Annotated in this window: 55 protein-coding genes, 1 tRNA gene and 1 riboswitch (1 of these 57 cut by a window edge); of the genes, 23 read left to right on the forward strand and 33 right to left on the reverse strand. The window is 68.2% G+C overall.

Translation table 11 applies throughout. The features are described 5' to 3' along the window. From CV103_RS11580 to CV103_RS11605, 7 genes are all read left to right on the forward strand, one after another. Positions 1–1,167: autotransporter family protein (locus CV103_RS11580; RefSeq protein WP_146163417.1), on the forward strand; the 1,167-nt coding region annotated here is incomplete at its 5' end. Positions 1,168–1,524: 357 nt separating this feature from the next. Further along, positions 1,525–2,193 (forward strand): ATP-grasp domain-containing protein, encoded by a 669-nt coding sequence (locus CV103_RS11585; RefSeq protein WP_245896783.1) that lies wholly within the window; start codon positions 1,525–1,527, stop codon positions 2,191–2,193. Next, a complete protein-coding gene (locus CV103_RS22865) occupies positions 2,190–2,426 on the forward strand; it encodes a hypothetical protein (protein WP_245896784.1) in 237 nt (78 codons plus the stop codon). Before CV103_RS11585 ends, CV103_RS22865 begins: the two co-directional genes overlap by 4 nt. Further along, on the forward strand, positions 2,426–3,442 hold the full coding sequence (locus CV103_RS11590; RefSeq protein ID WP_107395007.1) for an LLM class flavin-dependent oxidoreductase: 1,017 nt from the start codon (positions 2,426–2,428) through the stop codon (positions 3,440–3,442). The genes CV103_RS22865 and CV103_RS11590 overlap by 1 nt, the downstream gene beginning before the upstream one ends. Then, positions 3,439–4,170 carry a methionine ABC transporter ATP-binding protein gene (locus tag CV103_RS11595; RefSeq protein ID WP_070933133.1) on the forward strand — a complete coding sequence of 244 codons (732 nt, stop codon included), beginning with the start codon at positions 3,439–3,441 and terminating at the stop codon, positions 4,168–4,170. The genes CV103_RS11590 and CV103_RS11595 overlap by 4 nt, the downstream gene beginning before the upstream one ends. Beyond that, positions 4,167–4,832 carry a methionine ABC transporter permease gene (locus CV103_RS11600; protein ID WP_107395008.1) on the forward strand — a complete coding sequence of 222 codons (666 nt, stop codon included), beginning with the start codon at positions 4,167–4,169 and terminating at the stop codon, positions 4,830–4,832. The genes CV103_RS11595 and CV103_RS11600 overlap by 4 nt, the downstream gene beginning before the upstream one ends. Positions 4,833–4,845: 13 nt before the next feature. Continuing rightward, positions 4,846–5,637, forward strand: coding sequence for a MetQ/NlpA family ABC transporter substrate-binding protein (locus CV103_RS11605; RefSeq protein ID WP_107395009.1), 792 nt, complete (start codon positions 4,846–4,848; stop codon positions 5,635–5,637). 439 nt (positions 5,638–6,076) lie between these two features. Here the strand turns inward: CV103_RS11605 and CV103_RS11610 are convergent. Together CV103_RS11610 and CV103_RS11615 are read right to left on the reverse strand one after the other, a co-directional pair. Then, positions 6,077–6,152, reverse strand: a tRNA-Ala gene (locus CV103_RS11610). A gap of 98 nt (positions 6,153–6,250) precedes the next feature. Continuing rightward, the gene (locus CV103_RS11615; protein ID WP_015459819.1) at positions 6,251–6,568 is read right to left on the reverse strand and encodes a TIGR02300 family protein; all 318 of its coding nucleotides are present in this window, start codon (positions 6,566–6,568) and stop codon (positions 6,251–6,253) included. A 113-nt stretch (positions 6,569–6,681) separates the two neighbouring features. Between CV103_RS11615 and aroA the strand changes: the two genes are divergently transcribed. From aroA to rpsA, 4 genes are all read left to right on the forward strand, one after another. Beyond that, positions 6,682–8,058: a 3-phosphoshikimate 1-carboxyvinyltransferase gene (gene aroA, locus CV103_RS11620; protein ID WP_107395010.1), complete on the forward strand. Its 1,377-nt coding sequence runs from the start codon at positions 6,682–6,684 to the stop codon at positions 8,056–8,058. A 14-nt stretch (positions 8,059–8,072) separates the two neighbouring features. After that, a complete protein-coding gene (locus tag CV103_RS11625; protein WP_245896786.1) occupies positions 8,073–9,044 on the forward strand; it encodes a proline iminopeptidase-family hydrolase in 972 nt (323 codons plus the stop codon). Beyond that, complete coding sequence (cmk, locus tag CV103_RS11630) at positions 9,041–9,685, forward strand: (d)CMP kinase (RefSeq protein ID WP_070933126.1); 645 nt, start codon at positions 9,041–9,043, stop codon at positions 9,683–9,685. Before CV103_RS11625 ends, cmk begins: the two co-directional genes overlap by 4 nt. Positions 9,686–9,861: 176 nt before the next feature. Beyond that, positions 9,862–11,562, forward strand: a complete 1,701-nt coding sequence (rpsA, locus tag CV103_RS11635) for a 30S ribosomal protein S1 (RefSeq protein ID WP_107395012.1) — start codon at positions 9,862–9,864, stop codon at positions 11,560–11,562. A 107-nt stretch (positions 11,563–11,669) separates the two neighbouring features. Here the strand turns inward: rpsA and CV103_RS11640 are convergent, their stop codons facing one another. Next, positions 11,670–12,041 carry a c-type cytochrome gene (locus tag CV103_RS11640; protein ID WP_236626799.1) on the reverse strand — a complete coding sequence of 124 codons (372 nt, stop codon included), beginning with the start codon at positions 12,039–12,041 and terminating at the stop codon, positions 11,670–11,672. Positions 12,042–12,287: 246 nt separating this feature from the next. Here CV103_RS11640 and CV103_RS11645 point away from each other — a divergent pair, with 246 nt between their 5' ends. Continuing rightward, on the forward strand, positions 12,288–12,566 hold the full coding sequence (locus tag CV103_RS11645; protein ID WP_015459813.1) for an integration host factor subunit beta: 279 nt from the start codon (positions 12,288–12,290) through the stop codon (positions 12,564–12,566). Between the two features lie 457 nt (positions 12,567–13,023). Here the strand turns inward: CV103_RS11645 and CV103_RS11650 are convergent, their stop codons facing one another. Further along, on the reverse strand, positions 13,024–14,352 hold the full coding sequence (locus CV103_RS11650) for an acetyl-CoA hydrolase/transferase family protein (protein WP_107395013.1): 1,329 nt from the start codon (positions 14,350–14,352) through the stop codon (positions 13,024–13,026). Between the two features lie 153 nt (positions 14,353–14,505). Between CV103_RS11650 and CV103_RS11655 the strand changes: the two genes are divergently transcribed. Next, a complete protein-coding gene (locus CV103_RS11655) occupies positions 14,506–16,131 on the forward strand; it encodes an acyl-CoA dehydrogenase family protein (RefSeq protein WP_107395014.1) in 1,626 nt (541 codons plus the stop codon). A gap of 105 nt (positions 16,132–16,236) precedes the next feature. After that, positions 16,237–17,088, forward strand: a complete 852-nt coding sequence (locus CV103_RS11660; protein ID WP_107395015.1) for an ABC transporter substrate-binding protein — start codon at positions 16,237–16,239, stop codon at positions 17,086–17,088. Between the two features lie 166 nt (positions 17,089–17,254). On the opposite strand, the gene cobO is transcribed toward CV103_RS11660, so the two are convergent. The 13 genes from cobO to CV103_RS11725 form a co-directional block, all read right to left on the reverse strand. Continuing rightward, positions 17,255–17,857, reverse strand: a complete 603-nt coding sequence (gene cobO, locus CV103_RS11665; RefSeq protein ID WP_015459809.1) for a cob(I)yrinic acid a,c-diamide adenosyltransferase — start codon at positions 17,855–17,857, stop codon at positions 17,255–17,257. A gap of 6 nt (positions 17,858–17,863) precedes the next feature. Next, complete coding sequence (gene cobN / locus CV103_RS11670; protein ID WP_107395016.1) at positions 17,864–21,595, reverse strand: cobaltochelatase subunit CobN; 3,732 nt, start codon at positions 21,593–21,595, stop codon at positions 17,864–17,866. Beyond that, positions 21,595–22,629 (reverse strand): cobalamin biosynthesis protein CobW, encoded by a 1,035-nt coding sequence (gene cobW, locus CV103_RS11675; protein WP_107395017.1) that lies wholly within the window; start codon positions 22,627–22,629, stop codon positions 21,595–21,597. The genes cobN and cobW overlap by 1 nt, the downstream gene beginning before the upstream one ends. Next, on the reverse strand, positions 22,626–23,684 hold the full coding sequence (locus tag CV103_RS11680) for a HoxN/HupN/NixA family nickel/cobalt transporter (protein WP_107395018.1): 1,059 nt from the start codon (positions 23,682–23,684) through the stop codon (positions 22,626–22,628). Before CV103_RS11680 ends, cobW begins: the two co-directional genes overlap by 4 nt. Continuing rightward, on the reverse strand, positions 23,681–25,183 hold the full coding sequence (locus CV103_RS11685) for a PepSY domain-containing protein (protein WP_107395019.1): 1,503 nt from the start codon (positions 25,181–25,183) through the stop codon (positions 23,681–23,683). The genes CV103_RS11680 and CV103_RS11685 overlap by 4 nt, the downstream gene beginning before the upstream one ends. A 14-nt stretch (positions 25,184–25,197) precedes the next feature. Next, entirely contained in the window at positions 25,198–27,177 is a 1,980-nt protein-coding gene (locus CV103_RS11690; protein WP_107395020.1) for a TonB-dependent receptor plug domain-containing protein, read from the reverse strand. Between the two features lie 174 nt (positions 27,178–27,351). Beyond that, positions 27,352–27,597, reverse strand: a riboswitch (cobalamin riboswitch). A 101-nt stretch (positions 27,598–27,698) separates the two neighbouring features. After that, positions 27,699–28,121, reverse strand: a complete 423-nt coding sequence (locus CV103_RS11695) for a hypothetical protein (protein ID WP_107395021.1) — start codon at positions 28,119–28,121, stop codon at positions 27,699–27,701. Continuing rightward, positions 28,118–29,029 carry a sterol desaturase family protein gene (locus tag CV103_RS11700; protein WP_015459802.1) on the reverse strand — a complete coding sequence of 304 codons (912 nt, stop codon included), beginning with the start codon at positions 29,027–29,029 and terminating at the stop codon, positions 28,118–28,120. The genes CV103_RS11695 and CV103_RS11700 overlap by 4 nt, the downstream gene beginning before the upstream one ends. Positions 29,030–29,053: 24 nt before the next feature. Next, positions 29,054–29,743 carry a TetR/AcrR family transcriptional regulator gene (locus CV103_RS11705; protein WP_015459801.1) on the reverse strand — a complete coding sequence of 230 codons (690 nt, stop codon included), beginning with the start codon at positions 29,741–29,743 and terminating at the stop codon, positions 29,054–29,056. 130 nt (positions 29,744–29,873) lie between these two features. Beyond that, positions 29,874–31,061, reverse strand: a complete 1,188-nt coding sequence (locus CV103_RS11710; RefSeq protein WP_107395022.1) for a tyrosine-protein phosphatase — start codon at positions 31,059–31,061, stop codon at positions 29,874–29,876. A gap of 21 nt (positions 31,062–31,082) precedes the next feature. Further along, on the reverse strand, positions 31,083–31,859 hold the full coding sequence (locus tag CV103_RS11715) for an SDR family NAD(P)-dependent oxidoreductase (RefSeq protein ID WP_070933098.1): 777 nt from the start codon (positions 31,857–31,859) through the stop codon (positions 31,083–31,085). Between the two features lie 145 nt (positions 31,860–32,004). After that, positions 32,005–33,057, reverse strand: a complete 1,053-nt coding sequence (locus CV103_RS11720) for a metallophosphoesterase family protein (protein ID WP_146163418.1) — start codon at positions 33,055–33,057, stop codon at positions 32,005–32,007. Positions 33,058–33,068: 11 nt separating this feature from the next. Beyond that, positions 33,069–35,231, reverse strand: a complete 2,163-nt coding sequence (locus tag CV103_RS11725) for a TonB-dependent receptor (protein ID WP_245896788.1) — start codon at positions 35,229–35,231, stop codon at positions 33,069–33,071. Between the two features lie 196 nt (positions 35,232–35,427). Here CV103_RS11725 and CV103_RS11730 point away from each other — a divergent pair, with 196 nt between their 5' ends. Together CV103_RS11730 and CV103_RS11735 are read left to right on the forward strand one after the other, a co-directional pair. Further along, positions 35,428–36,063 carry a TetR/AcrR family transcriptional regulator gene (locus CV103_RS11730; RefSeq protein ID WP_070933093.1) on the forward strand — a complete coding sequence of 212 codons (636 nt, stop codon included), beginning with the start codon at positions 35,428–35,430 and terminating at the stop codon, positions 36,061–36,063. Beyond that, positions 36,063–36,512 (forward strand): 3'-5' exoribonuclease, encoded by a 450-nt coding sequence (locus CV103_RS11735; protein ID WP_015459795.1) that lies wholly within the window; start codon positions 36,063–36,065, stop codon positions 36,510–36,512. Before CV103_RS11730 ends, CV103_RS11735 begins: the two co-directional genes overlap by 1 nt. Before the next feature lie 89 nt (positions 36,513–36,601). Here the strand turns inward: CV103_RS11735 and CV103_RS11740 are convergent, their stop codons facing one another. Further along, positions 36,602–36,877, reverse strand: a complete 276-nt coding sequence (locus CV103_RS11740) for an HU family DNA-binding protein (RefSeq protein WP_015459794.1) — start codon at positions 36,875–36,877, stop codon at positions 36,602–36,604. A 190-nt stretch (positions 36,878–37,067) separates the two neighbouring features. On the opposite strand from CV103_RS11740, the gene CV103_RS11745 reads away from it, so the two are divergent. Genes CV103_RS11745 through CV103_RS11760 form a run of 4 tightly spaced genes read left to right on the forward strand, consistent with a single transcriptional unit; the run spans position 37,068 to position 40,843 of the window. After that, positions 37,068–38,639: a peptide ABC transporter substrate-binding protein gene (locus CV103_RS11745; RefSeq protein WP_245896790.1), complete on the forward strand. Its 1,572-nt coding sequence runs from the start codon at positions 37,068–37,070 to the stop codon at positions 38,637–38,639. Next, positions 38,636–40,099 (forward strand): ABC transporter substrate-binding protein, encoded by a 1,464-nt coding sequence (locus CV103_RS11750; RefSeq protein ID WP_107395026.1) that lies wholly within the window; start codon positions 38,636–38,638, stop codon positions 40,097–40,099. The genes CV103_RS11745 and CV103_RS11750 overlap by 4 nt, the downstream gene beginning before the upstream one ends. A 60-nt stretch (positions 40,100–40,159) precedes the next feature. Then, positions 40,160–40,588: a DUF4112 domain-containing protein gene (locus CV103_RS11755; RefSeq protein ID WP_107395027.1), complete on the forward strand. Its 429-nt coding sequence runs from the start codon at positions 40,160–40,162 to the stop codon at positions 40,586–40,588. A gap of 6 nt (positions 40,589–40,594) precedes the next feature. Then, the gene (locus CV103_RS11760) at positions 40,595–40,843 is read left to right on the forward strand and encodes a hypothetical protein (protein ID WP_107395028.1); all 249 of its coding nucleotides are present in this window, start codon (positions 40,595–40,597) and stop codon (positions 40,841–40,843) included. Positions 40,844–40,847: 4 nt separating this feature from the next. Here CV103_RS11760 and CV103_RS11765 read toward each other — a convergent pair whose 3' ends face one another. From CV103_RS11765 to CV103_RS11830, 14 genes are all read right to left on the reverse strand, one after another. After that, positions 40,848–41,576, reverse strand: a complete 729-nt coding sequence (locus CV103_RS11765) for a ribonuclease T2 family protein (protein ID WP_245896791.1) — start codon at positions 41,574–41,576, stop codon at positions 40,848–40,850. Positions 41,577–41,602: 26 nt separating this feature from the next. Beyond that, positions 41,603–42,448 (reverse strand): carboxylating nicotinate-nucleotide diphosphorylase, encoded by an 846-nt coding sequence (nadC, locus tag CV103_RS11770; protein ID WP_015459789.1) that lies wholly within the window; start codon positions 42,446–42,448, stop codon positions 41,603–41,605. A gap of 127 nt (positions 42,449–42,575) precedes the next feature. Then, positions 42,576–43,574: a quinolinate synthase NadA gene (gene nadA / locus CV103_RS11775; protein WP_107395029.1), complete on the reverse strand. Its 999-nt coding sequence runs from the start codon at positions 43,572–43,574 to the stop codon at positions 42,576–42,578. Next, entirely contained in the window at positions 43,571–44,293 is a 723-nt protein-coding gene (locus CV103_RS11780; RefSeq protein WP_107395030.1) for a DUF4230 domain-containing protein, read from the reverse strand. Before CV103_RS11780 ends, nadA begins: the two co-directional genes overlap by 4 nt. Continuing rightward, the gene (locus tag CV103_RS11785) at positions 44,290–45,159 is read right to left on the reverse strand and encodes an MBL fold metallo-hydrolase (RefSeq protein ID WP_015459786.1); all 870 of its coding nucleotides are present in this window, start codon (positions 45,157–45,159) and stop codon (positions 44,290–44,292) included. Before CV103_RS11785 ends, CV103_RS11780 begins: the two co-directional genes overlap by 4 nt. A 143-nt stretch (positions 45,160–45,302) precedes the next feature. Continuing rightward, positions 45,303–46,178: a helix-turn-helix domain-containing protein gene (locus tag CV103_RS11790; protein ID WP_107395031.1), complete on the reverse strand. Its 876-nt coding sequence runs from the start codon at positions 46,176–46,178 to the stop codon at positions 45,303–45,305. A 108-nt stretch (positions 46,179–46,286) separates the two neighbouring features. Then, positions 46,287–46,619 (reverse strand): Grx4 family monothiol glutaredoxin, encoded by a 333-nt coding sequence (gene grxD / locus CV103_RS11795; RefSeq protein ID WP_015459784.1) that lies wholly within the window; start codon positions 46,617–46,619, stop codon positions 46,287–46,289. A 1-nt stretch (position 46,620) separates the two neighbouring features. Next, entirely contained in the window at positions 46,621–46,863 is a 243-nt protein-coding gene (locus CV103_RS11800; protein ID WP_015459783.1) for a BolA family protein, read from the reverse strand. 5 nt (positions 46,864–46,868) lie between these two features. Further along, positions 46,869–47,192 (reverse strand): DUF1476 domain-containing protein, encoded by a 324-nt coding sequence (locus tag CV103_RS11805; RefSeq protein ID WP_015459782.1) that lies wholly within the window; start codon positions 47,190–47,192, stop codon positions 46,869–46,871. 86 nt (positions 47,193–47,278) lie between these two features. Further along, a complete protein-coding gene (gatB, locus tag CV103_RS11810; protein ID WP_107395032.1) occupies positions 47,279–48,772 on the reverse strand; it encodes an Asp-tRNA(Asn)/Glu-tRNA(Gln) amidotransferase subunit GatB in 1,494 nt (497 codons plus the stop codon). Between the two features lie 163 nt (positions 48,773–48,935). Further along, a complete protein-coding gene (gene gatA, locus CV103_RS11815; protein ID WP_070933076.1) occupies positions 48,936–50,417 on the reverse strand; it encodes an Asp-tRNA(Asn)/Glu-tRNA(Gln) amidotransferase subunit GatA in 1,482 nt (493 codons plus the stop codon). After that, positions 50,417–50,704: an Asp-tRNA(Asn)/Glu-tRNA(Gln) amidotransferase subunit GatC gene (gene gatC, locus CV103_RS11820; RefSeq protein ID WP_015459779.1), complete on the reverse strand. Its 288-nt coding sequence runs from the start codon at positions 50,702–50,704 to the stop codon at positions 50,417–50,419. The genes gatA and gatC overlap by 1 nt, the downstream gene beginning before the upstream one ends. Positions 50,705–50,836: 132 nt before the next feature. After that, positions 50,837–52,585, reverse strand: a complete 1,749-nt coding sequence (locus tag CV103_RS11825) for a DUF4153 domain-containing protein (protein WP_245896793.1) — start codon at positions 52,583–52,585, stop codon at positions 50,837–50,839. Positions 52,586–52,727: 142 nt separating this feature from the next. Next, positions 52,728–53,039, reverse strand: coding sequence for a hypothetical protein (locus CV103_RS11830; RefSeq protein WP_070933072.1), 312 nt, complete (start codon positions 53,037–53,039; stop codon positions 52,728–52,730). A 254-nt stretch (positions 53,040–53,293) separates the two neighbouring features. On the opposite strand from CV103_RS11830, the gene CV103_RS11835 reads away from it, so the two are divergent. From CV103_RS11835 to ruvX, 3 genes are all read left to right on the forward strand, one after another. Beyond that, a complete protein-coding gene (locus tag CV103_RS11835) occupies positions 53,294–54,145 on the forward strand; it encodes a class I SAM-dependent methyltransferase (RefSeq protein ID WP_107395033.1) in 852 nt (283 codons plus the stop codon). Positions 54,146–54,237: 92 nt separating this feature from the next. After that, positions 54,238–55,380, forward strand: a complete 1,143-nt coding sequence (locus CV103_RS11840; protein ID WP_211314387.1) for a DUF3089 domain-containing protein — start codon at positions 54,238–54,240, stop codon at positions 55,378–55,380. Positions 55,381–55,390: 10 nt separating this feature from the next. Next, positions 55,391–55,852 (forward strand): Holliday junction resolvase RuvX, encoded by a 462-nt coding sequence (ruvX, locus tag CV103_RS11845; RefSeq protein WP_015459774.1) that lies wholly within the window; start codon positions 55,391–55,393, stop codon positions 55,850–55,852. A 163-nt stretch (positions 55,853–56,015) separates the two neighbouring features. Here ruvX and CV103_RS11850 read toward each other — a convergent pair whose 3' ends face one another. Then, positions 56,016–56,167, reverse strand: partial view of a DUF805 domain-containing protein gene (locus CV103_RS11850; protein WP_015459773.1) — the 3' portion only. 292 nt of this gene lie beyond the right edge of the window; 152 of the gene's 444 nt are visible here — the last part of the coding sequence; the start codon falls outside the window, past its right edge; its stop codon occupies positions 56,016–56,018.

Here is a 56,167-nt window from a genome sequence, read left to right on the forward strand (position 1 = left end):
ACCCCGACGCCGACACCCACTCCGACGCCGACACCCACTCCGACGCCACCTCCACCGCCGTGCACCGATCCGGATCAACCCTGCCCGCCCCCGACGCCGACGCCGACGCCCACTCCAACGCCCACGCCGACGCCAACCCCCACACCGACACCCACCCCGACCCCAACGCCGACACCGCACTATCGGCAGGAAACCTCGGTCTACGCCGCGGCACCGGCGATGATGGCGATTTACGGACGACAGATTCTCGACACGCTGCATGAACGCGTCGGCGAGGAAGAGCAGATCCGCGGCAATCCCGCGCTCGCCGATTCCGATAAATGGGCCAACGGCCTCTGGGGCCGGGTGATCCTGCGCCATGGCAAGTCCGATGGCGATCCGCTCGGCGTCTATGGCGACGGACCGTCCTACAAGTCCGATCTTGCCGCCTTCCAGATCGGCTTCGACGTCTATCGCGAACAGCAGAAACGCGACGACGGCACCGAGGCCGATCGCGATCATGCCGGCATCCTCGCCACCTATGGAACCATGGATGCCGATGTCGATCACAACCTGCTCGAACAGCGGTTCCGCGCCGGCAAGGTGAAGATGACCAACTATTCCATCGGCGCCTACTGGACGCACTTCGAGCCCGACGGCGCCTATCTCGATGCCGTCGTCCAAGCGACCTGGTACAATATGAAGCTGCGGTCATTGCGCCTGCCCGCCATCAAGACCGACGGCTTCGGCTTCGCCGCGTCGCTCGAGGGCGGCTATCCCATCCGCTTTGATGAGGATTGGCGGCTCGAGCCCCAGGCCCAGCTCATCTATCAGGCGCTCAGCATCGACAGCTTCGATGATCCCGGCGCCCACGTCCGCTTCCACGATCTCGATTCCCTTACCGGGCGGATCGGCCTCCGGCTCGCCAATTCGGGCGATCTGCAAGGCTGGCTGCGGGGCAATATCTGGCACGAGTTCCTCGGCAATTCGAAAACCGAATTCTCGTCTGCCGATGGCTTTGTTCCCTTCCGGTCCGATCCGCCCGTCACCTGGTGGCAGATCGGCCTCGGCACCAGCCTGCTCGTCGATCCGAAGCTCACCATCTTCGGCCAGGGCAGCTACGAATCCGCCTTCGATGGCGACAGCCATGCCTGGCAGGGCAAGATCGGCGTCAGAATCAATTGGTGATGGCCCGCGGATGCGGGTCGGGAGGCCACTTTCGCCCTCGGGCCGGCGCCTGGGCCAGCCCGGCTCGCCATGTGCAGCGCTGATGGCCAAGCCCGTGGGTCACTCGAGCGCTGATTTCCCATGAAGCCACCACCGGTTTCGCCCTTTTGCTCTACCTGATGCGCCAGATGGCGCGGATTCACTTCAGGCACTCTATCGGAGGATGGGACCCTCACCCGCGACGGAGGGCGATAGAATTTCTTGATTGCCTACCAATATGATTGAAAATAGGTGCGGCTCCTCCACCCAATGAGGCCAGTTTCGCATGGCATTCCCACCGCTGTCCGGCCAGGCAGCCAAGCCCGCATCGACGACTGCATGACCGACCTCACCATCGTTTACGAACATGACCAATGGTTCGAGCCGCTTTTCGCGGCCCTGCAGCGGCGCGGCCTCCCTTATTCGGCGATGCGCGCGGGCGGGAGCTTCGACCCCACCTGCCCGGCGCCGTCGCGGGTCGTGCTGAACAGAATCGCGATGTCCGCCATTCTCCGCAGCGCGGAGCAGCCGATCTTCTGGGGATTGGCATTGTTCGACGCCTGGGAAAGGGCCGGCGCTCGCGTGCTCAATGGCACCGCCGCCCTGGCGGTCGATACATCCAAGGCGCGCCAGCTCTCACTGATCGCATCGCTCGGGCTGGCCATCCCCCGCACGCGCGTCGTTCATCGCGTCGCTGACGTGGCGCAAGCGGCGGAAGCGATTGGGTTTCCCCTCGTGGTGAAGGCCAATATCGGCGGAGCCGGGGCGGGAATCGCGCGCTTCGACGATCGGGACGCTCTCCGCGCGGCCATTGCGGACCGGACGCTTCCCGGCAGCATCGACGGGACGCTTCTGGTGCAGGACTATGTGCCTGCGCGCGATGGCAGGATCATGCGGATCGAGACGCTGGACCGATCTATCTCTATGCCCTCGACATTGCCGGCGCCGGTGCTTTCGATCTTTGCCCGGCGGATGCCTGCCAGCGCCCCGATGGCGCGATCCGGATGAATGCGGTCGAGCCCGCCGAACCGCTGCGCGCCGCCGCCGAAGCCATTGCCCGCGCGGCGCATCTGGATGTCGGCGGGGTCGAGGTGATGATCGACGATCGCGACGGGACGCCGCGTTTCTACGATATCAACGCGCTGTCCAATTTCGTTGCGAAGCCGCTGGATGTGCTGGGCTGGGACCCGCACGAGAAGCTCGTCGACAGGCTCGAGGCCTGGATCGCGGAATCCCGCTGATGCGCTATGGCTACTGGATACCCGTCTTCGGCGGCTGGCTTCGCAATATTCCCGATGAAGGGATGGAGGCCAGCTGGGATTATTGCCGCCGCTTGACGCAGGCATCCGAACGCTGGGGCTATGATCTTGCGTTGATCGCCGAACTCAATCTCAACGATATCAAGGGTATCGAACAACCCGCGCTCGATGCATGGTCGACGGCGGCAGCTCTTGCCGCGGTAACCGAGCGTATCGAGCTGATGGTCGCGGTCCGCCCCAATTTTCACCATCCGGCGCTTTTCGCGAAAGCCGCGGCCAATATCGATCATATCTCGGGCGGGCGGCTGGCGCTCAATGTCGTGTCGTCATGGTGGGCGGACGAGGCGCGCCAATATGGCCTGCAGTTCGACGAGCATGACGATCGCTATGCCCGCACCGAAGAATGGCTCACGGTCGTGGAAGGGCTTTGGACCGAGGATCGCTTCAGCTTCGAGGGCAGCCACTATCGCATGGAGAACGCCATCTGCATGCCCAAGCCGTTGGGCAGGCCGACAATATATGCAGGGGGCGAAAGCGATCGCGCCAAGACGATGATTGCGCGACAATGCCACGCCTATGTCATGCATGGCGATCCGGTATCCACGATCGTCCCCAAGATCGCGGACATGCGCGCGCGTCGCGCGAAGATCGGCGGCACGCCGATGAAGTTCGGTATGGCGGCCTACGCCATCGTTCGGGACAGCGAGGCGGAAGCCCTGCGCGAGCTGGAACGCATCACGAGCATGGGCAGCTTGCCCGCCGGCTACGCCAATTTCGACCAGTGGCTGTCGGGCACGCAATTGGAGAGGGATCTGAAGCTCAGGGAATATGCGGTCTCCAATCGCGGCCTACGCCCCAATCTGGTCGGAACCCCGGAGCAGATCAGGGAACGGATCGCCGAATATGAACATGCGGGTGTCGATCTGCTGCTTCTCCAGATGAGCCCCCAGGCCGAGGAGATGGAACGCTTCGCCGCGCAGGTAATGGGTACGATATGATCCGCCTCGAAAATGTCGCGAAACGATTTGGCGACGGCACCGCCGCCTTGAGCGCGATCGACCTCGAAATTCCCCGTGGCGCGATCTTCGGCATCATTGGCCGGTCCGGCGCGGGCAAATCCACGCTGCTGCGCCTCATCAACGGGCTGGAGCATCCGAGCGAGGGCAATGTCCTTGTCGACGGGGCCTTGGTCTCGCGCCTGAGCGAAAGCGGATTGAGGAAGCTGCGTCGGCGTATCGGCATGATCTTCCAGTCGTTCGGGTTGCTGGCCAATCGGACGATCGCGGCGAATGTTGCCCTTCCCCTCGAACTGGATGGGGTGGCGCGATCGGACCGCGAGGCCCGTGTCGCCGAGCTTCTGGAGCGTGTCGGCATTGCTGACAAGGCATCCAGCTATCCCGCCGAACTTTCGGGAGGGCAGCGCCAGCGCGTCGGCATCGCGCGCGCGCTCGCGACCCGGCCGGAGATCCTGCTGTGCGATGAGGCGACGAGCGCGCTCGACCCGGAAACCACGCGATCGGTGCTGGCGCTGCTGGCGGATCTCAGCCGTGAAATGGGCCTGACCATCGTCCTCATTACCCATGAGATGGAAGTGATCCGGGCCATCTGTAGCCACGTCGCCGTGCTGGACCACGGGCATCTGGTCGAAGTGGGGCCGGTCGAGACGGTCTTCACCGCATCCACGCGGCAGGCGACGCTGGCTTTGCTCGGGGATGAGCGGAAATGATCGACTTCTTCCATAATATCGTCTGGGCCGATATCGCCCAGGCGACATTCGATACGCTTCTCATGCTGGGCGGCTCCTTCGCCCTGACCGTGATGCTGGGCATCCCCCTCGGCGTCCTGCTGTTCCTGACCGACCGTGGCCAGATCAGCCAGAATATCGCGGTGAACCGGCTGCTCGGCTTTTCCGTCAACATCCTGCGTTCGATCCCCTTCGTGATCCTGCTGATCATGATGATCCCCCTTACATTGGCCCTCGTCGGGACATCGCTCGGCGTCGCGGGAGCCATCCCGCCGCTGGTCGCAGGCGCGGCGCCCTTCTACGCCCGGCTCGTCGAGTCTGCCTTGCGGGAGATTCCGCGCTCCACGATCGAGGCCGTCCAGGCGATGGGGGCAACCCGCATCCAGATCATCACCAAGGTCCTGGTGCCCGAGGCGCTGCCCGGCATCGTATCCGGCGCGACGATTACCGCCATCGCGCTCGTTTCCTTCACCGCCATGGCAGGCGTGGTGGGAGCCGGCGGACTGGGAGATCTGGCGATCCGCTACGGCTATCAGCGGTTCCAGGGGGACGTCATGCTGGTGACCGTTGCGCTGTTGATCGTCCTTGTCCAGCTTATCCAATTTGCCGGCGATCGGCTCGCCGGGGCCGTGGACCATCGCTGAGGGAGTTTGTTCGATGCGTCGATCGCTTGTCGCGCTCATGTCCGTGCTGCTGCTCGCCGCCTGCGGGGGGGCCAAGCCGTCCGACCCCGGAACGCTCAGTATCGCGGCGACGGCGGTCCCGCATGCCGAGATTCTGGAGCATGTGCGCCCCACGCTGGAGAAGCAGGGTCTCAAGCTCCAGATCCGGGTCTTCAACGACTATGTCCAGCCCAACCTCCAGGTCGATCAGGGGCAGATCGACGTCAACTATTTCCAGACCAAGCCCTACCTCGACGAATTCAACGCGGCGCGGCATACCAAGCTCGAACCCATTGCCGGCATCCATATCGAGCCGCTGGGCGCCTATTCCCGGAAATGGCGGGACCTCGCACAATTGCCGTCGGGCGCGACCGTCGCCATCCCCAATGAAGCGAGCAATGGCGGACGCGCGCTGCTCCTCCTGCAGAAGGCCGGGCTGATCCGCCTGAAACAGGCGGACAATCCGCTTTCAACCGTCCGCGACGTGATCGAGAATCCACGCAACCTCCGCTTCCGCGAACTGGAATCCGCAACATTGCCCCGAATGCTCGGCGAGGTGGATCTGGCGCTGATCAACACCAATTACGCTCTCGATGCCAAGCTCAATCCCGTCCGGGACGCGCTGGCGATCGAGGATGGCAAATCGCCTTACGTGAACTTCGTCGTCGGCCGCCCAGGCAGCAGCAAGGACCCGCGCGTCGTCAAGCTGATCGCGGCCCTCAGAAGCGACGACGTGAAAGCCTATCTCGCCTCCAAATATCAGGGAGCCGTGCTTCCCGCCTTCTGACCCGCCAGGCTTGAACCAGGCCGCGATCCGACCATTCCGGACATGGACGGATCGCACCGATGCGCGGGCGGCTGGAGCATCCGCAATGATCAACCGCCAGAGGCGATCTGCTTTGAGCAGAGCGTTGGCTGTAACGATGAGCTTTCGCATGACCGCAGCGACGGCGACCATGGCAGGTTTTTCGGCGGTGACCATCTGCCGATACTATACCTAAAGGTCGGGGTTGAAGCGCGCGGCGATCGGCGCCGGCGTGAAGAACTGCCGCCACCTGCGACCGGAGTATCTCCGGGAATTTATCGCCGGTGTGGAAAGATATTGGCGGCGGACATACAGGCATATGACCGCCTGCCTACGATACCGCATGATGCCAATGTGATTATATCAGCGGCCAAGCCCGCCGCCTGGGCATGAAAAAAGCCCGGCAAGCCGGGCTTTGAAATGGTGGAGCCGAGGGGGATCGAACCCCTGACCTTCGCAATGCCATTGCGACGCTCTCCCAGCTGAGCTACGGCCCCATCTCAATTCATCCGCCGGTTGGGCCCGGCGGGGAGGCGCTCCTCTAAGCGGGCTCGCCTCCCCCTGCAAGATGCTTTTTTTACGAAAATCGCATTTTTTAATTTTCGTCGTCGTCGCCACCCGTTGCGACGCCGATATCGTCGTCGCCGCCCAGATCGACGTCGTCGTCGGGGCTCGGCTCGGCATCCTCGTCGATATCCAGATCCTCTTCGGACAGGTCGGCATCGACCTTCTCGGGATCATCCGCCTTCTTGGGCGCATCGAACGGCAGCGGCTGCTTGGACTTCAGGATGGGATCGGGTTCCCACGCCGTCCCGCATTCGATGCAGGTGACGGGATCTTCCTTGCCAAGATCGTAGAAGCGGGTGCCGCATTTCGGGCAGGTCCGCTTGGTGCCCCATTCAGGTTTCACCACGGCTATGAGACTCCACGGAAAGGAATTGGATAAACACCCCCGCGCCACCGGCACGCGAGCGAAACGCCGGGCGCCTTGCCATAGCGGGGAGCCGCTGTCAAAAGCCGCGTCCGATGAACGCCTCCTCCCCTTCCGTTCCGCCCGCATCCGCATCCTTCCACGCGCCGGGGCCGCTTGCCGGCGCCGTCCGCGTGCCGGGGGACAAATCGATCTCGCACCGTTCGCTGATGCTTTCCGCGCTGGCCGTGGGCGAAAGCGTGGTGGAAGGGCTGCTGGAGGGCGAGGACGTGATCGCCACCGCCGCCGCGATGCGGGCGATGGGCGCCGATATCGCACGGGGCGAGGACGGCCGCTGGCGCATCCACGGCGTCGGCGTGGGCGGGCTGCTCCAGCCGCGCGAGGCCCTGGACATGGGCAATTCCGGCACGTCCACCCGGCTGCTGCTGGGCCTCGTCGCCAGCCACCCGATCAGCGCCACCTTCATCGGCGATGCCTCGCTGTCGAAGCGGCCGATGGGCCGCGTCACCGATCCGCTGGGGCTGATGGGCGCGGAATTCACCGCCAGCCCCGGCGCCGGGGGGAGCCAGTGCCTGCCGCTGATGGTGCGCGGCATCTGCCCGGCGGTGCCGATCGAATATCGCCTGCCGGTGGCATCGGCGCAGGTGAAGTCGGCCATATTGCTCGCCGGCCTCAACACGCCCGGCGAAACCCGCGTGATCGAGCCGGTGCCGACCCGCGACCATAGCGAGCGCATGCTGCGCGGCTTCGGCGCCGATCTTTCGGTGGAGGAGGACGGCCAGGGCGCCCGCATCATCTCCATCCGGGGCGAGGCGGAGCTGAAGCCGCAGGCGATCACCGTGCCGGGCGATCCTTCCTCCGCCGCCTTCCCCGTGGTCGCAGCGCTGCTGGTGCCGGGATCGGTGGTGACGGTGGAGAATGTGGGCCTCAACCCCACCCGCGCCGGCCTCTATCAGGTGCTTCGCGCCATGGGCGGCGACATCGCCTTCACCAATGAGCGCACCGTCGGCGGCGAGCCGGTGGCCGATCTCGTCGTCCGCCACTCCGCGCTTTCGGGGATCGACGTCCCGCCCGATGTCGTGCCGAGCATGGTGGACGAGTTCCCGGTGCTGTTCGTGGCCGCCGCCCTCGCCCGGGGCCGCACGGTGATGCGCGGGCTGGAGGAGCTGCGCGTCAAGGAATCGGATCGCATCCGGGTGATGGCCGAAGGGCTCGCCGCGATCGGCGCGCGGGTGGAGGAGCTGGAGGACGGGCTGATCGTCGACGGCACCGGCGGCGATCCGCTTGCCGGCGGCGCCACCGTCGCCGCCCATCTCGATCACCGCATCGCCATGAGCTTCGCCGTGGCCGGGCTGGTCGCGCGCAAGCCCGTCGTCATCGACGATATGGCCCCCGTCGCCACCAGTTTCCCCGGCTTTGCCGCCATGCTAGCCCGTCTGGGTGCCGAGATTCGGCCCGCCCAGCGCGATTGAACCGGGATATGGAAATGGATCGCCGGACAACGCTGGCCATGGCCGGCGCCACCTTGCTCTCCCCGGCAGCCGCGCTTGCCGAAACCGCGCCGCGCCTCGCGCCCGATCGGGAATTGATGGTCCCCGTTCCCGGCGGCCGCGCTTACGTGCGGATCAACGGCGATCTGGCGGGGCCCCGCCCCCCGGTCGTGATGGTCCATGGCGGCCCCGGCGGCTCGCACGGCGCCTTCCTGCCGGCCCTGCCGCTGGCGCGGGATCGCGCGGTGATCCTTTACGACCAGCTCGATTGCGGGCTTTCCGAAAAGCCGGGCGATCCCGCCAACTGGCGCGTTCCCCGCTTCGTGGAGGAGCTGGAGGCGATCCGCGCCGCGCTGGGCGTCGATCGCTGGCATGTGCTGGGGCATAGCTGGGGGGGCACGGTCGCGCTGGAATATGCGGCACGGCAACCGGAGGCGCTGGTTAGCCTGGTCCTTCAGGGGCCGCTCATCTCCACCCGCGCCTGGATGGCGGATGCGGCGACGCTCCGCGCGAAGCTGCCGGCGGACGTGCAGGCCGCGCTCACCGCCTGCGAAGGCGCCAGCCCGCCCCCTGTCGCCGCCTGCACCGCCGCGGTCGATGCCTTCTATGCCCGTTTCTGGCGGCTGCGCCCGGCCCCGCAATGGGCGATCGACTATGAGCAGGCGCACGGGCTGAAGCTCGCGGCCAATCTCTACAATCACATGTGGGGACCCAACGAATTCCGCGCGACCGGCACGCTCAAGGATTATGATGGCGAGCCGCTGCTGAAGCGCGTCGCCGCGCCCACCCTCTTCCTGATCGGCGATTCGGATGAGGTGACGCCCGAAACCGCGCGCCGCTTCACCGCGGAAACCCCCGGCGCCCGGCTGGAGATCATCGCCGGTGCCGCGCACCGCACCCAGTCCGACCAGCCGGAAGTCTATAATGCCGCGCTCTCCGCCTGGCTCGCGGGGCACGACCCGAAATGATCATCGCCGTCGACGGACCCGCCGCATCGGGCAAGGGCACCATCGCCCGCGCGCTCGCCGCGCATTTCGGCCTCCCCTGCCTCGATACCGGGCTGCTTTACCGCGCGGTCGGCGTGCAGGTGCTGCGCGACGGCGGCGATCCGGAGAATGAGGCGGATGCGCTCGCCGCCTGCGCTTTCGACGACGCCCTCCTCGCCGATCCCGAGCTGAAGACGGAGATTGCCGGCGCCGCCGCCTCGCGCGTTTCGGCCATTCCGGCGGTGCGCGCGGCGCTCGTCGCCCGGCAGCGCGCCTTCGCCGCCCAGCCCGGCGGCGCGGTGCTGGACGGGCGGGATATCGGCACGGTCATCGCGCCCGATGCCGATGCCAAGCTGTTCGTGAAGGCCACGCCCCATGTCCGCGCGCGCCGCCGGCATGACGAGCTGGTCCGGCTGGGGCATGACGATATCAGCTTCGACAGGGTGCTCGCCGATATCCGCGCGCGCGATCTTCGGGACAGCACCCGCGCCGCCGCGCCGCTCCGCCCGGCGGACGATGCCGCCTTGCTGGACACGAGCTATATGGATATAGACGCAGCCGTCGATCGGGCGATTTCGCTCGTGGAAGACCGGCTCGGGATCGGCCGCGCGGCCACCCGGTAGAGCGCGCATGGGGCACTGGCGGAACGACGCCGGGGCCTTTCTGCGCGCTTTCGGCTTTTCGCGGAAGAAGCGTCGGAAAGATGCTGCACGGGCATGGGGCTCGTGCGGCGGTTCGGCCAAAAGACCTCCGGAATCAACCGGATGGCCGGAAACCGTCAGTCAGGAAACACATACACATGGCCACTACGGCAAACCCCACCCGCGATGATTTCGCGGCGCTCCTCAACCAGACGCTCGGCGACGAGCAGGGCTTCGAGGGCCGCGTCGTCAAGGGCACCGTCACCGCGATCGAAAACGACATGGCCGTCATCGACGTCGGTCTGAAGTCGGAAGGTCGAGTCGCGCTGCGCGAATTCGCGCCGGCGCCGGGCCAGAAGGCCGATCTCAAGGTCGGTGACGAAGTCGAGGTCTATGTCGACCGCGTCGAGAATTCGATGGGCGAAGCGATGCTGTCGCGCGATCGCGCCCGCCGCGAAGCCGCGTGGGACAAGCTCGAGACCGAATTCGGCCAGGGCGCCCGCGTCGACGGCGTCATCTTCGGCCGCGTCAAGGGCGGCTTCACCGTCGACCTCAACGGCGCCGTGGCCTTCCTGCCGGGCAGCCAGGTCGATATCCGCCCCGTGCGCGACGTCACCCCGCTGATGGACATTCCGCAGCCCTTCCAGATCCTCAAGATGGATCGCCGCCGCGGCAACATCGTCGTGTCGCGCCGCGCCGTGCTGGAAGAGACCCGCGCCGAACAGCGCACGGGCCTGATCCAGTCGCTGCATGAAGGCCAGGTGATCGAGGGTGTCGTCAAGAACATCACCGATTACGGCGCCTTCGTGGATCTGGGCGGCATCGACGGCCTGCTCCACGTCACCGACCTCAGCTACAAGCGCGTCGGCCACCCGAGCGAGATGATCAACATCGGCGATACCGTCCGTGTCCAGATCATCCGCATCAACCGCGAAACCCAGCGCATCTCGCTCGGCATGAAGCAGCTCGAGAGCGATCCGTGGGAAGGCGCCGCCGCCAAGTATCCGATCGGCGCGAAGTTCACCGGCCGCGTGACCAACATCACCGAATATGGTGCCTTCGTCGAACTGGAGCCGGGCATCGAGGGCCTCGTCCACGTCTCCGAAATGAGCTGGACCAAGAAGAACGTCCATCCGGGCAAGATCGTCTCCACCAGCCAGGAAGTGGACGTGGTCATCCTTGAGGTCGACGCCGACAAGCGCCGCATCTCGCTGGGCCTGAAGCAGGCGATCAGCAATCCGTGGGAAGCCTTCGCCGAGAAGCACCCGGTCGGCTCGACCGTCGAGGGCGAAGTCAAGAACGCCACCGAATTCGGCCTGTTCATCGGCCTGGATGGCGACGTGGACGGCATGGTCCACATGTCGGACATCGCCTGGGGCGTTTCGGGCGAGGAAGCCCTGGCTCTGCATCACAAGGGCGAGACGGTGCAGGCCGTCGTGCTCGACATCGATCCGGAGAAGGAGCGCATCTCGCTCGGCATGAAGCAGCTTGAGCGCGGCGGCGTCGTGGCCACCGGCGGCGACAAGCTCAACAAGAACGCGATCATCACCGTCACCGTCCTCTCGGTCGGCGATGCGGGCCTCGACGTGCAGGCCGGCGACGACGGCGCGGTCGGCTTCATCAAGCGCGGCGATCTCGGCCGCGACCGCGACGAGCAGCGTCCGGAGCGCTTCCAGGTCGGCCAGAAGTTCGACGCGATGGTCACCGGCTTCGATCGTTCGAAGAAGCCGACCTTCTCGATCAAGGCGATGCAGATCGCCGAGGAGAAGCAGGCCGTGGCGCAGTATGGCTCGTCCGACTCCGGCGCGTCGCTGGGCGACATCCTCGGCGCGGCGCTGAACAAGGCGCGCGGCGAATAATCGCTCCGCCTTCACGGGCGAACGAAAAGAGGGCGCGGATCGCAAGGTCCGCGCCCTTTTTCTTGGTCCGGCAGCAGGAAGAGCGGGCGCGGCGCCGGCGCGTGCGCCTATTTCAGCGACAGCATATAATCCGCGAGCGCGGCGGCGACCGCCGGGTCCTTCTGGCCCGCATAGGCCATCCGGTTGCCGGGCGCGATCTTGCGCGGATCGGTGATGAAGGCGATCAGCGTCGCGCGCGTCCACGGCTGCTGCAGCTTCTGCAGGGCGGGGGAAAAGGTGTAACCCGTAAGGCTAGCGGGCTTTCTTCCGCCCACGCCCCACAGGTTCGGCCCCATCGGCGATGATGCGCCGGGCTGGGTCTTGTGGCAGGCGGCGCACATCGCGAAGGCCGGCGGCCGCGGCAAAGGCGCGGCAAAGGCCGGGATCGACAGGGTCGCGGCGATCCCCGCCGCCAGTGATTTCCGAAAGCCCATCCTCATCCCGCTTCCCTTTCCCGCAGTCCGGCCCCTGGTGGCGACAAGCGATCGATCCATACAAAGGACCGTCGCTTTCCTCTTCGTTTTGCTGCATAATGCCGGAGTCCGGCAACCGAAAGGCCGCCGGACCGTTGCGGGTGCGGCGATCGTTTCGAAGGCATGGGACCGTGGGGGTCTCCGGCCGAAAAACGAAACGGCGGCGTATTCGCGGCGCGGACGGTCCGTGGGCATCAACTTGGGGGGAGGCCAATGATCAGATCGGAACTCGTACAATTACTCTCTAAGGATAATCCGGGTCTTTCGGCTGCGGAAGTCGAACGGATAGTCAGCATCTTCTTCGAGGAGATCGCTGAACGACTGAAGGAAGACGGGCGCGTCGAGCTGCGCGGCTTCGGTGCCTTTTCCACGCGCGCGCGCGTTGCTCGCACCGGCCGCAACCCCCGCACCGGGGAATCGGTGAAGGTGGATGCCAAGCGCGTGCCCTATTTCAAGCCGGGCAAGGAGATGCGCGCGCGCCTCAATGTGTAGGCGCGTGCAAATTCCGGCTTGACCGCAAACGCGGCTTGCGGCCTTTGGGCGCAAGCCGCGGACGTGGCGAAATCGGTAGACGCAGCAGACTTAAACAAATTGAGTGCCCATGGGGAAACCCATGGCGTAGAACCGCTCAAATTCGGGGAAAGCTACGGCCGGCCCATGCCTGCCATGCCGATCCCGAGCCAAGCCCTCCCCGCCCCGGCGGGAAGGGAAGGTGTAGAGACTGGACGGGCGGCGCCTTCGGCTTCCTGCAAGGGGCCATGGCGAAGGGACAGTCCGGACCACGAACGGCTCGGCCTCCAGGGTCTGCCGGCGGCGAAAGCCGAAGTGGTGCGAAAATCTGCTTTTCTTCGTGAAAGTGCGGGTTCGAGTCCCGCCGTCCGCACCAGCTTTCCGGCGAAAGCCTTCGATCGGTCCCCGATCGGAAAGCCACCGCAAAGCGGCCCGGCGATCAGCCGAATATCAGCCCCTGTTCCCGCGCCGCGCGGGCCAGCTCCTCACGGAATTGCGGCGCCGCGATCGCGATCAGGGCACAGGCCCGCTCCTCGCTGGTCAGCCCGCGCAGATTGGCCACGCCATGTTCGGTCACGATATGGTGCACGTCGTTGCGCGGTGTCGTCACCGGCCCGTCCAGCCGCGGCACGATGCGGGATGCCGTGCCCCTGGCCGCCGTCGCATGGCAGGCGATGATCGATCGCCCGCCCGGCGAGGCCGATGCCCCGCGCACGAAATCCAGCTGCCCGCCGGCCGCCGTATATTGCCGCCCGTCGAGAAATTCCGAACAGCAGGCCCCCGTCAGGTCCACCTGCAGCGTCGCGTTGATCGAGACCATCTTCGCATTGCGCGCGATCACCGCCGGATCGTTCACATAGCTTACGGGATAGGCTTCCAGATCGGGATTGCCGTCGATGAAGTCGTAGGTCGTCCGGTCGCCCATGGAGAAGGTGAAGATGCCCTTGCCGGGATGCAGCGTCTTGCGCGCGTTGGTGATCGCGCCCCTGCGCATCAGCTCCACCGGCCCCGGCGTCAGCATCTCGGTATGCAGCCCCAGGTCGCGATGCCCGGCCAGCGCCTCGCACACCGCATCCGGCACCGCGCCGATGCCGAGCTGCAGCGTCGTCCCATCCTCCACCAGCCCGGCGATCAGCGCGCCGATCGCCCGGTCCTCGGGCCGCAGCGCGGCGGGCGGCGCCTCGATCAGCGGCGCCGCATGCTCGACGATCGCCGCCACCTGCGAAACATGCAGCCGCGAATCGCCGAAGGTGCGCGGCATGTGCGGATTGACCTCGACGATCACGCGCCCCACCCGATCCGCGACAGGCTTGGCATAATCGGTGTTGGTGCCGAAGCTGAACCAGCCTTCCGCATCCATCGGCGAAACGGTGCAGACCAGGCTGTCCACGCCCACCTCGTCGCACATCAGGCGCGGCACCTGCTGGAAGCTCGTCGGGATGAAGCGCACGCCGCGCCGTCCGGCCTCGGCCGCGCGCCTGTCGATCGCGCGCTCCACCGGCCCGTGGAACAGGCTGTAGGGCTGGATGCGATCGGCCAGTTCCTCGCGCAGCACGGTCTCCCCGGCGATCGCGGTCGACAGCAGGTAATAGAGGCGGATATCGCCCACCAGCCCCTGCTCCGCCCGCCGGGCGAGCGCCGCCAGCAGCGCCGGCGGCTGGGATACGCCCATGCCCATCGCCAGCTTCGCGCCGGAAGGGATCAGGGCGGCGGCCGCCTCGGCGCTCAGCAGTTTTTCCCGATATGCCGCTTCGAACTCCGATGCCATGCGCCGTCCGCCATCCTCTGCCCGCCGCCCGGTCGCGGCCCGCCATGCCTAACCGCCCGCTCCCCGGCCATCAATCGTCCCGGATTCGGCCTGCGCCGGATATCGGGCTATCGATGGGCCAGCCGCCACCACAGCCAAGGGACGCGCCGCGCCATGCCGATCCTCCGCCCGATCGCCGAGCTCGATACCCATGATGTGTTCAACCAGCCGCCGCCATTCGAGGATGTGGACCTGTTCAGCGGCGATCGCGCGCTTGCCGAAGCCGTGGCGGATGCGGGCGGCACCCGGCATTTCGATCGGCTTGGCGCCCTCGGCCGACGCGTCGGCTCGGCGGAGGTGATCGACTGGGGTGTCGAGGCCAATCGCAATCCGCCCGTGCTGGAAGGCTTCGATCGCTACGGCCGGCGGATCGACGAGGTGCGTTTCCACCCCGCTTATCATCAGCTTATGGCGCTCGGCATCGAAAGCGGCCTCTGTTCCGTCGCGTGGGACGGCACGCCCGCCGGCCATGTCGCCCATGCCGCGATCCTGTTCCTCACCGGCCAGGCGGATTCGGGCACGAGCTGCCCGATGACGATGACCTACGCCGCCGTCCCCGCGTTCATGGCCGAACCCGACGTCGCGGCCGAATGGGTGCCGCGCATCCTCGCCGGCCGCTATGACCCCGCCTCACGCCCCGCGCCGGAAAAGGCGGGCATCACCATCGGCATGGCGATGACGGAGAAGCAGGGCGGATCGGACGTGCGGGCCAACGCCACCCGCGCGGAGGCTGCGGGCGAGGATGGCTGGTATCGGCTCACCGGCCATAAATGGTTCTGCTCGGCGCCGATGTGCGATGCCTTCCTCACATTGGCGCAGGTGGAAGGCGGCGGCCTCACCTGCTTCCTGATGCCGCGCTGGCTGCCGGATGGCGCGCGCAACGCCGGATTCCGGGTGATGCGCCTCAAGGACAAGCTGGGCGATCGCTCCAACGCCTCGTCGGAAATCGAATATCATGGCGCGCTCGCCCGGCGGATCGGGCTGGAAGGGCGCGGCGTGGCCACCATCATCCGCATGGTGCAGCACACCCGCCTCGATTGCGTGGTCGGCTCCACGCTCCAGATGCGCAGCGCTCTCGCTCATGCGCTCTGGCACTGCGCCCATCGTTCCGCCTTCCAGCGCCGGCTGATCGATCAGCCGGCCATGGCGGCCGTGCTGGCCGATCTCGCGGTGGAGAGCGAGGCCGCGACCGCGCTCGCCTTCCGCCTCGCCGCGGCCTTCGATGCGGACGATCCCCTCGCCCGCCTGCTCACCCCCATCGCCAAATATTGGATCTGCAAGCGCGCGCCGGGCTTCGTCTATGAGGCGATGGAATGCCATGGCGGCGCCGGCTATGTCGAAACCGGGCCGATGCCCCGCCTCTTCCGCCAATCCCCGCTCAACGCGATCTGGGAAGGATCGGGCAACGTCATCGCGCTCGATGTGCTGCGCGCCATCGCCCGCGAGCCGGAAAGCGTGGAGGCGCTGCACGCCTTCCTCCACGCCGCCCGCGGCCACGACGCCGCTTATGATCGCTGGATCGACGGCATCGCCTTTTCCGGGCTCGACGAAGCCGGGGCGCGGCTGCAGGTGGAGCGCCTGGCGCTTGCCGCCCAGGCCGCATTGCTGATCGGTCGCGGCAGCCCGGTGGCGGACGCCTTCTGCCGCCTCCGCCTGCACCCGCGCGGCATGGCCTACGGCGCCTTCGATGCCGCCATCGATGCGCGGTCGATCATCGATCGGGCGATGCCGGGCGGCTGAGGCGGATATTCAAGGGGTAGTGTGCGGTTACGCGAAGAAATCCTCACCTGAACCCGGCAGCCTGATCCGATTCCCTCCCGCCGGAAATCACCCTATGGGCAGCCGATGCATATGCTGTCCAAGGCGCTGGTTCTGCTGGCGGGCGCAATCGGCCTGGGGGCTGTGCCGGCCGGCGCGGCGCCGCCGCGGCGCATCGTCTCGCTCAATCTCTGCGCCGATCAATATCTGCTGGCGCTCGCCGATCCCGGCCAGATCGCGTCCCTCACCCAGTTTGCGCGCGATCCCGCCATGTCGGCCGCGGCCGGCAAGGTCGGCGATATCCGCCAGTCGACCGGATCGGCGGAGGAAGTTCTCGCCCTCCAGCCCGATCTGGTGATCGCCAGCCCTTCGCGGCGACGGGAAACGGTGGCCATCCTCAAGGCCCGCAACCTCCCCATCCTCTCGCTGCCGTCCGCCCAAAGCTATGCGGATATCGTATCGCAGGTGCGGCAGGTGGCAGGCGCCATCGGCCATCCCGAACGGGGCGAGGCGCTCATCCGCCGGATGGATCAGGCGCTCGCCCGTCTGCGGCCGGCGCCGGGCGCCCCGGTCGCGGCTTATTATCAGCGGCGCGGCTATCTCACCGGCAGCGGCACGCTGATCGACGATCTGATGATGCGCGCCGGCGCGGTCAATCTCGCCGGCAGGCTCGGCCGCCCCGCCCTCTCGCAGCTTTCGGTCGAGGAAATGGTCGCCGCCCGCCCCGATTATCTGATCGTCGATGGCGATGGCGCTGCAACCGATCTCGGCACCGAAATGCTCCATCACCCCGCGCTCGCCGCCATCCCGCGCGTCCAGCTGCCCATGGCCTGGACGGTGTGCGGCGGCCCCGCCTACGTCCTCGCCGCCGAAAGCCTGTCGCGGCAATTGTCGTCCCAGCCCTCCGCTCATTACGGCGATGTCCGATCCGGCAGGTAATCCCGCCTGCCCGGAAATCCCTCTAGGACCAATCGACATTCAGATGATGGCGCGACGAAAATGGTGGTTTTCTGTGACCCGGAGCGCAGCCTGCTCAAAGTAGGTGAGCACCGGAAACGCAGGAAACCGCCATTTGCAGGCCGTCAGGGCTGAATGTCGATTGGTCCTAGAACTCGATGCCCGGCTGCGCCTTCACGCCGCTGCGGAAGGGATGCTTCACCAGCGCCATCTCGGTCACGAGGTCGGCCGCCTCCATCAGCGGCTCGGGCGCGTTGCGGCCGGTGACGATGACATGCTTCATCTCCGGCTTGGCGGCGAGCACTTCCAGCACCTCCTCCAGCGGCAGATAGTCGTAGCGCAGCACGATGTTCAGCTCGTCCGCCAGAACCATCTGATAGGCTGGATCGGCGATCATCCGCTTCACCTCCTCCCATGCCTGCCGGGCCACCGCGATGTCGCGCGCGCGGTCCTGCGTGTTCCAGGTGAAGCCTTCGCCCATCGGACGGAATTCCACGCGATCGGGGAAGGCATCGAACACCGCCTTCTCGCCCGTCGCCATCGCGCCCTTCACGAACTGGACGACGCCCACCTTCATGCCATGGCCGATCGCGCGCACCACCATGCCCAGGGCCGCCGTGGTCTTGCCCTTGCCTTTGCCCGTGTGGACGATCAGCAGGCCCTGCTCGCGGGTCTTGTTGGCCATGATCTTCTCATGCGCGGCCTGCTTCTTCTTCATCTTCTCGTTATGGCGCTCGTCCGATCGTTCCATGGCTCGTCACTCCTGAATTTGCGCCAGCAGCATGGCCGCGCTGTTCGATTTCGGTTTCCACAGGCCGCGATCCAGCGCCTCGGCCAGCCGGGACGCGGTTTCGCGCAGCGCCGCCGGATTGGCTTCCGCCATGAAGGCACGCACGGCCTCGTCCTCGATGAAGGCGGCGTGGACGGCGTCGAAATGATGGTCGCGCACGGCATGGGTGGTCGCGGCGAAGGCGAACAGATAGTCGATCGAGGCCGCGATCTCGAACGCGCCCTTATAGCCGTGCCGCATCACGCCCGCGATCCACTTGGGGTTGGTCAGCCGCGCGCGGACCACGCGGCCGATCTCATCCTCCAGCGTGCGCGTGCGGGGCGTTTCCGGGTGGCTATGGTCATTATGGTAGGATAAGGGCCGGCGGCCGGAAAGATGCTCGACGGCGGCGGCGATGCCGCCTTCGAACTGGTAATAATCATCGCTGTCGAGCAGGTCGTGCTCGCGATTGTCCTGGTTCTGGACGAGGGCGTCGGCCTCCGCCAGCCGCGCGGCGAAAAGACCCCGCGCCTCCTCCCCCTCCACGCCGCCGCCATAGGCATGGCCGCCCCAGTCGAGATAGACGGCAGCCAGATCGGCGCGGTCGTGCCACAGCCGTTCGTCGATCATCGCCTGCAGGCCGGCGCCATAGGCCCCCGGCTTCGCGCCGAACACGCGATGGCCGGCGCGGCGCGCGGCGGTGGCCGGGTCCGCTCCCCGGTCGATCAGTGCGGCCATCTCGGCGCGATGGCGCTGGGCGGCGGGATTGTCCTCCGCCGGCTCGTCCAGCCCCATCACCAGCCGGGCGGCGCTGTCGATCAGGTCGATCTGCTCGGGAAAGGCATCGCGGAAGAAGCCCGATATGCGGAAGGTCACGTCCACGCGCGGGCGGCCCAGCTCCGCCAGCGCCATCGCCTCGAACCCGATCACCCGGCCCGATGCCCAATCCCATTTCGGCCGCACCCCCATCAGCGCCAGCGCCTGGGCGATATCGTCGCCGCCGGTGCGCATATTGGCCGTGCCCCAGGCGGATATCGCCATGGCGCGGGGATATTCGCCCTCGCGCTGCAGATAATCGGCCATCAGCAGCTCGGCCGAACGCCGGCCCAGCTCCCAGGCGGCGGGCGTCGGCACGGCGCGGCTGTCGACCGAATAGAAGTTGCGCCCCGTCGGCAGCACGTCCGGCCGGCCCCGCGTCGGCGCGCCGGAAGGCCCCGGCGGCACGAAACGCCCGCCGACCGCCGCCAGCAGCGCCGCCTTCTCGGCCGGCCCACAGGCATCCACGCGCGGGCCAAGCATGTCCCGCACTTCGCTCAATACCGCGGCCGATGCTCCGCCGGGCGGCAACGCCGCGCCCTCCACCACGGCCACCGCCAGCATCTCCAGCCGCTCCACCGTGTCGCCCGCCGTCCGCCACGGGTCGACCGTCATCTCCTCCAGCAGGCCCGGCCGCGCGCCCGTCCAGCGATCGCCCAGCCGGCAGTCGAGCGGGTCGAAGCCCAGCCCCAGATCGTCCGCCAGCGCGCGGATCAGCGATGCCTGGCCTGGGCGGTCATAACCCCGCGGCCCCCGCGCCAGCGCCACCAGCAGATCGGTGCGCAGCCGCCCCTCCGGCGATCGGGTGAAGATATGCAGCCCGTCCCGGATCTGCATCTCCTTCAGTTCGCACAGATAATTGTCGATCGCGGCCAGCGCGTCCTCGTCGTCGCCCGCCGCGCCGGCATCCACGTCCAGCCCCTGCGATCGGGCAAGGTCGATGATCTCGCCGCGCAACCGCTCGATCCGGCGCGGGTCCATGCCGGCGGCCAGATAATATTCGTCGACCAGCGCCTCCAGCTGCTTCAGCGGCCCGTGGCTTTCGGCGCGGGTCAGGGGCGGTGTCAGATGGTCGAGGATCACCGCGCCGATCCGCCGCTTCGCCTGCGTGCCCTCGCCCGGATCGTTGACGATGAAGGGATAGATCTGCGGCACCGGCCCGGCGCACGCCTCGGGAAAGCAGGTTTCATCCAGCGCCACCGCCTTGCCGGGCAGCCATTCCAGATTGCCATGCTTGCCCACATGCACCAGCGCCTGCGCGCCGAAATGGCGATCCAGCCAGGCATGGAAGGCGAAATAGCCGTGCGGCGGCACCAGCGCGGGATCGTGATAGCTGGTCTTGGGATCGATATTATAGCCCCGCGCCGGCTGCACCGCGACCGCGACATTGCCGAAGCGGTGGATCGGCAGCCGGAACGCGCCGTCCCGCACGAAGGGATCGCCTTCGGGCTTCCCCCATCGCCCGGCCACGGCCGCCCGCACCGATTCCGGCAGGCGGGCGAAGGCGGCGGCATAATCCTCCAGGGGCAGCGCCACGCCCCCGCCCCGCCCAGGCCCACCCCTTTCGGGCGAATGGGGATCGTTCGTCACGCCCGCCAGCATCAGCCGCATCAGCGAGGCGCCATCGGTGGGCGCGTCGCCGATCGCATGGCCGGCCTCACCCAGCGCCGTCAGGATCGCCGCCGCGCTGGCCGGCGTATCCAGCCCCACGCCATTGCCGATCCGGCCGTCGCGATTGGGATAGTTGGCAAGCACCAGCGCGATCCGCCGCGCGCCCGGCGGCGTCCGCCGGAGCCGCGCCCAATTGGCCGCCAGATCGGCGACGAACGCCGCCCGCCCCGGCGCCACGCGCGGCACCACGATCGCGCATTCGGTGCGCGCGTCGAACCGGGCGGCCGCCTTGAAGGCGATGGCGCGGGTGATGATCCGCCCGTCCACCTCGGGCAGGGCGATGTTCATCGCCAGGTCGCGCGGCCCCAGCCCGCGCGGGCTTTCCGCCCAGGCGCTTTCCTCCACGCCCGCGAACACCGCCTGCAATATCGGGCAGTCGGCCGCCTCCAGCACGGCGGGCACGCGGGTTTCGCCCGGCGCGGACGCCGCGAAGGACGTGGTGTTGACGATCACGTCCGGCGCGATCTCCGCCAGCAGCCCGCCCAGCCACTGGACGGCGAAGCGCGCCCGCAGCGCGCGGACATGCACCGGCAGCACGTTCATCCCCCGCGCGGCGAAGGCGGCGATCAGCGCGTCCACCGCCTCCAGCGTGCCGGCGATCAGCAGCGCGCGATAGAAGACGATCATCGCCACCGGCCGCCCCGCCACCCAGCCGGCGCGGATATCGTCCAGCGTCGGCCGCGCGATCCCCGGCGCGTAGAGCCCGGCATCGGCAACCGGCACGGGATCGTCAGCGATGCCGGCATCGATCCCCGCCCCGGCGGCGGCGCGCAGAAAGGCGGCGGCATTGGCCACGCCGCCCTCGCGCAGATATTCGGCCAGCCGGTCCAGCATATCGGGCGCCACGGTGGATGCCGCCGCCAGCGCCGGATCGGGATCGCTGCCGTTGGAAAGCGCCGCGAAGGCGATGCCCCTTTCGCGCGCGACGGCGGCGATCTCGTCGACGCCATAGGGCCAGTAGCTCTTGCCGCCGAGCAGGATGACGCAGACGAACCGCGCCTTCGCGATCACCTTCTCCACATAGAGATCGACCGAATAGGGATGCCTGAGCTGGAGCAGGTTGGCGAGGCGGATGCGCGGCCCCCCATCCCCCAGCCGCGCTGCCGCCTGGGCGAAGCAGGCCAGCTCGCTGTCCGCCACTGTCAGCACCACGATATCGCCAGGCGACTGATCGAGGTCGATCGCCTCGTCGCCGTTCGATATCGTGCCCGGCGTGGCGGAAAGCAGGTGCATCAACCGAGCACCCCGGCCAGTCCCGCCTCTATCGCGGCCCGGTCCATCCCCTTCTGGCCGATCACCACCAGTTGCGACGCCCGCGCCTCGCCCGGATGCCATGCCCGGTCGAAATGATGCTGGATGCGCGGCCCCACCGCCTGCACCACCAGCCGCGCCGCCTTGCCGGCCACGGCGATCATGCCCTTCACGCGCAATATGTCGTGCGCGGCGATCAGCGTTCCCAACCGGTCCGCCAGCGCCGCGGCATCGGCCACGTCGCCGCCGCGCACCACGAAGCTGTCGAAATCGTCATGGTCATGATCCTCCTCGCCGTCATGGTGGGAGGGGCGCGTGTCGAGATCGTCCTCCGCCCCCGCGCCGATGCCCAGCAGCACGGCCGCGTCGATCACGCCATGATCGGCGCGCACGATCCTGACGCCGGCCCGCGTCTCGCCCGCCAGCGCCGCCTCGATCCCGGCCAGCGCGCCGGCCTCGACGAGGTCGCACTTGTTCAGCACCACCATGTCCGCGCAGGCGAGCTGGTCCTCGAACAATTCCTCCAGCGGGCTGTCATGGTCGAGCGATGGGTCCGCCGCGCGCGCCGCCGCCAGCGCCGCCTCGTCGGTGGCGAAGCGGCCGGCCGCCACCGCATCGGCGTCGATCAGCGCGATCACGCCGTCCACCGTCGCCCGCGTGCGGATGTCCGGCCACTGGAACGCCTTCACCAGCGGCTTGGGCAGCGCCAGGCCCGATGTCTCGATGATGATATGCTCGGGCGGGTTGGGGCGATCGAGCAGCCTGGTCATCGTCGGCAGGAAATCGTCCGCCACGGTGCAGCAGATGCAGCCATTGGCCAGCTCGACGATATCCTCCTCCGGGCAGGCCGCGTCGTTGCAGCCCTTCACCAGATCGCCGTCGACGCCGACATCGCCGAACTCGTTGATGACGAGCGCCAGCCGCCGGCCCCCAGCATTGGCGATCAGGTGGCGGATCAGCGTGGTCTTGCCCGCGCCCAGAAAGCCGGTGATGACGGTGGTGGGTATCCTGCTCATGCCTGCGTCTCCGGCAAGGGGGTGGGGATCGCCTGCGCCTCGATCGCGTCGAAGCCCTTCCAGCGATAGATGATCGCGCTCAGGCCCCAGCAGGCCACGAACAGGCCGATGATGAGGAAACCGAGCATGTTGAATTGTTCGGAAAGCGCCGCGGCCCCCGCCCAGGGTGTGCCGGTCAGCCCGAATTTCTCGGAAAGCAGCGCCGCCGTCTGGATGCCGCCGATCACCAGCGCGACCAGCGCCGAAACCAGCGTGATCGTCATGTTGTAGTAAAGCTTGCGGATCGGCTTCACGAACGCCCATTCATAGGCGCCCAGCATGATCGCCCCGTCGGCGGTGTCGATCAGCGCCATGCCGACCGCGAACAGCACCGGCAGCACCAGCACCGTGCCCAGCGATATGCCGTCCGCCGCATGCGCGCCGGAAAGGCCCAGTATCGCCACCTCGGTCGCGGTATCGAACCCCAGCCCGAACAGGAAGCCCAGCGGCGCCATGTGCCAGCTCTTGCGGACGAGGCGGAACAGCGGGCGGAATATCCGCGCCAGCAGGCCGCGTCCGGCCAGCAGCATGTCGAGGTCCTCCTCCACATAGGCGCCGCCGTTCCGCACCTGGCGGAACCGATCCCACACGCTGCGCAGGATCACCAGGTTCATGATCGCGATGGCGAACAGGAAGCCCGCCGATATGATCGTGGCGATCACGCCCCCGGTCTCGCCCAGCGCCTCGAAATCGGCAAGCGTGCTGGCGGCGATCGCGATGGCGGTCGCCGCGATCAGCACGATCGCCGAATGGCCGATCGCGAACCACAGGCCCACCGCCACCGGCCGCTGCCCGTCCTGCATCAGCTTGCGGGTCACATTGTCGATCGCGGCGATATGATCGGCATCCACGGCATGGCGCAGGCCCAGGCTGTAGGCGAGGAAGGCGGTGCCCAGCATCACCGGATTGCCGGCGAACACCGCCCAGGCCCAGATCCAGGCGGCGATGTTGGCGGCGATCAGCCCCGCGAATACCAGAGTGATCCGCCGCCGGATGGGCGGGGAGGCGTTGGTCATGGCGTTGCTCCCTCGATGGCGATGATGCGTGCGCCGCGCTGGCGGCGCCTGCGGTTGCGGACCCTGCGGAAATCGCGGCCCACCGCGCGGAAGCCCATCCACGTCCCCGTGGCGCAGACGAGGGTCACGGCCGCCAGCAGCGGCAGCACCACGATGTCGCGGATCGGACGGAGGCGCAGCGCCGGCAAGTCCAGGCTGTGGAGGCCGTCCATCAGCCAGCGGAAGGCGCGGCTGTTGCCGTCGAAGGCCCGGATCAGCCGGCCGGTGGCGGGATCGATGTAGAGCCGCGTCCGCCCGGCATCGCCCAGCACCGCCCGCCACACCGGCAGCGTCACGGGATATTTGTGGGCGTAATAATAATCGTCCTCGCCGCGCATCAGCTCCAGCGCGGCCACCGGCGGCCCGTTCGCCAGCGCGGCCGCCAGCTCGTCCCGGGCCAGCGGCGCCGGCCGCCCGTCGTCGCCCAGCCGGATGCGGCGGCCATCGGCGAAGACGGCGGCCAGGTAGGTCCGCCCGCCAAGCGGCGCCGCCTCCAGCCGCACCGTGCCCGGCGGCAGGGCGGGCAGCCGGCCGATCGCGGCGGCCACATCGCCCCAGCGCATCGGCCCGGCCAGCCGCTCGCGCTCGGCAAATCCCGCCTCGCTCTCCAGGAAGCCCCAGGGGTTCATCGAAAGCAGCCCGCTCGCCACCCAGCTCAGCGTCAGCAGGCCGAAGAACAGGCCCGCCATGTGATGCCACCACCAGAGCCCGCGATAAGGCGATGCGATCCGGCCCCGCCGGTTGCGGCGCAGGCGGGCGATGCCCACCCACAAGCCCGTCACGGTCAGGAAACAGCCGGTGAACGCGCTCCAGATCACCACCTGGGACCAGAGCGCCCCGTCCTGCCGCAACAGCGTCGGGTAGAGCCAGTGCGGCACCGCCCCCAGCCAGCCCCAGAAGCGCTCGGCCCGGCTGGTCTGCTGCACCACCTCGCCCGATGCGGCCACATAGGCGGTGGCGCCGCCGGCATAATCGATGCGGTGCATCGGCTGGTGGCGGCGAAAGGTCTGCACCGTCCACTGGTCCATGCCCGTGGGCACCGCCGCCAGCGCATCGCCGCCAATGCCGCAATGACGGCCGAAGGATCGGCCCACCGCCAGCGCCTCCGCTTCGGAAAGGCCATCGATCGGCCGGCCGGTCGCAAGGTCGATATTGGCCGGCATCGCCCGCATCTGCGCGATCGGCCGGCCGGGATCGATGGCGAGCGTGACGCGCAGCACCGCCCGGCCCGCCATCATCTCCACCCGTGCGGCGGAAAGCGGCATGTCCGCCGGCAGCCCGGCATGGGCCAGCGCCGCCGCCGGCAGGTTCAGGGGGGCCAGCCCCCTGATCTGCTCGTCGGGCATCAGTCGGGGATAGTCCCAATAGAGCATGACGAAGCCGGACAGGCACCAGATCGTCATCACCAGCCCCACCGCCACGCCCAGCCAGCGGTGGAGGAACAGGATGGGTCGCAGCATTGCGCCCTCCCTGCTCAGAAGCTCAGGCCATAGCTTGCCCGCAGCGTGCGGGGCACGCCGCGCACGCCGTAGAGGAAGCGGCCGCTGCCATCGTCGCGCGGTGCCGTGCGGTAGCCGCTCGTCGCATATTCCCTGTCGAACAGATTCTCGATGTTGATGCCCACGCGGTGCCGGCGGGCGTCGTCGTCCGGGTAGAAATGCAGGCCGATGTCGACCAGCGCGTAATTGCCGTAGTTGCGGCGGCCGAAGCCCGGCAGCGTCGACCAGGCATCCCCCACCCAGTTCACGGTGACGTTGGCGCCGAACGGCAGCCCGGCCGGCGCATAGGCGATGGCACCGCTGGCGAACTGCTTGGGCGTCCGATCGCGCTGCCGGTCCGATCCGGCATTGCGCGACCGGGTATAGCTGTAGCTGGCGCTCAGCTGCCAGCCGTCGCCCAGCGCCGCGGCCGCCTGCGCATCCACGCCGCGCACCTTCACCCGCCCGTCGGAATTCATGAAGATGCCGTCGGGATAGGCCGGGTCGTCGTAGCTCACGTCGATCAGATTATCGATCCGCCGCGCGAACAGGCCCGCCTGCCAGCTGACCGCGCCGCCCGCGAACGGCAGCTTGCCGCCCAGCGTGGCGTTGACGTTCAGGCTCTCCTCGGGCGCGAGGTTGGGGTTGCCCTTCTCGCAGCAGGGATCGATCTGGTAGAGTTGCGACGCATCGGGCAGCAGGAAGGATGTGCCGCCCACGCCTTCGACATAGAGATTGTCGCTGATGTCGAACCGGCCGGTGACGTTCCACACCGTCTTCTTCGCCCCGCCGGTCTCGTTGTAGCGCAGGCCCGCCGCCAGCCGCGCGCGGCGCGAAAGATCGTCCGTCGTGCGCACCTGGAAGATGCCGGCATGCACATTCTCGCGCGTCTTGCCGATCAGCAGCACATCGTCGCGGCCGTTGAACTTCTGGTAATCATAGCCGACCAGATATTCGAGGCCGCGATGCGGCCGCAGCTTCACCAGTGCGCTGGCGCCGTAATCGCGATATCCCCAGAAGGTGCCGGGCGGGAAGATGGTGATCGGCTCGCCCGTCGCCAGATCGTTGCGGATCTGCACATAGGCGGTCTTCCAGTCGTGATAATAGCCCTTCAGGAAGAACTGGATCGCGTCGCTGCCGGTATAGTCCAGCCGGACGCTGGCGATCTCCTCGTTGCGATCGTTGCGGCTCTCCCGCACCAGCGTGGCGTTGGCGTTGTCCAGGTTCGCTTCGGTGTGCTGATATTGCAGGTTCAGGGCGATATCGCCGCCGAAATCATATTGATATTTGCCGCCTGCGGACCAGACGTCATAGCCGCGCCTGCGGTCGGTGGCGCTGGGTTCCATCTCGGTGAACGGACGATATCCCGCTGCCCGGTTGTGCGATGCATAGGCCACGAACCGGTGCCGGCCGATGTTGCCCCGCACATAGCCGTCCAGGCTGGTGCCCGCCCGGCTGTCGACGCTGCCATTGGCCTGGCCGTTGAAATCGTCGGTGAACGACCGGGTGACGACGTTGATCACGCCCGCCGCCGCCTGCGTGCCGTAGAACAGGCTCTCGCCGCCCTTCAGCACCTCCACCCGCTCGATCATGCTGGCGGGCAGCGCGTCGTTGGGCGATGTGCCGCCATAAAGCCGATTGTTGATGCGGATGCCGTCGACGGTCCACAGCACGTCCTTGGTGCGCGATCCCTGCAAGGCCAGGTCGACATAGCTGAACGGCCCGCTCGCCGGGCGGATATAGAGGCCGGGCACGGATTGCAGCGCGGTCGCCACGTCCATGGCCCCGCTGTCGCGCACCTGCCGTTCGGTGACGACCTCGATCGCGCTGCCGTAGCGCGCAATCTCCTGCGGCAGGGTCTGCTCCAGCCCCGCGCCGGTGACGATGATGTCCTCCATATCCCCGGCGTGGGCGATCTGGCTGGAACAGGCGATGACGGCGGCAAGCGCCGCCCTGGAAACGAATTGGGAATACATCCGGGCAAGGCCCCCGTCCGGCGTCAGCGAACCTGACGGGAGCGTCCGCGCGAACGGCCGGCGCGCATGGCCGGCGGACGCCATTGGCGCCGGGCACGCGAACCGGTGCGGCCCCCGCCGCACGTGCGTCGCTCAGACGGAGTTCCGTGCCACGGCCAGCCCCTGGGCCACAGCAAGAGCGACCAGACGCCGGCAGGTCTCCTGGCTCGCGGGTCATCGCTTGATGCACGGCCTTCCCAGGCCTCGCATGATTTAGCGTCCGGCCCAGTGGCTGCCCGCCCCGGTCATCGGGGGCAGGCGATATGCATCGCGCTCGCCGCTTACAGTTGCAGGGACAGCCGCGGATTTGGGCAGCCGAGGCCGCCCGCACCGCATTCCCTATTAAGCCCCTCTCGGGGCACCGGCGCGATCATGAAGGCATCGTTTCGGATGCCTTCGCGCAGTTCCTTAGGAAAATATGAGGGAATGTCCAACCCTTTTCGGGTGGAGGGGAAGCGCTCCGGACGCCGCCCCTTGCCCGTTCAGCTCCAGGCGTTCCACACCAGCGCCAGGAAGCCGGCGCCGAAGGCGAGGTTCAGGATCGGCAGCCCCTTGAGCGCCTCCCGCGATTCCGGCCTGGCGAAGCGGCGGGCGACCATACTGGGCGTCCACAGCAGCCACAGCTCGGCCGTGGCGACGGTGATCAGCGCGGCAATGCCCGCCCAATAGCCGTAATCGGCCCTCACCATGTCACGCGCGCTGAGCGGCGCCACCGGCACCGCGCCGGTCATCATCAGGCCCACCGTCATCGGCACGGCCAGCACCAGCGGCAGCAGCAGCGCGGGATGGGCGATGAAGCCGGCCAGCCGGCTGCCCTCCAGCGCCGGCACCGAAAGGCGCAGGCTCGCCAGCAGCGCGAGAAAGGCGATGACGGCCGCGATCGTCCAGGCGTCCGGCGGCGTCATTCCGCCGCCTCCAGCCCGGCCGCCGGCCGCATGCCCTTGCCCGGCCCGTCCGCCTCGAAGGTCTTGCCCGGCTTGCCGAACAGCACGTTCAGCCTGGTCCGCCAATCCGGCGCGGCGCGGAAATCGCGGGCGAGGTAGCGGAATTCATGCAGCAGGATCGTGCCGGGATTGTTCGAATTCACCGGCCGCGTCAGGCCGTAGACGGGCGGCGTATGATCTTCCAGCCGCTGATAGGTGCCGAACACATGATCCCAGATGTTCAGAAGCCCGCCATAGTTGCGATCGATGTAGAGCGGGTTGCTGGCATGGTGCACGGCATGGTTGCTGGGCGTGCAGAACAGCCATTCGAACCAGGGCGCGAACCGGCCGACCCGCTCGGTATGGCAGAGCGACTGGAAGGCCGGCGCGCTCATCGCGATCAGCACCAGCACCAGCGGGTTGAAGCCCAGCAGCGCCAGCGGCCCCCAGGCGATGAAGCGATACACGGTCGAAAAGGGCGTGTGCCGCAGGTTGACGGTGAAGTCGTAGATCTCGGCCGAATGGTGGATCGAATGGTCCGCCCACAGGATGCGCACCTCATGGCCGATGCGGTGGAACCAGTAATAGCCGAATTCGCCGACGAGGAAGTAGATGGGCAGCGTCCACAGCTCCACCGGCACGCGCAGCGGCGTGATGTTGTAGAGCATGAACATTCCCGCGATCAGCAGCCCGTTCAGGATCACCGCCTCCAGGAGCGGGCCGAAGGGGAACAGCACGATATTGGCCAGCCCCTCGCCGCCCAGCGGCCGCTTGCCCTCGCGCCAGCGCAGGAAAATCTCCGATATCACGAAGAACAGCAGGAATATGCCCGCCCCCGTGCCATATATGGTGATGGCCTTCGCCACCGTCGTCGCCAGATCGCCTTCCATCCCTCTAACCCGCCTTCTTCTCGCTTATGCCGGTTGGTCCCCTGATGGCGCCGCCGTCATGGCGGTGATCGCATCGATCAGCCGCGCCACCTGATAATCGTAGAAATCGTCGAAATGCCCCGGCCGCTCGACCATCCCGATCATCGTGCGGATGGGTTCGCGCACGCGGGGGTCGATCTCCTCCACCGCCTCCGGCGCGATCCGGTATCGCGCCGCGCGATTGTGCAGTTCCAGGTTGATCCCGCTCATGATGACGCCCCACACCCACAGCACGGCGCGGGAAAGCGCATCGCCCTCCAGCCCCAGCCGCCGGAGCGCCTCGACCAGCACCAGCGTGCGATCCAGCCACGCGATCGATGCCTGGCCGCCCTCCCAGGTCAGCATGGTGATGAGGGGGGGATGGTTGAGGAAGAAGGCGCGCACCGCGTGGCACCAGGCGGCGATCGCCTCGGCGGGCGTCGCATCCTCCGCCACCGGGATCACCAGCCCCTTCAGCACATGCTCGGTCAGCGCCTGCAGCAGATCGTTGCTGCTGCCGAAATAGGTGTAGATCGCCATCGGCGTCACGCCCAGCTCGCGGGCCAGCGCGTTGAGCGAGAAGGGCGCGTCGGGTTGCCGCTCCATCAGCTCGACCGCCGCGGCGAGGATCGCCTCGCGCGAATGCCGGGGCCGCCGCCCCCTGCGCGCATCGCCCTTCAAAGGCTGCGCCGTCATGGAATCATCGCCCGGATCATCTTTTCTCTATGCCATATATTATACGGCATACAAGATGATCCGGGATCACGAAAACGGCCATCCGACTGTTGATCGGATGGCCGTTTCGGGAAAGTCCGGCGGGATCAGGTCAGGAAGGCAGGCCGGTAAGGTAACGCGCCTTCAGCGCCGCCACATCAGCGTCGCTCAGGCCCAGGCCATTCTTCACATAAGCGTCGAACGAACCATAAGCCCGCTCCACCTCGTCGAACGCCGCCTGGAGATATTCGGGCCGCACGCCCAGCACCGGCTCCAGCTTCGCCCGATCGAGCCCGCCGGGCAGCGGCCCCGCCCCGGCCGCCTTGGCCAGCATGGCATAGGTCGCCTCATTCTTGGCGCGCAGATAGTCGTTGCTGGCGAGATAATCGGCCATCACCGTCTCGCGCGGCACGCCGAGCAGGGTCAGGATCACCGCCGTCGCCCAGCCGGTGCGGTCCTTGCCGGCGGTGCAGTGGTAGAGCGTGGGGCCGGCCTCCGGCGCCTCCAGTTTCTCCAGCAGCGCGCGATAGGATGTCCGCGCGCTATCCAGCGACACGAAATCCCGATTGGCCGCCACCAGCATCTCGGCGCCCTTGCCGGCGGCGATCGCCTCGCCCGCCTTGCGCATGTCGCCGCCCAGCGTGCCCTTGCTGTCCGCCGCCACGTCCAGCACGATCGGCTCGGCGCCCGCCGGCAGGCGATCGGGCTCGCGCTGGCGCTCGCTCGCGGTGCGCAGGTCGGCCACCAGGCGGATGCCGAGGCCGCCCTCCCCCATCGCCGCCAGATCGGCATCGCTCAACCTGTCGAGCTGGTCCGATCGGTAGATCAGCCCCATCTTCACCCAGCGGCCGTCGGCGGTGCGATAGCCGCCTATGTCGCGCAGATTATGGGCCGTCGGCAGGTGCAGCCCGCGATCGGCCACCACCAGCGGCGCGCCCTGATCGGGCACCAGGGCGAAGAACCAGCGCCGCCCCGGCTCGAGCCCGGAAACGCGCAGGTCGCCGTCCGCCCCGCCCTGCCCCACGGCCCTGTCGCGCGGGATCGCCGCCGGATCGTGCCCGGCATAGACGGTCACCTTGCCGGCCCCCGGCGCGGTCCAGCGCAGGTGATAGCCCCCATCCTCCTGCGCCACGGCGGCGGCGGTGAAGGGAATGACGCCGCTCTGCCGCTGGTCGGCGGCGGCCGCCGGCCGCTCCGCCGCCGTGCCCGCGCAACCCGCGAGCGCCGGCAGCGCCGCCGCCAGCGCCAGCGCGATCGCCGCGCGGAATGTCCCCGCGCGCCTCGCCTGCTGATCCGTCATTCCCCTCTCCTCTTGCTTATTTCACACCCGCTGGGATGAGATATTGCCGCCGTCCACGACGATTTCGGCCGCCGTGACATAGCTTGCCTCGTCCGAAAGCAGGAAGCGCACGACGCGGCCGATCTCCTCCGGCTGGCCGACCCGGTCGAGCAGGATGCGGTTTTCGAACCAGCGTTCGGGCAGCGCATCGAGCGCCGGCTGCATCATCGGCGTGCGGATCTGCCCCGGCGAAACCGAATTGACGCGGATGCCGTCCCGCGCCAGCCGATCGGCCATCGACCGGACGAGCGAGAGGATGCCGCCCTTGGCCGCGCTGTAGATCGGGTTCATGGCATTGCCGAGCGTGGCGTTGATCGATGCGATCGCCACGATGGCCGATCCCGGTTGCGCCTTCAGATCGGCATGGATGGCCTGGGTGATGAAGGCCAGCGACCGCAGATGGATGGCGATGCCCTCGTCCCAGCTCTGCTGCGTCAGCCCGTCGATCGACGCGGTGTCGACCACGCCGGCGGCGTGCACCAGCCCCCCCGGCGCGCCGATGGCGGCGCGGCTGGCGTCCAGCGCCGGGCCGATGGCGCCCAGATCGCGCAGGTCGGCGGCGACCCCGATGGCGGCGACGCCATGGGCTGCGGTGATGGCGGCGGCGGCATCGACCGCCTTAGCGCCGTTGATGTCCCACAGGGCCACGGGGCGGCCCACGGCGGCCAGCGCCTGGGCGCAGGCGAGCCCGATGCCGGATGCGCCGCCGGTCACGATCACGGGGCTGGCGGGGGATCCCAGCGCGGGTGCAAGCGTCATTCAGTCATTCCTTCCAATTGCATGTCCTTTCATGGGTCGGCCGGTCCCCTTTTCTCCGGCGATGATGGCGGAGCCGGCGGGGCCTGTCGCGGGGGAAGGGGCGGATTTCATGGCCCTGATCCACCCGCCGGCCCTATCGCGATAGTCAGGGATTTGCGGGCGCCGCCTCGGCGGGAGCGGCCGCCCTGGCCGGCCCCTGCTTGTCGAAGAAGCCGTCCAGCCGGATGTTGACGATCCGGGGCTCCCCCTCCGCCACGGAAATCCACATCACATGATCCACCACGGCGGGATCGTCCCCGGCGGCGCCCGGCATGCCGCCGGTGGTGCCGAGCTGGATGTAGTCGCGGCCGTCGCGCCGGTCATAGGCATATTTGTGATAATGGCCGGCCAGCACCGTATAGGGCCAGTCCTTCAGCATCGCCTCGATCTCCCGGAAGGCGGGCGAATCCACCTTCCACGCGGGGCGGTGCATCAGCACGAAGGTCCAGCGCGGCTTCGGGTTCCGCGCCAGCGCCTCGCGCACCATCTTCACCTGATCGGCGCTGAACGCCACATTCTCCGATCCCTGGACCTTCTCCGCCAGCTCGGCCAGCGTGGGATCGCTGGCGAAAAGCCTGCGGGCCTCCGCGGGATCGCCCTGCAGCGCGTGGAACACCTTGCCCATCGCCTCCGCGCCATATTGCTGGAACAGCTTCAGCCGCGCGATCTTCGGCTGGGGCGGGTCCTCGGTGTTCAGCACCAGGAACAGGGCGCCCTTGTAGGTGAAGCTGTAATAATCCGCGCCCAGCCGGCGCCGCCAGTCGGCGCGCATCACCTCGTTGGTCAGATCATGGTTGCCCGGCACGTAGAAGAAGGGGATGCCGAGCCGGCTGGTCGCCGCCTGCATCTCCGCCCATTCCGTGTCGATCTGGGCCTGATCCTCGGTATTGCCCTCGATCAGGTCGCCGATGTTGATGACGAAATCGGGGCGCAGCCTGTCCACCTCGGCCAGCGCGCCCTCGAACACGCCGGGCCGGTGCTTGCCGGTGCGATCGCCCACCACGACGAAGCGGAACTCGCCCGCGCCGCCGCCGAACGGGCGCTCGGTCCGCGCCACCTTGGCCGGGCCGGGGCGATAATCCGCCGCCGGCCCCGCCGCGATCGAGACACCGGCCATCGAAAGCGCCGCCAGCCCCGCGAGAATGCGTGCATATCCCATCGCTATCCTCCTCAGAATTCGAAGCTGAGGTCGACGCCATAGGTGCGCGGCTCGCCGAACAGCGCGCCGGGGCGGCCGATGTTGAACTGCATCACATAATATTCCTTGTCGGTGAGGTTGCGGCCCCACAGGCCGATCCGCGCGCCCTTCACCCCCGGAATGTCGGAAAGCGTCAGCCGCGCGTTCAGCAGGCCATAGTCGCCGACGATATATTTGCCGTTGTCGATGGTGGCGTTGGTGAACTTGTCGCTCTGCATCGTGTAGTTCACGTTGGCCGAAAGCATGCCGATCGGCAGCGGCGGCAGATCGTAGCGCAGATCGGCCGCCAGCGTGTGCCTGGGCGCGTTGGTGAAGCGGTAGATATCGGAAATGTCATCGCCCGCCGCGTTGATGATCTCGTCATATTTCGCGTCGAGATAGCCGTAATTCACCGTCACGCGCAGCGCGCGCACCGGCTGCAGGGTGATGTCCGCCTCGATGCCCTTCACCGTCGCCTTGCCGGCATTCAGCACGTCGGTGATGCGGACGTTGGTCGGGTCCGACTGGACGTTGATCTGGATGTCTTTGTATTTCGAAACGAAGCCCGCGATGTTGAGGCGCAGCCGGTTGTCGAGGAACTGGCCCTTCAGCCCGGCCTCGTAGGACCAGAGCGTTTCCGATCCGAAGCCGTCGTCGAACCGCGTGATCGAGCTGGCGCGGATGTTGTAGCCGCCGCTCTTATATCCCTTCACCGCCTTGGCGTAGACGTTCACGCCCTCGGCCGCGTCATAGGCGATCACGAAGCTCGGGCTGAAATCCTTGAACTTGCGGTCGCCGTCGCCCACGCCGGGGATGGGCGTGATCGGGCCGTCGTTCACCTGTGTTTGGCGCGTCAGCGTCGCAGCGCGCTGGTCCCAGCTCTGCCGGGCGCCCACGGTCAGGTGCAGCTTCCGGTCCAGCCATTCGGGCGTGAAGGTCGCCTGGCCGAACAGGGCGTAGGATTCATTGTCGATCGTCGCGCGGGTGAAGCTGCGCGTCAGCGTCGGCGGGCTGTAGCTGTTGCTGAAATTGCTGCCGCTTTCGGAGAAATAATAGAATCCGGCCACATATTCGAGGCCGCCGTCCAGCGCGTCGCCCACCAGTTGCAGCTCCTCGCTCCACTGGTCCTGCCTGGCGCGGCTCTGATTCTTCTGAAGGGGGAACGGCCCCAGCGCGCCGGTGAGGTAATCCTGGTTCTGGAAGTTATCGAGCTTGCGATAGCCGGTGATCGAACGCACCGTCAGCGCGTCGGATGCCTCCCATGCGGCGATCAGGCTGTGTCCCTGCGAGGTCACGTCATTGGGCAGCAGATCGCGCACCGCCGGGCTGCCCTCCTTCGGCCGCGGCACCGTCAGCGGGTGGAAGGGCGAAAGCGCGACATAGACGGGCGTGTCGTCGATCTGCGAACGATCATAGCTGTAGCGCAGGCTGATCGCATCGGTCGCTTCCCACAGCACGTCCGCGCGCATCGCCCAGCGATCCTTGTCGCCCCAGCGCTTCACGCCGGTGCCCGGATTGCGGATGAAGCCGTCCTGCTGGATGTTGGCGTAGGAAAGCCGCGCCGCCAGCCGATCGCCGATCGGCACGTTCACCGATCCCTTGAAGCGGCGATTGTCATAATTGCCCAGCGTCACCTGCCCCTTGAAGCCGAAGCTGCCGAGGTCGGGCTTGCGGGTGATGAAGTTGATCGCGCCGCCGGTGGCGTTGCGGCCGTAGAGCGTGCCCTGCGGCCCGCGCAGCACCTCCACGCGCTCCAGCTCGGCCACTTCCAGCGCCTGCCCCTGGCTGCGCGCGACATAGACGCCGTCCATATAGACGGCCACGCCGCCATCCTGGGTGATCTGGTCGTCGCTCAGCCCCACGCCGCGCATGAAGATCTGGGTGGTCGCCGCGCTGTTGGGATGGGGGGTGAGCTGGAGGTTGGGCACGTTGGCGCGCAGATCGACCAGGCCGGTGATCTGCTTGCTCTCCAGATCCCGCGCGGTGAAGGCCGCGATCGAGATCGGCGTGTCCTGGAGCGATTCCTCCCGCTTCTGCGCGGTGACGACGATATCCTCCACGCCGTCGGCCGGCGCCTCCTGCGCCATGGCCGGCGCCCAGGCCGCCGATGCCATCAGGGCGCACAGGCTGGACCGGATAAGCATTTGACAGAACATTTATTCCTCCCCCTTGGAGCTGGATTTCGCGATGCCGGCGGATGATTCCGCTTCCCTTCATGCGCCGGCTTTTCTACCTACATGTAGGTAGAATTGAAAGCCCCCAGAGGCGCTGAATGACGATCGCGTTACGGCCATCCTTCTTTCGGGCGGCCGCCATTGCGCCGGGCCGGGCACGGGGCCTAAAGGCGGGAACATGAAATCGATCAGGGAACCGGTCCGGCAGGCGCGCGGGGATGCCACCCGGCAATCGATCCTCGATGCGGCCGAGGTCGTCTTCGCCGAACAGGGCTATGCCGCCGCCCGGCTGGAGGATGTGGCGCTGGCCGTCGGCATCAGGCGCCCGTCGATCGTCTATCATTTCCCCGGCAAGCAGGAGCTTTATGACGCGGTGGAGGCGGATATCTTCGCCTCGATGCACGCTTATGTCGTCGCCCACACCGCCGGCGTCACCGATCCGATGGCGCGGCTGCTCGCGCTTCTCGATGCCTGGCTGGATTTCATGGTCGCGCGGCCCACCGCCGCCCGGATCATCCAGCGCCTGATCGCCGATGTCGGCCCGCGCGCCGGCAACCCGATCGAATTTTCCGAAACGGCGCTGCGCGACATCGAGGCGATCGTCGCCGCGGGCGTCGAGGCCGGCCATTTCCGTCCTGTCCCAGCGATGATGATCCTGAACGGCGTCGCCGCCGGCGCGATCTTCTATGTCTGCAACGCCCGGTTGCTGGGCGAAGGCCGCACCTACGATCCGGCCGATCCGGCGGAGCTTGCCCGCTTCCGCGCGCTAATCCACACCCTCGCCCGTGCCGCCGTCACCAGCGGGGCGGGCTGATGCGCTATTTCCTCGATACCGAATTCAACGGCTTCGGCGGCGCGCTGATCAGCATCGGCCTCGTCCCCGAATATGGCGACCAGGAATATTATGCCGTCCTGCCGCTGCCGGAGGAGGTGCATCCCTGGGTGGCCCGCAACGTCGTGCCCTATCTGGACAGCGTGCCGCAGGCGCTTGCCAACCATGTCGACGCGGCCACCGCCGCGCACGAGGTCGCGGCCTTCCTGGCCGGCGATCGCGATCCGCTGATCGTCGCCGACTGGCCGGAGGATATCGCGCTCTTCTGCCGCCTGCTGCTCACCGGCCCGGCGGAGATCGTCGATGTCGGCAGCCTCGGCTTCGAATTCCGCCGCAGTCCCGGCTTTTCGACCGCGATGAACAGCCGCGTGCCGCACAATGCGCTGCATGATGCCCGCGCGCTCAGGGATTTCGTGCTCGGCCACGAATAAGCCGGCCCGTCCTCCCGGATAAAAAGGCCACGATAAAAAAGGGGCGCCCCGATCGGGACGCCCCTTTCTGCTTCAGCCGTTAAGGCCGCTCAGGCGTTCAGCGCGTCGCGCAGCGCCTTCGCCGGCTGGAAGCCCAGCTTCTTCGAAGCCGCGATCTTCATCGTCTCGCCGGTGCGCGGGTTGCGGCCTTCGCGCTCCGGACGGGCCTGAACCTTGAACTTGCCGAAGCCCGGCAGCGACACTTCCTCGCCGGCGACAGCCGCATCGGTGATCGCCTGCAGGACCTGATCGACGATCGCCTTGGCCTGCGCCTTGGTCAGGCCCTGGGTCTTGGCGATGCCGTCGGCGAGATCGGTGCTGTTCATGATGTTCCTTTCTGCTGAATCCTGTCGCTCCGCTGCCCGAGTTTTTCGTGGATGTCATCCCCCCAAGTGCTGAATTTTCGCGGTTACGGGGCACTTTGGCCCACTCTTGATGGCAATGGTCGCGTTAACCTTCATTTTCGGGGGGCGGATGGCCTTCATGAAGGGGCGCGATTGGGCTAGTCCGGATGGGGTGACGGGATTGTCTGATCGGTGCGGCCGGCTGGCCTGGAGGTTCGCGGCCGTGGCGCTGCTGGCCCTGCCGCTGGCCTGCGGATCCCCGCGCAAGGCGGGCACGCCGCCCCCGGCCGACACCATCGTCCGCCTTTCCGATACCGAGGCGAAAAGCGTCGATCCGCACAAGGCATCCGAACTGTCCTCGGTCCGCGTCGCCGCCGATCTGTTCGAAGGGCTTACCCGATTCGATGCCGCGGGCCAGCCCGAACCCGGCCTCGCCACCGGCTGGACGACATCGGCGGACGGCCTGGTCTGGCGTTTCCCGCTGCGCCCCGGCCTGCGTTACTCCGACGGGGAACCGATCACGCCCGCCACCTTCGCGGCCGTCCACGCCCGCCTCGTCGATCCGCGCACGGCATCGCCCAACGCCCCGCTCTTCGCCGCCATCGCCGACGTCGCGGGCGAAGGGCGCACGGTCGTCATCCGCCTGCGCCACCCGTTCGCCGCGCTGCCCGCCCTGCTCGCCCATCCCGCCATGGCGGCGCTGCCCGTGCATCGCATCGCGGCGCTGGGCGATGGCTGGACGGCGGAACGGCCGCTCGTCACCTCCGGCGCCTATCGGATGACGGCGTGGACGCTCAACGATGCGATGCGGCTGGAAGCCAATCCCGCCTGGCATGATGCCCCGCCACCGATCCGCGCGGTCGAATGGCGCCCCGTGCCCGATCGGCTCACCGCGCTCCGCATGTTCCGGGCCGGCGCGGCCGATACCACCGCCGATTTCCCCTCCACCCGGCTGGACTGGATTCGCCGCGAGCTGCCGGACGCTGCCCATGTCGCCCCCTATAACGGCAGTTATTATTTCGCCTTCAACCTCCGCCACCCGCCCTTCGACGACATCCGCGTCCGCCGCGCGCTCAACCTCGCGGTCGACCGCCGCTGGATCGCCGGCCCGCTGATGGCGATCGGCACGCCACCGGCCTGGGGCGTCGTGCCCGCCGGGATCGATGGCCTGCCTGCTTATCATCCGGCCTGGGCGGACTGGCCGAAGGAACGGCGCCTGGCCGCCGCGGCCGCGCTTCTGGCCGAAGCCGGCTATGGCCCGCGCCGCCCGCTGGTCTTCGACATCCGCTTCAACAGCGATGCCGATCATCGCCGCGTCGCCATCGCGCTCGCCGCGATGTGGCGCCCGTTGGGGGTGGAGGCGCGGCTGCTCAACAGCGAGGCGACGCTCCATTTCTCGGCGATGCGGCGCGGCGATTTCACCCTCGCCCGCTCGGGCTGGATCGCCGATCTCGCCGCGCCCGAGAATTTTCTAGCCGTCCATCGATCCGATGCCGGGCCGATCAACTATTCCGGCTATGCCAATCCGCGCTACGATGCCGCTTATGACGCCGCCATCGCCGAACCCGATCCCGCCCGCCGCGCCCGCGCGATGCGGGCGGCCGAGGCCGTGTTGATGGCGGACGCGCCGGTGCTGCCGATCTATTTCTATGTCAGCCGCGCGCTGGTGGCGCCGCGCGTCGCCGGCTGGCGGGACAATCCGGCCAATGTGCATCCCACCCGCACGCTGGGGCTGAAGCGATGACGGCGCGCCTGCTTCCCGCCATCCTGCTTTTCGCGCTCGCGGCCTGTTCCGGCCGGGGGGGCGATGACGGCCCGATCGACGTCAGCGTCATCGGCGCGGAACCCGTGATCGTCGATCCCAACCAGAAGCCGCTTGCCGATGCCGATGCCGTGCTGGTCGGCGCAACGGCGCAGGGCCTGATCCGCTTCGACGGCACCGGCCAGATCGAGCCCGCCGCCGCGATCCGCTGGGACGTTTCGGACGACGGCCTCTATTACACCTTCCGCATCGACGATGCCGCCGGGATCAAGGCCGAGGACGTCGCCCGCCGCCTGCGCGTCGCCATCGCCCGGCCCAGCCGCAACCCGCTGAAGCCCGTGCTGGGCGCGATCGACGAGGTCGTCGCCGTCACGCCGGAAGTCGTCGAGATTCGCCTGGCCGCGCCGCGCCCCACCCTGCTCCAGCTCCTCGCCCAGCCGGAAATGGGGCTGATCCTGTCGCGGTCACGCGGCGGCAGCGGCCCGCTTGCGATCGACGGGCGCGGCGCGGGCACGATCCTCCTCCGCCCCGCCGGGGCCGAGCAGGCCGGGGAAGAAGACGAGGAGGACACCGCCGCCGATCGCGAGCGCATCCGGCTGCGCGGCGAACGCGCCGCGCTCGCGGTCGCCCGTTTCCAGGCCGGCGGCGCCCAGCTCGTCCTCGGCGGCCGCTATCAGGACCTCGCCGTCGCCCGCGCCGCCGGCCTTCCCGCCAATATCCTGCGCTTCGATCCCGTCGCCGGCCTGTTCGGATTGCAGATCGTCGAGGCCAGGGGCTTCCTCGCCACGCCGGAAATGCGCGGTGCGCTGTCGATGGCGGTCGACCGCGACCGGCTGGTCAACGCCTTCGCGGTCAAGGGCTGGCGCAGCGCGCTGACCCTGGTGCCGGGCGGCATCGCCGATCTCCCCGCCCCCACCGCGCCGGGCTGGGCGGATATACCGCTCGCCGGACGCCGCATCCTCGCCGCCGGCGCGGTCGGCGCCTGGCGCCAGCAGAATGGCGGCGCCGCCCCCCGCGTCCGCGTCGCCTTGCCGCCGGGGCCGGGCTCGCGCCTGCTCTTCTCGCTGATCCGCGCCGACTGGCGGGCGATCGGGGTGGAGGCGGAGATGGTCGGCATGAAGGACGATGCCGATCTCCGGCTGGTGGACAGGGTGGCGCCCGCCGACAGCGGCTCCTGGTATCTGCGCGAATTTGCCTGCGATCGCGCGGCGCTCTGCAGCGAGGAGGCGGACCGGCTGATGGATGCCGCGCGCAAGGTGCCGGCGCTGGCCGAACGCAACCTGACGCTGGCGGATGCCGATGCGCGGCTGGCGCGGGTGGTGCCGTTCATCCCGCTGGCCATGCCGCTGCGCTGGTCGCTGGTGGCGCCCGCGCTCGTCCAGTTCCAGGAAAATGCGCGCGGGGTCCATCCGCTCAACCATCTCCGCCCGGATCGCCGCTGAAAGGCCGCCGGGATGGAATCCCGGCCCCGCCCCCCTACATGCGCGGGACAGGAGAATTTGATGGCCATATCCCCGCCCCGTTTCGATGATGTCGCCGCGCTTGCCGGCATGGGCCGCGATCCCGCATCCGTGCGTGCGCGGATCGAGGCGATGGAGGCGCTGCTGGAACGGATCATCGTCATCCCCGGCGTCCGCCAGCCGGTGGGCCTCGATTTCATCGTCGGCCTCGTGCCGGTGGTGGGCGATGTCATCACCGCGATGATGGGCGCGTGGATCGTGTGGGAAGCGCGCAACCTCGGCATGTCGAAGTTCCAGCTCGCGCGGATGGCCGCCAATGTGGGCGTGGATACGCTGCTGGGCGCGGTGCCGATGGTCGGCGATGCGTTCGACTTCTTCTATCGTTCCAACAGCCGCAACCTGAAGATCATCAAGCGCCACCTGGAAAAGCATCATCCCGGCACCGTCACGATCGATATGCCCCGGCGCTGACCGGCCATGGCGGATCGGCCCCACAGCGCCCCGCCGGATTCCGAAGGGCAGGCGCCGTGGGATCATGTCGTCCGCATGTGGGATCTCGCGGTCGCCCGGCAGGCGTCAGCGGTCGAAGGCGCGCTCTACGAAGCGGATGTCGAGGCCGATGGCGGCCCCGCCTGCATCGCCGGCCGCTGGACGGAAATCTACCGCCGCACCGATGACGGCTGGCGGATGCTGTCGGTAAGCGGCGGGCCGGACGGGGAGCGCTGAAAGCCTATCTGCGGCCGCCCCGCCAGATCCTGACGGTTTCCTTCGGCTTGGCCCCCTGCTCGGACGCGCGGCACCTCTTGGGCTTCAGGCCCATGTCCAGGCACAGCCGCACCTCGTCCAGCCAGCCGCCGCGCGTGGTGGCGATCCGCCACATCGATGCGTCGGTGCCGCGATTGGCGGCTGCCAGCGCCTCGGCCAGCTTGCGGGCGTTGAGCCCCGGCTGCCGCGAAAGCGTCGCCATGTCGGGGAAGCGCAACTTGCCGTAGAGGCCGGTCGAGGTGCGGAAATAGGCTTCCGGCGGCATGTTCATGCAGGTGCCGTGCTTGGCATATTCGTGCTGAAGCAGCTGCACGGAGGGCGTGGCGCACAGATTGGCGCGGATCACCTTTTCGGGCAGCAGCGCCGCCGGCCGGCAATATTGCGGCCATTGCTCGCCCCGCCCGTCCGGCCAAAGCCCGTGGAGGGTGAAGCCGAAGCGGTCGCCCCCGTCGCCGCACTGGAATCGATCGGCCGGGCTGTTCGTCCGCGTGCGGCAATATTGGGGGGACCAGCTCATCGCCAGCGTATAGCCGCCGGTCGGTATGTCCCGCCTCGGCTGGCCGGCATCCGGCCCGTCGATCGCCGGACGCGGCAGCACCGCCGGCACCCGGCAATCGCGCGCCTGCGCCAGCGCCGCCGGCGGCACCGCCAGCATCGCCATTCCCAGCATTCCGCCCGCCGCCAAGCGCCGCATCGCCATCCCCCGCCTGCCGCCGCCGGTCAGGCGGCCTTGAAATCCAGCCCGATATCGGCGGCCGGCGCCGACTGGGTCAACCGCCCGACGGAAATATAGGTCACGCCCGTCTCGGCGATGGCGCGGATCGTCTCCAGCCGCACCCCGCCCGATGCCTCGGTCGGCACGCGCCCGCCCACCAGCGTCACCGCGCCGCGCAGGGTCGCCGGGTCCATATTGTCGAGCAGCAGATGGGTGGCCCCGGCGGCGATCGCCGGCTCGATCTGGTCGATCCGGTCCACCTCCACGATGATCGATGCGATGCCCGCCGCCCTGGCGCGCCGAACCGCCTCGCCCACGCCGCCCGCCACCGCGACATGATTGTCCTTGATCATCGCCGCATCCCACAGGCCCATGCGGTGGTTGGTCGCCCCGCCCATCCGCGTCGCATATTTCTCCAGCACGCGCAGGCCGGGGATGGTCTTGCGGGTATCGAGCAGCGTCGCGCCCGTGCCGGCGATGCGATCCACATAGGTCCGCGTCAGCGTGGCGATGCCGGTCAGATGCTGCGCGGTGTTGAGCGCCGATCGCTCCGCCGTCAGCAGCGCCCGCGCCCGGCCCTTCAGCCGCATCAGATCGGTGCCCGCCGCGACCTTGGCGCCCTCCTCCACCAGCGTCTCGATCTCCACCTCGGGATCCAGCGCGCGGAAGAAGGCCTCGGCCAGCGGCAGCCCCGCCACGGCGATCGCATCGCGGCTCGCCATCACGCCCGCAAACATCGCATCGGCGGGGATGACGGCGGCGGAGGTGATGTCCCCCGCCTCCCCCAGATCCTCGGCCAGCGTGGACCGCACGAAGGCGTCGAGATCGAAATCGGGCAGGGTGAAGGGCATTTCGAAACCTCATTCCCCCTTCCCTTTCAAGGGCGGGGGCCAGGGGGTGAGTGAGCTTGCGGAAAGGCGGCGGGCATCGAGCAGCGTCGCCCGCCCCCCGGCCCCTCCCTTGAAAGGGAGAGGGGCGTCAGTCTCCCGTCACGCGCAGGCCAAGGTCGCCCAGCCCCACCGTGCCGCTGGCCATGGCCAGCATCCGGTCGAGCGGCCGCTTGGCGGCGATGCGGGTCGCCTCGTCCAGCTCGATGCGCGGCTCCATGTCGCGCAGCGCGATATAGAGCTTCTCCATGGTGTTGAGCGCCATGTAGGGGCACATGTTGCAGTTGCAGTTGCCGTCCGCGCCCGGCGCGCCGATGAACTTCTTGTGTGGCGCCGCTTTCTCCATCTGGTGGATGATATGCGGCTCGGTGGCGACGATGATCGTCTCGGCCGGGCTCGCCAGCGCGAATTCCAGGATCGCGCGGGTCGATCCCACCTCGTCGGCATGATCCAGGATATAGGCCGGGCATTCCGGGTGCGCCGCGACCGGCGCGTCGGGATATTGCGCCTTCAGCTTCAGAAGCTCGGTCTCGCTGAACGCCTCGTGGACGATGCAGGCGCCCGGCCACAGCAGCATGTCGCGCCCGGTCTTGCGGTTGAAATAGGCGCCCAGATTCTTGTCGGGCGCGAAGATGATCTTCTGGTCCATCGGCAGCTGCGACAGGATCTTTTCCGCCGAGGAACTGGTGACGATGATGTCCGAATGCGCCTTCACCGCCGCCGAGCAGTTGATGTAGGTGATGGCGATATGATCGGGGTGCGCCGCGCGGAACCTGGCGAACTGTTCCGGCGGGCAGCTATCCTCCAGCGAGCAGCCGGCATCCATGTCCGGCAGGATCACCGTCTTTTCCGGGCTCAATATCTTGGCGACCTCGGCCATGAAGCGCACGCCGCAGAACGCGATCACATCGGCGCTGGTGTCCGCCGCCTTGCGGCTCAGGTCCAGGCTGTCGCCCACGAAATCGGCCAGGTCCTGAATATCGGGCGTCTGGTAATAATGGGCCAGGATCACGGCGTTGCGCTCCTTGCGCAGCCGTTCGATCTCCGCGCGCAGGTCCAGCCCGGCGAGGCTCAGATTGGGGGCATTCATGGTCTCGTTCCTCTTTGCGGACGCGCGTTCTGATTGTCGTTCAAACCGTATATCTCTTCCAGCGATCGCGATCCGTCCATCCTCTCGCCATCGCTCGCGGCCGGCTCGTCGGCGAAACGCACCGTCACCGCGGGGTCCAGCCCGGCGGCGGCCAGCGGCATGGCGAAGCTGCGCTCCACCGCGCGGCGCCCGGCATCGCGCGCCAGCCGCATCGGCAGCGCGCCCTTCGCCTGGCGCAGCAGCTCGGCCTGCGCCGCCTGGCGGTTGGCGGCATCCAGCGCCGTCCCGGCATCGCTCAGCGCCATCAGCACACCGCCGCCATCATATTCCCGGATCGCGGCCATATCCACCTCCGGCCCCGCCACGGCGGGCGGCGGCAGCGTGACGGTCAGGCGCCGCGTCGCCGCGTTCCAGCGCACGTCCCTGGGGCTCAGCGCCCCCAGATCGATCTCGTAGCGGACATTGCCCGGCATGATCAGCGTCTTGCGCGCGGAAAGGCCGAAGCGGCTCTGGGTGGACGTCACCACCGCCACATAGCGCGCGGCGAACACCACCAGCCGGTTCTGCTCGCGCATCGATTCCAGGCTGACGCTGGCGATGGAGACCGGATCGGGGTTGAAGGCGCCGGCGATGCGTCGCGCGCCGAACCAGCCGGCGGCAGCCGCCACGATCGCCACCGCGGCCACCGCGGCGATCCATCTGGTCGTGCGGCCGGTCACGCCGCGCGCGCCCAGCTTTCCTCGCCCGTGCGCACCACCACGCCCCGCCGCTCCAGATCGATCAGATGGGCCAGCACCGATCGGCCGGCCGCCTGCACCAGCCGGGGATCGAGCCCGACATACATTTTCTCCACCATCGCCGGCACCGGCTTCTCGCCCTCGCCCAGCAGGCGCAATATCTGCCCTTCGCGCTGCTTGCGATGCCCCATCAGGCTGCGCACGAAGCGCTGGGGCCGTTCCACCGGATCGCCATGGGCGGGGTAATAGATGGCGTCGTCCCGGCCCATCAGCTTTTCCAGGCTCGCCATATAATCGGCCATGTCGCCGTCCGGCGGGGAAATGACGGTGGTGGACCAGCCCATCACATGATCGCCGGTGAACAGCGCATTCGCCTCCGGCAGCGCCAGGCAGAGATGGTTGGAGGTATGGCCCGGCGTCGCCACCCCCTCCAGCGTCCAGCCGGGGCCGGAAAGCGCCTCGCCGTCCGCCAATATCCGGTCGGGGGCGTAGGTGCGGTCGAACGCGGCGTCGGCGCGCGGGCCGCTGTCGTCCAGCACCAGCGGCGCGCAGCCGACGATCCCGGCACCGGTCAGCGCCTTCAACGGGGCGGCCGCCGGGCTGTGATCGTTATGGGTGTGGGTGCAGACGATGTAGCGGATCGTCTCGCCCGCCGTCGCCGTCAGGATCGCGGCGATATGATCGGCGATGTCGGGGCCGGGATCGATCACCGCCACCTCGCCGTGCCCGACGATATAGGTCTGGGTGCCGTGATAGGAGAAAGCGGACGGATTCGGCGCCAGCACGCGCCGCACCAGCGGATGCAGGTCCTGCGCCACACCGGGATTCTGATCGTCCATGCCGGCCATGTGGCATCGCGCGGCGCGGATTTGAAGTCCCATCGCAAGAAGTGTCGGGATATCTTACGAATCGCCCCTTGGTTGAGGGATCGTCAACCATCGTGTGACTAGGGAAAATCGGGAAATTCCCTTCTGGCACGCATCCTGCTGGATTATCCGCGTTCCAATTGTTCCCGCATGATGAAGCGGCGGGGGCTGCGCTGGTGTTCCGGTCTCGCGCTGCCCCCGCCCTTCACCGCCGGATCGGCGCCGGGCATGGTGCCGCCCAGCGCAAGGGCCGTGGCCGCATCCCCCGGCAGGAACGCATCCACCACGATTTCCGCCAGCGTCACGTCGATCGGCGCGCTGAAGGTGGTCGTCGTGCCGATCAGCGAAAGGCGCCCGCCATCGCCATCGATCACCAAGGGCACCGCCACGGCCGCCGCGATCGGCCGCCTGCCCGGCGCGGGCGCCGGATAGGCATGGCATTCGGCCAGCAGGTCGATCAGCACGGGATCGTCGGTGGCGTCGATCTGCAATTCCACCCGGCGGCAGACATGCGCCTTCCATTCCGCCAGGTTCACGATCCGCGGCGCCATGCCGGCGGGGTGCAGATAGAGCCGCAGGAGGTTCACCGGCGGCGCCAGCAGTTCCGGCGAAACGCCCGCCATCAGCATTTCGAAACCGGGATTGGCGCGCAATAGCGTCCAGTGCCGGTCGACCGCGAAGGCGGGAAAGGGATCGACGCAGAGCAGCAGCCGCTCGATGCCCTTATGGGCCGGGGCCAGGGCCGGATCGTCCAGCGCATGTTCGGGAAAGATCGGGGCGAAGCCGGCGGCGGCCAGCAGCGCGTTGCATTCGCGGGGCAGCAGCCGCAGCCGCTGGGCCAGCCGCAGCACCAGCCGGCGGCTGGGCCGGGCGCGGCCGGTTTCCACGAAGCTCAGGTGGCGCGGCGATACGCCGACATCCTGGGCCAGGTCCCCCTGGCTCATCCGCCGATGGCCGCGCCAGTCGCGCAGCAGGTCTCCGAATGCGGGCTGTGTCGCCATGGCCTCACGCTAGTCACGCTTGGCCCCCCCGGCGATGGTTCAAAAGGTCAGTTGGCCATGCCCGTTGGGCAAGGGCGACGCCCCCACGCCGCCGCCATGCCCGCTTGTTCAGGCCGCGCGGGCGATGCCCTTCTGGTCCAGCAGGTCGGCCAGCTCGCCGGCCTCGTACATTTCCATCATGATGTCCGAACCGCCGATGAACTCGCCCTTCACGTAAAGCTGGGGGATGGTCGGCCAGTCGGAAAATTCCTTGATGCCCTGGCGGATGCCCTGGTCCTGCAGCACGTCCACCGTGGCATATTCCACGCCCAGATGGTCGAGGATCGCCACCGCCCGGCTGGAAAAGCCGCATTGCGGGAAAAGCGGCGTGCCCTTCATGAAAAGCAGAACGTCGGCGGAATTTACAGCATCCGCGATGCGGGCCTGCACGTCGTCACTCATCTCACACTCCTCGGTCGGGCGTGGCGGTGGTGAGTTGCAGCGCGTGGAGCACGCCGCCCATCCGTCCGCCCAGCGCGTCATAGACGCGCCGATGCTGCTGCGGGCGGGGCAGGCCGCGGAAGCTCTCGCTCACCACCCGCGCCGCATAATGATCGCCATCGCCGGCGAGATCGGTGATCTCGACATGCGCATCCGGGATCGCCGCCCGGATCATCGCCTCGATCTCTTCCGCCGCCATCGGCATGGCCGTTACTGCGCTTCCATGAGCTGGCGGCGCGCTTCGATCGTCTTGGCCTCCAGCGCGGTGCGGATGCGCGCCTCGTCGGTGTCCACGCCGGCCGAAACCAGATCGCCCAGCAGCTTGCGGACGACGTCCTCGTCGCCGGCTTCCTCGAAATCGGCCTGCACCACCGCCTTGGCATAGGCGTCGGTCTCTTCGGGCGTCAGGCCCATCTGCTCGGCCGCCCAGGTGGCGACCAGCCGGTTGCGCCGCGCGGTCACGCGGAAGGCCATTTCCTCGTCGCGGGCGAACTTGGCTTCGAAAGCCCGTTCACGGTCGTCGAAAGTCGTCATGCCCCATCCCTTGGCTGGCGTTGTCGCTAGTGCAGATAGGCAGGCCCCGCCCCCGGCGCAACGGCGGCGGCGGGACCTGCGGTCATTCAGTTGTCGAGCGCGGCCTTCAGCCGTTCGTTGACGACGCCCGGATTGCCCTTGCCGGCCATCGCCTTCATCGTCTGGCCGACGAAGAAGCCGAACAATTTATCCTTGCCGCCGCGATACTCCGCCACCTTGTCGGCATTGGCGGCCAGCACGTCCGCGATCACCGCGTCGATCGCGCCGGTGTCGGTCGTCTGCTTCAGGCCCCGCTCCTCGACGATCTTCGCCGGATCGTCGCCGGTTTCCAGCATGATCTCGAACACCTGCTTGGCGAGGCTGCCCGAAAGCGTGCCATCGGCCACCAGCCCCAGCAGCTGCCCGCCCTGCGCGGGCGAGACGGGGCTGTCGGTGATATCCTTGCCCAGCCGGTTAAGCGCGCCGAACAGGTCCGAAATCAGCCAGTTGGACGCGGCCTTGGCCACATCCGCCTCGGGCTTGCCCTGCACCCTGGCCGTCTCCGCCAGCAGCGCCTCGAACCAGCGCGCCGTCTCCACGTCCGCCGTCAGCACGCCGGCGGCATAGGGGGTCAGCCCCAGCGGCCCTTCATAGCGCGCGCGCTTGGCGTCGGGCAGCTCGGGCAGGCTCGCGCGGCATTCGGCCAGGAAGGCGTCGTCCAGTTCCAGCGGCAGCAGATCGGGATCGGGGAAGTAACGGTAATCATGCGCATCCTCCTTGGACCGCATCGACCGCGTCACCCCCTTGTCGGGATCGAACAGGCGGGTTTCCCGCACCACCGTACCGCCGCTCTCGATCAGGTCGACCTGGCGGTTCGCCTCATGCTCGATCGCCGCCATCACGAAGCGCACGGAATTGACGTTCTTGGTCTCGGTGCGCGTGCCGAACGGATCGCCCGGCTTGCGGACGGAAACGTTCACGTCCGCGCGCATCGATCCTTCTTCCATATTGCCGTCGCACGAGCCGACATAGCGCAGGATCGCGCGCAGCTTGCGCAGATAGGCGCCCGCTTCCGCCGGGGACCGCATGTCCGGCCGGCTGACGATCTCCATCAGCGCCACGCCGGACCGGTTGAGATCGATGTAGGAGCGCGTCGGATGCTGGTCGTGCATCAGCTTGCCGGCATCCTGCTCCACATGGATGCGCTCGATGCCGATGGTCTTCGCCTGGCCTTCCTCGGGCTCGATGCTGATCGTGCCCTCGCCCACCAGCGGGTGATAAAGCTGGCTGATCTGGTAGCCCTGCGGCAGATCCGCGTAGAAATAATTCTTCCGGTCGAAGCGGGACCATTTGTTGATCTGCGCGTCGATCGCCATGCCGGTGCGCACCGCCTGGCGGATGCACTCCCTGTTCGGCACCGGCAGCATGCCCGGCATCGCCGCGTCGACCAGCGACACGTTCGCATTGGGCTCCGCACCGAACCGGGTGGACGCGCCGGAAAAGAGCTTGGCGTTGGACGTGATCTGGGCATGGACCTCGAGGCCGATCACGACCTCCCACTCGCCCGTCGCGCCCTGGATGCGGTAGGTGCTCTCAGTCATCTATGCTTCCGTCTGTTCGCGCGCTCGCGGGCGCGCCGTTCCAGAATTTTCTGTCTGTGGCGGGTCTGAGGTTTGGACGGCAGTCGCGGTCCGAACTTCAGACGCCTGAAACTTTCGACGAGGCCTTCCCCAATGCATTGGAGAAATATCTCGCCGAGCCAGTTCACCACCACTTCTCCGCGCGTGCGTTGAAGCCGGCGCGCTGCTCGATCGCCAGGCCCGCATTCAGCACGCCCTGCTCGTCGAGCGGTTTGCCGATGATCTGCAGGCCCAGCGGCAGCCCCTGCGCATCCAGCCCCGCCGGCACCGACATCGCCGGCAGGCCGGCGAGCGAGGCCGGCACCGTGAACACGTCGTTCAGATACATGGCCAGCGGATCGGCGGATTTCTCGCCCAGCGCGAAGGCGGCGGACGGCGCGGTCGGCGTCAGCAGCACGTCGCACTGCTGGAAGGCCTGCTCGAAATCGCGGGCGATCAGCGCGCGCACCTTCTGCGCCTTGGTGTAATAAGCGTCGTAGAAGCCGGCCGACAGCACATAGGTGCCGATCAGGATGCGCCGCTTCACCTCGGGGCCAAAGCCGGCCGCACGGGTCGCCGCATACATTTCCTGAAGATTGGCGTGGTCGGGCAGCTCGCGCTCGCCGTAACGCACGCCGTCATAACGGGCGAGGTTGGACGAGGCCTCGGCCGGCGCGATGATGTAATAGGTCGGCAGCGCATAGCGCGTGTGCGGCAGCGAAACCTCGACGATCTCGGCGCCCGCATCCCTGGCCCAGGCGATGCCCTGCTGCCAGAGCGCCTCGATCTCGGGCGGCATGCCTTCCACCCGATATTCCTTCGGGATGCCCACCTTCTTGCCGCGCAGGTCGGCGGAAAGCCCCGCCTCCCACTGCGGCACCGGCAGGTCGAGCGAGGTCGAATCCTTGGGATCAAAGCCGGACATCGCCTCCAGCAGGATCGCGCAGTCGCGCACGTCGCGCGCCATCGGCCCCGCCTGGTCGAGCGAGGAAGCGAACGCCACCACGCCCCAGCGCGAGCAGCGGCCATAAGTGGGCTTGATGCCGGAAATGCCGGTGAAGGCGGCCGGCTGGCGGATCGATCCGCCGGTATCAGTGCCCGTCGCCCCCGGCGCCATCCGCGCGGCGACCGCGGCGGAAGACCCGCCCGAGGAGCCGCCCGGCGCCAGCGCCGCATTGCCGCCGTCCTTGCGGCGCCACGGGCTGATGACGTTGCCGTAATAGCTGGTCTCGTTGGACGATCCCATGGCGAACTGGTCGAGGTTCAGCTTGCCCAGCATGCCGGCGCCCGCGCCGAACAGCTTGGCCGTGATCGTCGACTCATAGGTCGGCACGAAGCCTTCCAGGATATGGCTGGCCGCCGTCGTCTGGTATCCGGCGGTGCAGAACAGGTCCTTGATGCCCAGCGGCACGCCCGAAAGCGGGCGGAACTCGGCCGAAGCGCGGCCGCGGTCGGCCTCGTCGGCGGCCGCCAGCGCATGTTCCGGCGTTTCGACCAGGAAGGCGTTCAGCGGCTTGCCGGCGGCCACGGCGGCATTGAACGCCTCGGCCACCTCGCGCGCGGAAAAATCGCCCTTGCGGAATCCGTCGCGGATGCCGGCGACGGTCAGGTCCGTGAGATTGCTCACTATTCGATCACCTTCGGCACCGCGAAGAAGCCATGTTCGGCCTGCGGCGCATTCTTGAGAATCTGGTCGCGGATATTGCCGTCGGTGACGACATCGTCGCGCAGGCGCAGATGGTTGGGGATGACGGCGGCCAGCGGGGCGACACCATCGGTATCGACCTCGCCAAGCTGCTCGATCCAGCCCAGGATGTTGTTGAGCTCGGGCACCATCGCGTCGACCTCGGTATCGGACACGGCGATCCGGGCGAGGCTCGCGATCTTGCGGACGGTTGTGGCATCGACAGACATGTCCGCGCGGCTAGCAGCCACGGGGGTCCGCTTCAAGCGAAGAGCGACGCCGGCGGGAGATCACGGCCTTTACCCCGTCGATCCTCGCCGCCGGGAGGTGACGGTTCCATGTCCCGGCCGCCACCGCTCCGCTCATTCGAACACCGTCCCCACGGGCCGCCCGCCCACGAACACCTGCCGCCGCGTCACTTGCCGCACCTCGATCTCGCCGCGCTCCGCCGCCGCCCGTTCGGCCGTCGCCTGCGCCTTCTTCGCCTCGGCCGGCGGAGGCGGCACCGGCCACCGTTCGGCGGCCGCCTCCCATTTCCCATCGGCACCGCGAACGAAATAGGCCGCGTCGATCGCGCACGCCTCGCATCCGGCCCTCCACGAAAGCACCACCGCCTCGCCGCTCCCGTCGACATGGCGGACGATGCAGCGCCCCCGATCGTCGTTCCGGCCGCAACCGCCGCCCTCGCGCAGGATTGCATCCACCAGCGCGTCGGGCAGCGGCGCCTTCTCCGGCAGCACCGTCACCCGCCCGGCGAAGGCGGCCTTGGCATCCACGTCGCGCGTCCGCTGCGCCAGCGCCCAGCGATCCTTCTCGTCGAGCGTGCGGGCCGCCGCCGTGCGGATCGCGGGCGTGCCCGATTTCGCCAGCCGCTCCACCGCCGCCTTGCCGGCCGGGCCGAAATCATAGCGCAGCGCCGCCCAGTCGAACCGCTCGGGGCTCACCTTGCCGGCCTCCAGCCGCGCCACCTGGCTCCGCGCCGAAAGGGCACCGAAGCTGACGATCGGCGTGGAAAGCAGCAGCATCACCGCGCACAGGCCGATGGCGAGCGCGATATTGGCCGGCCGCGCGGGCGTGGCCCATGCCAGCCGCCGTCGCGCCAGCGCCGCCCAATAAGCCAGACCCACCGCGCAGGCGAAGGCGACGAAGGTCAGCGCCCACAGCCGCGCCGGGGTCAGCCCATATTGGCCGACGCGAAGCCCGGTCGAAACCGCCGCGATCGCCGCCAGCGGCAGGATCGCGAAGGCCAGCGCCAGCGCCCCCCAGCGCAGCGGCCGGCTGCGCGCCTCGTCCTCCGGGCTGTCGCCGATCACCGCATTGGCCAGGATCAGCGCGCCCGCGCAGGCGGAAAGCAGGATCGGCGTCGTATCCCGCGTCGCCGCCCATAGCGGCTCCAGCCCGGTGAACAGGGTGGCGATCAGGAAGATCAGCAGCCCCGCGCCCAGCACCGGCGCCAGCACCGAAAGCACCAGCATCGCCACCCGCTGCAGCATGGCGACCACGCGGTCATGATCGCGCAGCAGGCCGATCGCCGCGCCCATCGCCGCCCCGCTCATCATCCAGCCGAACCAGTCCCTGCGCAGCAGTTCCTGGAGTAGATCGATGCCGATCAGGTTGAACAGCGACGCCAGCAGCCAGGCGAGCAGCCACACCACGCCCACGAAGACCAGCGCCAGCAGCACCAGCACCACATTGGTCCAGCCATGATCGTGCACCGCCGGATAAGGCAGCGCCCGCAGGCCACGTCCCTTCCCGGCCTCCAGCGCGCCGTCGCGGATCGTCTGGAACAGCGGCCCGGCGATTCCCACCGCCAGCACCGCGCAGAACAGCCGCCAGCCGTCATCGGCCTCCCAGCGGCCCGGCCCGCCATTCCAGTAGATCACGGCCGCGATCACCAGCCCGGCGACAAGCGCGAAGGCCGCGCTCCAGCCGATCCGCACCCGTTCCAGCACCACGGCGAAGGAAAGCCCGGCCACGCCCAGGAAGGTGGCGGCGGCAAGGCGCAGGGGATCGTCGGTCATCCCGTATCCGCCGGCCTTGTCGGTCAGCAGGTGGATGCCAAGCCCGATCGCGGCCCCAGCAACGCCAGCCCCCAGGCCCGCGCCGGCCAATCCGCCTTCGTTTCCCCCACGTCCACCGATCCCCCCTCCCGATCGCCGAATATCGGGCCAACCTATCGCGATCCGGGGGAAAAGCCGGCATGGAAAATCCGGGGCGGCGATCGGCCGCAGCCGCGAAGCCGGCGCCGGCCAGTCAGGCAGCCTCGGCCATCTCCACCGCCGGGGCATCGTTGATGGCGGCCGGCGCGGCGGTCTCCACGGCCATCGCCTTATCCACGCCCGCATCCGCCGCCACCCGCCGCGCCGGGAAGATCAGGCGCGACAGCAGCACCAGCACGCCCAGCGCCAGATAGGCGCCGATCGCGATCTTCGGGTTCCACAGCACCAGCGATCCCAGCGCGATGCGCAGGACGATCGGGTTGAAGCCGAGATCCTCGCCCAGCGCCTCGCAGATGCCCAGCATGGTATCGGGGCGGCGAAAGAGGGAGGGCTGGTCGGCTTGCATCGGTCGTTCCTTCGATAGGGGCGGGATGGCCCGCATTCATGCCGGAGACTTTGCAGGCGGCGTGCCAAACGTGCCGAGGCCGCGATTTTCGGGCGTTTTCGCACGGAAATATTCCAATGCAGCCGCCTGGAAACCGGCGTTTCCGCCAGATATTGGCAAATTCCACCAAAGGCCGTGGCGGCGTCTATCAACAGCCGCCCCTTGCCCGCCCGCCGCGAACGGCTGCACAGAAGCCGGCGAGGAGGAAGGCGGCAATGACGGTGACGATCGGCCCGGAAAGCACGGCGGTGCGCACGGCCCTGTGGCGGGCGATGCACGTGCGGATCGATCCGCCGCCTTTTGTGCTCGAAGACGAGATCGGCCTCGCGCTGGTGGCGCCCGATCCCGGCTGGCGCGATCGGCCGGACATGGACCCCGCCTTCACCGCCCCTTTCCGCGCCTCGATGGTGGCCCGCGCCCGCTTTGTCGAGGATCTGGTCCTCGAACGGTCGGCACATGGCGTCGGGCAATATGTGATCCTGGGCGCGGGGCTGGACAGCTTCGCCCAGCGCCGGCCCGATATCGGGGCGCACATGCAGTTGTTCGAGGTCGATCGGCCGGGCCCGCAGGCCTGGAAGCGCCAGCGGCTCGAGGCGCTCGGCCTTGGCGTGCCGCCATGGCTGCACCTCGTCCCCGTGGATTTCGAAGCGGGGCAGAACTGGTGGCAGGCCCTTGCCGACAACGGATTCGACGCCGCCCGCCCGGCAATCGTCGCCTCCACCGGGGTCAGCATGTATCTCACCCGCGATGCGATCGCCGTGACGCTCCGCCAGGTCGCCGCCCTCGCGCCGGGAACGACCCTGGCGATGACGTTCATGCAGCCGCTGGACCTGATGCCGGCCGATCTGCGGCCCGGCCTCGAACGGGCGATGAAGGGCGCGGCGGCCAGCGGCACGCCCTTTATCAGCCTGTTCGCCCCGGCGGAGATGACGGCGCTCGCCCGCGAAGCCGGCTTCCGCAATGTCCGGCACGTCGCGCCCGCCGATCTGGACCGGCTTTATTTCGCCGATCGCGCCGATGGCCTGCGGCTGACGAGCGGGGAGGAGTTTCTCGTCGCCTCCACCTGATCTCCCATGCCGCACCCCGTCCGCCCGGCCGGCCCTTCCCCGTTGCGCAGGCCGCCGATTGCCGGCTACGCACGCAGCAGGTGCAATCTTTCATGTTGCACTGCACAACAGGAGCCCCGACATTGCCGGCGAGACGCTTTCTCTATGTAATCGCGGGGTTGATCGTGCTGACTTTGGCGGCCGCTTTCGGCTGGAACATCTTCCAGGATCGGCTGATGCGCACGGCCTTCGTGCCGTCGGTGCCCTTCACCGCGCCCTCCGATGCCGGCGCCCCCGATTATGCCGCCGCGTCCGCCTGGCTGGCGCGCCCCGATCTGCCGGACGATCCGTCGCGCTTCACCGTGGCCGGCATCGCCCGCGCGGCGCGGCCGGAAGTCGCGGTCTTCTACGTCCCGCCGACCAGCTACATGAAGCGGGATCGCTGGAACGCCCCGCTCGACGATGCCGATGCCAACCAGCGGCTCGGCCTCTTCGCCTCCTCGCAGGCCAGCGCCTTCAACGGCATGGGCGCGGTCTGGGCGCCGCGCTACCGGCAAGCGACGCTGGGCGCCTTCCTTGCCGGCAATGCCGATGCCGCCGCCGCGATCGATTTCGCCTATCGCGATGTCGCGCGCGCCTTCGATGCCTTCCTCGCCCAGATCCCGGCCTCGCGGCCGATCCTGCTGGCCGGGCACAGCCAGGGCTCGCTCCACCTGATGCGGCTGATGGCGGAAAAGGTGGCCGGCAAGCCGGTCGCGAAGCGCATCGTCGCCGCCTATGTCATCGGCTGGCCGGTCTCGGAGACGGTCGACATCCCCGCCATGGGCCTGCCCGGCTGCACCGGCCCCGGCCAGGCCGGCTGCGTGCTTTCATGGCAGAGCTATGCCGAGCCCGCCGACACGCACGGCGTCCAAGCGGTCTATGATGCGACGCCGGGCCTCACCGGCGCCCCGCGCAAGGGAACGCCGATGCTGTGCGTCAACCCGCTGACCGGCGCGCCCGGCACGGCGGCGCTGCCCGGCGCCAATCGCGGCGCGCTCGTTCCCGATGCCGAGCTGAAGGGCGCGGAGCTGAAGCCCGCCCTCGTCCCCGCCCGCTGCGACGCCTCCGGCTTCCTGCTGATCGGCGCGGCGCCGGAAGGCTATTCGGGCTATGTGCTGCCCGGCGGCAATTTCCACGTCTTCGATTATGCGCTGTTCTGGGCGAACATCCGCGCTGATGCCGAGGCCCGCGCCCGCACCTTCCTGGGCCGGTGACGCCCATCCGATGATCAGCCAGAGCATCCTCGATTTCCGCGAAGCGCTGCCCGAAGGCGGCCGGCTGGCGGGGCTGGACGTCGGCACCAAGACGATCGGCGTCGCGCTCTGCGATGCGATGTGGACCATCGCCAGCCCCGCCGAGCTGATCGAACGGCGCAAGTTCACGGTCGATCTCGCCCGCCTGCGCGATTTCTGCAAGGCGCAGGGGGTGCGCGGGCTGGTGGTCGGCCTGCCGCTCAACATGGACGGCAGCGATAGCCCGCGCACCCAGTCCGTCCGCGCCTTCGTCCGCAATCTGGAGCCGCTGGGCCTGCCCGTCCTGCTGTGGGACGAACGCTGGTCCACCGCCGCCGTCACCCGCACCCTGCTGGAGGCAGACGCCAGCCGCGCCCGCCGGGCGGAGCTGGTCGACAAGATGGCGGCGGCCTACATCCTCCAGGGCGCGATCGACGCGCTGACGCGGGGCTGAAGCCTCGGGAAACCCGGCTTTGCCGGATCACGACGCCGCCCACTCCCCACCCCGGACATCCTACGGCAGCATCCTATGGGTGGCCGGGTGGGGGAGCGAGCCGGCGCCGCGCCGAAAATGCGCCCAAGCGCAGTTTCCAACTGGCACCGCCCCCGCGATCAACTCAGCTGAACCGCTGCGCCAGTTCCTCGGGCGTCTGGTCCTTGGGGTCCGGGCCGAAGCGGTTGGGGCCTTTGGTGCCGTCCAGGCAGTAGAAGACGATCAGCACGATGCTGCCGATCAGCGGCACGATACCGATCAGCACCCACCAGCCGG

This window comes from Edaphosphingomonas fennica (assembly GCF_003034225.1).
Lineage (GTDB): Bacteria > Pseudomonadota > Alphaproteobacteria > Sphingomonadales > Sphingomonadaceae > Sphingomonas_E > Sphingomonas_E fennica.

Bases quoted from the DNA above. Each gene is read 5' to 3' on its own strand.
- CV103_RS11585 (WP_245896783.1), top strand. From the start codon at position 1,525: ATGACCGACCTCACCATCGTTTACGAACATGACCAATGGTTCGAGCCG.
- CV103_RS22865 (WP_245896784.1), top strand. From the start codon at position 2,190: ATGAATGCGGTCGAGCCCGCCGAACCGCTGCGCGCCGCCGCCGAAGCC.
- CV103_RS11590 (WP_107395007.1), top strand. From the start codon at position 2,426: ATGCGCTATGGCTACTGGATACCCGTCTTCGGCGGCTGGCTTCGCAAT.
- CV103_RS11595 (WP_070933133.1), top strand. From the start codon at position 3,439: ATGATCCGCCTCGAAAATGTCGCGAAACGATTTGGCGACGGCACCGCC.
- CV103_RS11600 (WP_107395008.1), top strand. From the start codon at position 4,167: ATGATCGACTTCTTCCATAATATCGTCTGGGCCGATATCGCCCAGGCG.
- CV103_RS11605 (WP_107395009.1), top strand. From the start codon at position 4,846: ATGCGTCGATCGCTTGTCGCGCTCATGTCCGTGCTGCTGCTCGCCGCC.
- aroA (WP_107395010.1), top strand. From the start codon at position 6,682: ATGAACGCCTCCTCCCCTTCCGTTCCGCCCGCATCCGCATCCTTCCAC.
- CV103_RS11625 (WP_245896786.1), top strand. From the start codon at position 8,073: ATGGATCGCCGGACAACGCTGGCCATGGCCGGCGCCACCTTGCTCTCC.
- cmk (WP_070933126.1), top strand. From the start codon at position 9,041: ATGATCATCGCCGTCGACGGACCCGCCGCATCGGGCAAGGGCACCATC.
- rpsA (WP_107395012.1), top strand. From the start codon at position 9,862: ATGGCCACTACGGCAAACCCCACCCGCGATGATTTCGCGGCGCTCCTC.
- CV103_RS11640 (WP_236626799.1), bottom strand. From the start codon at position 12,041: ATGAGGATGGGCTTTCGGAAATCACTGGCGGCGGGGATCGCCGCGACC.
- CV103_RS11645 (WP_015459813.1), top strand. From the start codon at position 12,288: ATGATCAGATCGGAACTCGTACAATTACTCTCTAAGGATAATCCGGGT.
- CV103_RS11650 (WP_107395013.1), bottom strand. From the start codon at position 14,352: ATGGCATCGGAGTTCGAAGCGGCATATCGGGAAAAACTGCTGAGCGCC.
- CV103_RS11655 (WP_107395014.1), top strand. From the start codon at position 14,506: ATGCCGATCCTCCGCCCGATCGCCGAGCTCGATACCCATGATGTGTTC.
- CV103_RS11660 (WP_107395015.1), top strand. From the start codon at position 16,237: ATGCATATGCTGTCCAAGGCGCTGGTTCTGCTGGCGGGCGCAATCGGC.
- cobO (WP_015459809.1), bottom strand. From the start codon at position 17,857: ATGGAACGATCGGACGAGCGCCATAACGAGAAGATGAAGAAGAAGCAG.
- cobN (WP_107395016.1), bottom strand. From the start codon at position 21,595: ATGCACCTGCTTTCCGCCACGCCGGGCACGATATCGAACGGCGACGAG.
- cobW (WP_107395017.1), bottom strand. From the start codon at position 22,629: ATGAGCAGGATACCCACCACCGTCATCACCGGCTTTCTGGGCGCGGGC.
- CV103_RS11680 (WP_107395018.1), bottom strand. From the start codon at position 23,684: ATGACCAACGCCTCCCCGCCCATCCGGCGGCGGATCACTCTGGTATTC.
- CV103_RS11685 (WP_107395019.1), bottom strand. From the start codon at position 25,183: ATGCTGCGACCCATCCTGTTCCTCCACCGCTGGCTGGGCGTGGCGGTG.
- CV103_RS11690 (WP_107395020.1), bottom strand. From the start codon at position 27,177: ATGTATTCCCAATTCGTTTCCAGGGCGGCGCTTGCCGCCGTCATCGCC.
- CV103_RS11695 (WP_107395021.1), bottom strand. From the start codon at position 28,121: ATGACGCCGCCGGACGCCTGGACGATCGCGGCCGTCATCGCCTTTCTC.
- CV103_RS11700 (WP_015459802.1), bottom strand. From the start codon at position 29,029: ATGGAAGGCGATCTGGCGACGACGGTGGCGAAGGCCATCACCATATAT.
- CV103_RS11705 (WP_015459801.1), bottom strand. From the start codon at position 29,743: ATGACGGCGCAGCCTTTGAAGGGCGATGCGCGCAGGGGGCGGCGGCCC.
- CV103_RS11710 (WP_107395022.1), bottom strand. From the start codon at position 31,061: ATGACGGATCAGCAGGCGAGGCGCGCGGGGACATTCCGCGCGGCGATC.
- CV103_RS11715 (WP_070933098.1), bottom strand. From the start codon at position 31,859: ATGACGCTTGCACCCGCGCTGGGATCCCCCGCCAGCCCCGTGATCGTG.
- CV103_RS11720 (WP_146163418.1), bottom strand. From the start codon at position 33,057: ATGGGATATGCACGCATTCTCGCGGGGCTGGCGGCGCTTTCGATGGCC.
- CV103_RS11725 (WP_245896788.1), bottom strand. From the start codon at position 35,231: ATGTTCTGTCAAATGCTTATCCGGTCCAGCCTGTGCGCCCTGATGGCA.
- CV103_RS11730 (WP_070933093.1), top strand. From the start codon at position 35,428: ATGAAATCGATCAGGGAACCGGTCCGGCAGGCGCGCGGGGATGCCACC.
- CV103_RS11735 (WP_015459795.1), top strand. From the start codon at position 36,063: ATGCGCTATTTCCTCGATACCGAATTCAACGGCTTCGGCGGCGCGCTG.
- CV103_RS11740 (WP_015459794.1), bottom strand. From the start codon at position 36,877: ATGAACAGCACCGATCTCGCCGACGGCATCGCCAAGACCCAGGGCCTG.
- CV103_RS11750 (WP_107395026.1), top strand. From the start codon at position 38,636: ATGACGGCGCGCCTGCTTCCCGCCATCCTGCTTTTCGCGCTCGCGGCC.
- CV103_RS11755 (WP_107395027.1), top strand. From the start codon at position 40,160: ATGGCCATATCCCCGCCCCGTTTCGATGATGTCGCCGCGCTTGCCGGC.
- CV103_RS11760 (WP_107395028.1), top strand. From the start codon at position 40,595: ATGGCGGATCGGCCCCACAGCGCCCCGCCGGATTCCGAAGGGCAGGCG.
- CV103_RS11765 (WP_245896791.1), bottom strand. From the start codon at position 41,576: ATGCGGCGCTTGGCGGCGGGCGGAATGCTGGGAATGGCGATGCTGGCG.
- nadC (WP_015459789.1), bottom strand. From the start codon at position 42,448: ATGCCCTTCACCCTGCCCGATTTCGATCTCGACGCCTTCGTGCGGTCC.
- nadA (WP_107395029.1), bottom strand. From the start codon at position 43,574: ATGAATGCCCCCAATCTGAGCCTCGCCGGGCTGGACCTGCGCGCGGAG.
- CV103_RS11785 (WP_015459786.1), bottom strand. From the start codon at position 45,159: ATGGCCGGCATGGACGATCAGAATCCCGGTGTGGCGCAGGACCTGCAT.
- CV103_RS11790 (WP_107395031.1), bottom strand. From the start codon at position 46,178: ATGGCGACACAGCCCGCATTCGGAGACCTGCTGCGCGACTGGCGCGGC.
- grxD (WP_015459784.1), bottom strand. From the start codon at position 46,619: ATGAGTGACGACGTGCAGGCCCGCATCGCGGATGCTGTAAATTCCGCC.
- CV103_RS11800 (WP_015459783.1), bottom strand. From the start codon at position 46,863: ATGCCGATGGCGGCGGAAGAGATCGAGGCGATGATCCGGGCGGCGATC.
- CV103_RS11805 (WP_015459782.1), bottom strand. From the start codon at position 47,192: ATGACGACTTTCGACGACCGTGAACGGGCTTTCGAAGCCAAGTTCGCC.
- gatB (WP_107395032.1), bottom strand. From the start codon at position 48,772: ATGACTGAGAGCACCTACCGCATCCAGGGCGCGACGGGCGAGTGGGAG.
- gatC (WP_015459779.1), bottom strand. From the start codon at position 50,704: ATGTCTGTCGATGCCACAACCGTCCGCAAGATCGCGAGCCTCGCCCGG.
- CV103_RS11830 (WP_070933072.1), bottom strand. From the start codon at position 53,039: ATGCAAGCCGACCAGCCCTCCCTCTTTCGCCGCCCCGATACCATGCTG.
- CV103_RS11835 (WP_107395033.1), top strand. From the start codon at position 53,294: ATGACGGTGACGATCGGCCCGGAAAGCACGGCGGTGCGCACGGCCCTG.
- CV103_RS11840 (WP_211314387.1), top strand. From the start codon at position 54,238: ATGTTGCACTGCACAACAGGAGCCCCGACATTGCCGGCGAGACGCTTT.
- ruvX (WP_015459774.1), top strand. From the start codon at position 55,391: ATGATCAGCCAGAGCATCCTCGATTTCCGCGAAGCGCTGCCCGAAGGC.